The organism is Agrobacterium sp. 22-214-1, assembly GCF_053522465.1.
This window is the reverse complement of the sequence record NZ_JBNWCK010000007.1, coordinates 173015-229999: the sequence shown is the minus strand read 5'-3', so window position 1 is coordinate 229999 and position 56985 is coordinate 173015. Positions and strand designations below refer to the sequence as shown.

Below are 56985 nucleotides of genomic sequence, written 5' to 3'. Positions count from 1 at the left end.
CAGCGATTATTGAAAAACTCGACGAAATTCTTTGTCTCTCTATCGAGGCGGGAGACTTAACGCGAGTTCACCTAGCTCCGCCCGAATTTGTAGAGGGTGACCTCGAGTTTGCATACGTAAAGGCAGAGGCAAATGAACCCGCACCGCCTACCTTTGAGGATTTGCGTATCACAGACATCATCTCAGTTACTCGCCGACGCCTAAAAGACCTAACTGCGCAGCGGCTAAAATCTTGGAAAATTTTTCTCTATGACAGCGAGCAACATGTAACTTATCCGAAGTGGAACGCCTATAAATGCCTTGTGGCAGAGGCCGATCTTGGTGATCGAACCTTCGTTCTGTCGAACGGACAATGGCGCGAAATATCAGAGGATCTAAAAGTAGAGGTCGAATCGTTTATTAAGACTGACATCGTCGTGCATGACGCGCCCTACCTTCCTACAAATGTGAATATATGGAGTGCGAAGCATAACCAAAACCGAGAAGATGTCTTCAACTCTACTGCAGGCAAAGCCTGTTCAGAGCTGTACGTTCTAGATAAATCAAAAATCACGATCGCAGGCAGTAAATCATATGAGGTTTGCGACCTCCTTCACGCCGACGGCTCAATCATCCACGTAAAGCGCTATTCATCCGGCGCTGCCTCCATTAGCCACCTCTTCACCCAATGCAAATTTTACGCTGATGCCTTCCTCACAGACACAGAATGCCGCTCAGATATGCGGAGCTGGATCAAAGATGACGGTGGCGAGGACAACACAGGCAAGGATAAGGCCCTATTCCTAGCGCTTATTCCAGAGAAGAGTCAGGAAGTCGTGGGGGAGAAGTACACGGTGGTGTTTTGCATACTTTACACTACCGAAGAATTTTCCCTGAACGACCTCCCTTTTATGTCTCGTTATGAACTGATGCTTAGTCAGCGCTACCTCACCGAGCATCGCAAATTCAAAGTAGGTGTTGTCTTGAGAAAGATCATACATGGCACGAAACCAGAGGAACCGGCGGCAGAAGCCGCTTAGTTTTGATAGTCCACTTACGCCTAAAATGATCCGCTGACCGAAAGCTAGAACGTTCAGTCGCCATAGGAAGCTGGCTTTGCCGGCGGAGCGCAATATTTCTGAGCGGACGGGAGAACAAAAATGAGAATCAGGAATTGAAGGTAATTACAGGAACCGGATGTACCGCTGCCGCTCTGCTCTTTTCAGTTTCAGGCACCTTCGCCGCGCCGACCTATTTCAGCTGTGAGTTTGCCAGCTCGAAGGGAACCCCCCAGGTGTTCAATTTCGCTCTCGACGAAGCCGCCGGGACATTTGGAGTTTATGTCCCGGCTTCTGGAAGTCAGAGAATGGAGAAGGGTACCTTTGCCGGTGGTAAAGCGAGCCTGAATGAAGGCTCCGTGGCATGGGAGATCGACATCGCCAAGGGTTCCGTTATCCGTGATAAGCGCATGGTTGGCGAGAAGGATGACGGGACCTGCAAGACGATCTCGCACGCGCAGAGCGGCTTTGAAGATTAATGCCGGCACGGACAGGAGCCAGTATCGAGACCTCTGCACATGGAACTGACGGCACGGCGCATCTATAGCGCCTTGGCGAAGCGTTCCAGTTTGCCCAGCGTTTGCTGACCCAGCTCCACGGCGCCGAAACCCCTCGCTTGCTGGAACTCGGCTTCCGTGCTGAACACCATGCCCAGCACAACTTTTGTCGCGCCATCCTGATCTTCGAAGGAGGCCCAGGCATCAGCATGTTTCGGCCCGTTTTCGCCCCATAGCAGCGTATAGGCGATCCTCTCTTCGGGCCGGACCTCGACATAACGATGGTGGTTCGGGAAGACTGTGCCGTCCGGGCCGATCATGTCAAAGACCCATTCGCCGCCGGTCCGCAGATCAATTCTCTTCGTGCGGCAGGAAAAGCCTTCAGGGCCCCACCATTGCGGCAGCGTCTTTTCGTTCATCCAGGCTTTCCAGACAATGTTTCGCGGCACCTGTATCGTTCGTTCCAGCACCATGGTTCGCCCGGCCACGCTGGCCAGATTGTTGAGACCGGCGCTGAAACCTTGTTGATAGCCATCGCGCATATCCTCGGCCAGTGAGGAAAGCTGCACCGTTACGGTCAAGCGGCTACGCTCTTCCGTCGCCTGAAAATCGGCAGTCACCAGCGCTGCCGACTGGGTTACGCCGCCGGATGAGACCACCTCGTAATTCACGCTGCGGCGGGTTGGCTGCAGCTCCAGCCAGCCGCATTCACAGCGAATATCCGGCTGGCCGGCGACCTTGCAGAGCGACACTTCGCGACCGCCCAGCCTGCTGTCCGCCTCCAGGAATTCCACTGTGACCGAGGGCGAGGGAGAGGCCCACACCGCCCGGGCGGCGGGTGATAGCCAGACCTGCCAGAGAGCCGATAGCGGAACGGCAATTTCCCGTTCGAAGCTGAGCGTTGCAAAACGGTCTTGCGGTTGATGCGGTTCAGGGTGTGCGCTTTTTTGATCCGATTTCGTTGTCATTCGGATTCCTCCTTCATGGCCTGCATTGCAAATGCCTCCAGCCGGTCAAGCCGGCTCTCCCACGCGGCTCGCTGCTCATCGAGCCATGTGCTCACCGGCTCCAGCGCTTCCGGCACGATGGCGCAGGTGCGCACCCGCCCATCCTTGGACGTGACGATCAGCCCCGCCTCCTCCAGCACGGAAAGATGCCGCATGACCGTGGGCAGACGCAGCCCCGTGGGCGCGGACAATTCCATGACCGGCGCCGGACCGCCGCCGAGGCGCGCCAGAATCGCCCGTCGCGTGGGATCGGCCAGAGCCTGGAAGATCAGTGAAAGTTCCTGATGATGCTTAGTCATATTGCTAACTATCATGTTTCATCGCGATGGGGCAAGGAGAAACTTAGCAGATTGACTAAGTTTTATCAGGCAAGGGATGCAGCGGGAAACGATCCATCAAAAGTTGCAGAAAGTGATTGACTCTCGCAGCCATGTGAGTGAGCTTCGCCAGGAAAATGACGGGGAACATAACAAATCATCATGTCGCCAGACCGCTTCAATGAATGCCTGCGGGTGATCCGCTGGACGCCAATCAATATTGCCTCTGCCCTGCAATGCGAGCTCTCATGGATCGAAGCGCTGGAAGCCGGCAATGAAGCCGTTCCCGATGGCCTCGCAACATGGCTGGAAACGCTGGCGCAAGCCCATGAAGCCTTGCCGCCGCCTTCGACCTACCGGGGAAAACGGTCGTCGTTCTGACATGGGCAGCAGTTGAAAACCTCTCCAACGATCGGATCATACCAATGAAATCCCTCATCGCAGCCCTTGGCCTCATCGCCGTCTCAAGCCCTGCCTTCGCAGCTTCCTGCGAGAAGAACTTCACCGTTTCCGGCGTGCCGATGGTGACCGCCGTTTCTTACAAATCATGGCAGGAACTGCCGAAGGCCAAGGCGCCCGCGGTGCTTCAAAAGCTTGCACAGGCCGTCGCTGCTGAAGGTTTTTCAGGTATCCAGATCAACAAGGCGCTGTCGTCCATCGATGCCCATCAGGAAACCAGCGGCAGCGGCAGAATCCAGACGCTGCGGGTGGTGGCGCGGCAGAAAGGCAATGCTGTGCGGATCGATGCCGTTTTCAATATTCAGGCAGGACAGATCGCCGACAAGAACGTCATTCGCGAAGGCATCTGCAATATCATAAAGGGCGTGTAAGGCGAACGCGTCTGGGGTATCGGTCTGCGTTACGATCTCGGTGCGCATCACGCGCTTGTGGGGCGCAGTGCGGCGGACTTTGTGGTTCTCGTGCAGCCGGAGGGGACCGTGGCCTGGTTTGGCGAAGGTGTTTTCGGTGAGTTGAACTCATCGGCGCAGCCTCATGTTGGCTCGAAGAGCCGTGATGGCGGCGGCGACGCTTCCCAGACTGGGTCGCGACGCCATACATCGTTACCCGATCAGCAGCAGGTGAAACCGCCGTCGATGGGCAGCGAAACGCCGGTAATCATCGAGGCTGCATCGCTGAGCAGGAAGACGATGGGTGCGGCGATTTCCGCTTCGCTGGCCCACCGGCCGAGCGGCATTTGCTTCAGGAATGGCTCGGCCACATGCGGCTGGCTCCAGTGGCCGGACGAAATCGGCGTCATGACGACGGTTGGATTGACGCTGTTGACACGGATATTGTAGCGGCCGAGCTCCAGCGCCGAGCAGCGGGTGATGTTGTCGAGAGCGGCCTTGGAAGAGCCGTAGGAGATATGGCCCGGCAATGCCACAAGGGCTGCCTGGCTGGACACGTTGACGATGGCGCCGCCCTTGCCGAGCCTCACCATGGACTGGCTGGCATATTTCGTTACCAAGAGCGCACCACGCGCATTGATGGTGATGACCTTGTCGAAAATGGCGATATCCGTGTCCATCGGCGTGGCGATCTCGCCGCCGAAACCGCCGCAATTGACGACGCCCCACAGATCCAGCCCCTCCAGCGCGGCGCGGATTTCCTCGTCGCGGGCGAGATCGAACGTCAATGTGCGGCAACCGGTTTCCTTCGCGATGGCCTCGAGCGCTTCCTGCGAACGCCCTGCCGCAATGACATCGGCATTGGCGCGCACGAGATGGCGCACCGTTTCCCCGCCGATACCGCCGCTGCCGCCCGTCACAAGGATCGTTCTGCCCTGAAAATCCGTCATTTCCCGTCTTCCTCCCTCATGGCGCCGAAGATTCCGCGCCCTTCACAACGTTTTTATTGATCCGCCCCGGTCCAGTCTCTTGGGGGGTCTTCATATCCCGCGACACTCTCTGCCCCTTCGCATCGAACAGATGGCAGGCGGTAGCCGGGAACGACACGGCAATCCGGTCGCCCGCGCACGCCATGCGGCCAAGACTGTCTCTTATGGTGATGGTTTCCTCGCCCTCGCGGACATGGATGAAAGTATCGCTGCCGAGCAGTTCGACCATCGTCGCTTTCATCGAATAGGACTGTCCGCCCTGCCCGTCGCCGATTGCAATATGTTCGGGGCGGATGCCGAGGGTCACGGTATCGCCAGGCTCAAGCGGCCTTGAAACCGCAATATCGAGGGAGGGGCCGGCGGCGAGAGACACGGTGGCGATGCCTTCTGCGGCTGAGACGACGCGCGCTTTCAGAAGGTTCATGGCGGGCGAACCGATGAAACCCGCAACGAAAAGATTGGCGGGACGCTGGTAGAGCGCAAGCGGCGAGCCGATCTGCTCGATGCGGCCGCCATTCATGACGACGATCTTGTCGGCAAGCGTCATCGCTTCCACCTGGTCATGCGTGACATAGATCATCGTGCAGCCGAGCTCCGCCTTCAGCCGTGCAATTTCCACCCGCATGCCGACGCGCAGGGCCGCATCGAGGTTGGAAAGCGGTTCATCGAGCAGGAAAAGCTTCGGCTTGCGCGTCATCGCCCGGCCGATGGCGACACGCTGGCGCTGACCGCCGGACAATTCGCGCGGCTTGCGTTTCAGATAGCTCGACAGCTTGAGTTTCCCGGCCGCGCGGCCCACCCGCTCGCCAATTTCGGCTGTGGGCGTCCGGGCGATTTCCAACCCGAAGCCGATATTGCGGGCAACATTCATATGCGGATAAAGCGCATAGGACTGGAAAACCATGGCCACGCCGCGTTCCGGCGGCTCGGCATCGCTCATATCAGCGCCATCCACCAGCACTCGGCCCGAACTGATCGGCTCCAGCCCGGCGATGATGCGCAGCAGCGTCGATTTTCCGCAGCCGGAGGGGCCGACCAGCACGCAGAATTCGCCATCTTCTATGGTCAGCGACAATTCCGGAATGACCGTCAGGCTGCCGAAGGCCTTGGTGATTTTATCAATCGAAAGCGTCGCCATGGGTCTAGCCTTTCACCGCGCCGGCAGTCAGGCCCCGCACGAAGGCGCGCTGCACCAGCACATAAAGAAGAATGAGGGGAAGCGCGATCAGCGTCAGCACCGCAAACAGCGCGCCGGGATTGGCCATGTAGAGGCCGGAATATTGCATCGGCACGATGGTGAGCGTCTTCATCTCGCTTTTCGTCAGCACGATCAGCGCCAGGAAAAACTCGTTCCAGGTGACGATGAACTGCCAGATGGTGACGAACACCAGCGCCGGGCGCACCAGCGGCAACGCCACGTGCCAGTAGGTCTGCCAGGCGTTGCAGCCATCCACCTTGGCCGCCTCGAACAGTTCACGCGGGGCGTCTTCCATGAAGGATTTCAGAATGACCATGGCGAAGGGCACGCCGAGGGCGGCATAGGGCAATATGAGGCCGATATAGGTGTTCACCCAGCCGAAATTCTTCAGGAGAATGGCAAGCGGCAACACCATCGAGGCGAGCGGCACCATCAGCGTCGTCAGAAGCGTGGTGTAGAGAAACAGCGTGCCCTTCAGACGAAGTATGGCGATGGAGAAGGCAAAAAGCGAGGATACGGCGACCACGATCACCACAGTCGCGACCGTCACGATCAAGCTGTTCAGAAAGATGCCGCCGAGCGGATTGTCGCGTATGACGGTGATGAAATTGTCAAATGTCACCGGCCATGTGAAGAGCGCCGCGTCGAAAGCCTGCGCCGGCGTTCTCAGCCCCACGGACAGCATATAGACCTGCGGGACCATCCAGATGCCGAGCACGATGAACAGCACCGCATGAATGAGAAGGCCGCGTGCGCGGTTGCGGGCAAAAGCCGTCATGACCGATCCTTTCCGGCAGGCGTCAGCCGCGCGCCGAGTGCTGCGATCTGCAACAGCGAGAGACCAAGCGCCACGACAAGAACGATCACGGAAAGCGCCGCACCGCTGCCGGTATCGCCCAGCACAAAGCTCTGCTTGAAGATGAAGGTGCCGAAAACCTCGCTTGCCCGGTTCGGGCCGCCGCCTGTCATCAGATGCACGATGGGAAAGGTCTGAAGCGTGCCGATGACGCCGAGAAGCAGCAACGATTTCGTGGCGGGCGCCAGCATGGGAACCACGACATGGGCGGCAAGCTTCAAACCCTTCGCGCCATCGATCCGCGCCGCATCCAGCACCTCGGACGGCATGTTGGCGATGCCGGCGATATACATCAGCATGGAAAACCCGGTCCATTGCCAGATGTTGACGACGATGAGGGCATAGATCGCCGTTTTGGGATCGCCGATCGGCGAGGTCGACATGACGATGCCGGCATATTTCAGATATTCCTGCGCGATGCCGTAATAGGGTGCGTAAATCTGCACCCAGACAAGGCTGACCACCGAAACGGAGGTGACGACGGGCAGGAAGAACATGGTGCGAAAGAAACCGCGCAGCCGGTCCGTGTGCCGTTCGATGAACCAGGCGAGCACCCCGCCCACCAGCATCTGGACTGGAATGGTGATGACACCCCAGAGCGCCATGTTGCGCACGACGATCCAGAAGGTGGGGTCACCAAGAACCATGGCGTAGTTCGAAAACCCCGCGAAGCTGCGCGCCTCGCCGGAAGCCGCATAGAAGCTCTGTCCCGTCACCCAAAGGATTGGATAGGCAATGAAAACGACAAACAGCAGAACGGCAGGAAGGGCGAAGACATAGAGCATGGACGTCCTCGAAACTCTGCTGCGTTCAATGATAACAGGCGTAGCGCCGGCCCTTAAAACTTCTGCACGCATGGGTTCTCACCGATTGATAATCACGCCGCCATCAAACGAAACGGCGTCGAAAGGTGTTGAAGCGCACCAGGGAGGTCTTGTCGTGGTCGATGCGCTTCAACCCGCCGGGCGCATTTGGCAGCGCCCGGCATCTTGAGGCCGTCTGTCACTTTGACGCGAGCGCCTTTTTGGTCGCCTCATCCACCTTGGCCAGCGCGGCCTCGGCTTCGATGCTGCCGGCGGCTACGCCCGCCAGAGCGTTGTCCAGCGCCTCGGCCACGGCCGGCGAAGAAAAGCGCTGGTTTTCAGCCTTGGGCAGATCTGCCATGAACCGCGCCGACAGTTGCTTGACGTGGTCGGTAATATCGCCCTTCGGCGTATGGCCTTCGAAGGCCGGCAGATCGTTCAGGTCATTCAGCGCCTCCTGCAGACCGACACCGTTGGTCAGCTCGGCAAGGAAGGTCCATGCGGCGTCATTCTTGCCGCCATTCTTCGTCAGGCCGTAACCGATGTCGATGCCGCCAACCGGTGGGCTTGCCTTGTTGCCCTCTTTGACGGGAGGCATGTAGAAAAAGTCGAACCCGTCCATGTTCTGTACATATTCGGAGAGCGGCGGCGGGAACTTGCTTTCCTGCATCCACCAGGAGCCAAGCGCCATCATGCCCACCTTGCCCTGTGCGAAGAGCTGCGCGCCGGTCGGATAGGCATGCGCGCCAAGCGCACCCTGCTGGAAGATGCCGTCATCGAACAGACCCTTCCACGCCTTCATGGCAGCCACCAGCTCCGGCGCGGTCCACGGCGTTTCACCCGCCTGCGCCTTGTCGACGATGCCGGGGGAAAACTGGTTGGCGAGCATCAGGAAGACGTTTTCGTTCTGCCAGCCGTCCGCAGCCCCCTGAAACATCGGGATGAGGCCGTTATCGCTCAGCGTCTTGGCGGCAGCCTTCAGTTCCGCATAGGTCTTCGGTACAGCGATATTGTGTTTTTCGAAGAGCTTGCGGTTATACCAGATGCACAGAACCTGCGATTCCTGGGGAATGATGTAGAAATTCTTGTCGCCGGCGGGGTTGCCCATCAACATCTGTTTTCGGTTGACGGGGAAAATCTTCTCCTCCCACGTTGCGCCCCATTGTTTGGCGGCGCGTTCGTTTACGGGCTCCAGATTATCGCGATATTGCTGTGTGAGGGACCCCGGCTGCAGGCCGATGATGTCAGGCAGGCTCCCGGATGCCGCCGCCGCCTTCAGCGCCGTGATATATTCCGGCGAATAATTGTAATAGGTATAGTTCACCTTCACGTCCGGATGGGCCTTCTCGAAGGCCGCGATCGACTTCTTCATGGTGCTTTGCACGAACCATGACCATACGGTCACTTCTTTCTGCGCAGCACTCGCGACAGCAGCGGACAGAACGGCAGTCAGAACTGTCGTTGCAAGAAACAACGTCTTCCTCATCATATTCCTCCCTTTATTGTTTAAAGACGCATTGTTTAAAGACGCCGGCGGACCTGCCGCCCGATTTTGTCGCGGCCCTCCCCAGAGCCGCGTTCACTCGAAATCCCGGCAGCTATCAGGCCGCCTTGGCCGCCGCCGCTTTCAGCACGTCCTCGGTAATGACGCGGTCGTCGGCAAGCGGGCGTACCGGGGAAAGCCCCAGTGTCTGCAGCTCGCCATGATAGGCGCGAACCGCCTCCTCCGGCTTCAGGGCGCCGTCGGCCACCGCCCGCATCAGCACGATCAGATTGAGCGGTGCTTCAGCCAGATTGATCTTGCGCCCGAACAGCGCGAGCCGCGCACCGTAACGCTCCGACTGCGCCACCAGCTCGAACGTATCGCGGGTGGTGCCCGCTCCGCCGCCAAGAACGCCGACGATCAGCTCGGAATCGAACGAAGCAAGTTCCTCCAGCGCCTTAGGCCCGTTATAGGGCATCTTGAGAAACAGCGGCCGTTCGGCGCGCGGCACGCTCGCCAGTGACTTGATGATGTGGTCGTTGACAAACTCGCCGGTCTGTTCGCGCGTCAGGCCGATATCGACATTCGGGTTGAAGACCTCATAGAAATATTTGAAATTGTGCTTCGACGCTTCGGCGCGGAACTCGGCGAAAGCTTTCAGCGTGCATATGTCGCGGTCGAGATCGTTGGTGAAGCACACCGAATAAAGGCAGAGATCGGTGCCCGAGGTCGGGTAGTTGGCGATGGCGCGGGCAAGGCCCGTATCGCGGAAAGGCACGGATGGCGACTGTGTATAGGTGCCATGCCGCACGCCACCCCAGCACATGCTTTCGAGATTGCCGCGAATGGCCGGCTTCACCTCACTGCCGGAAAACGCGCCGCGCTCGTCCAGCAGATCGAGATTGGACTGCGACACCAGCATGATGTCGACCACGTCCTGGTCGATGATCTCCTCGATCTGGGCGATGAATTCCTGCCGGGTGCGACGGCGGGGCGGCTTGACGGAATAATCGAAACCGGTGGCGGAGACACCCGCGCCGACATCGCTGTCCTTCGCATCGGCAATGATAAAATCAGTCGGTTTGTAACGCCCTGCGCGAATATTCGCCAGTTTTCTGTCGAGTCTCGTAACCATCGTAGCCCTCAATGAATGTTGGAGTTCGGCTGCCAGCGCTTCGATTGCGACCGCAGACTTGCATTTATAAACGGCCACTTCTCATATTCTGTCAATAGCTATCTTTTTCTCTCCAAATGAACGCGGCACACCCCATATCCTTGGCCGAAGGATGGGAGCAAAAGTTTCCAAAGTTCGATTTTTATAAATAGAAATCAATATTTTAAATTGCTCATCCAGACATCTTCCAGCGCCTTTTCATGCCATATCAACAAAACATCAGTGCCACGATGATCCTCCACTCACACGCTTGAAATGTCTTTATTTTCGGCAAATTAGGGGTCAATACGCCGCTCAAGACGTTCGCATGCGCAAAACATGTGCTGCGCCGCTTTAAAAATGCGCTGCATTGCGCAAATTCTGGCAAAATAGCATTTTCAGCGCAAAATCTCGTTGACGATTTGAGAGATAATGGTAGCAATTGACATCATTGCCGCGTGAGGAGGAGATACTCGGCTATGGGTGACGTTTTTACAGGCGACTGGGGGGAGCGTTATGCTGCACTCGCCGATCCGCGCTCCGGCCCGATTGGAACATCGGCGCTTTCGCGGGCGGGGCTGTTCTTGTGCGGCATGTCCACCTGTGTCGATGCACGGGTCGACATGCACAATATGCAGCCGCTTCTTAGTGCTCCAGCCGAAACGCCGGCGGGTCAATTCGCCGCCATGTTGCTGGCGCGCGCCGCAAAGGGTATCGGCGGCGAAGTACGCGCCGACTGGGTGGACGGCCCGCAATGGCTGCGCGATCATCTGGATGTTCGCTATGCGCTGGGCGGCACCGGCCCGCAGGCCGCCTGGGTGCTTTCGCGGCTCGGCGTCGCGTCTCTGGTGGCGCTGGAGGATCGCCATGAGCAACAGCTTCGCCAGATCCCACCGGGCGTTTTATTGGCCGAGGGCAATGCACTTAAAACGGCAGCTGAAGTGACGCCGACAGAACGGCATATCCCTGAAATATTCATTTTTGAATTCACGGCGGGCAAGCCTATCGGTGCGCTCATACCCAATCGTTCGACACGCATCATCGTGCGTTTTTGCGATCGCGGTATCCAGCATGATGCGGCATTTGAGGCGGCATCACGAAAGCGCGCCTCCACCGCCGCTGCCGGCCTTCTGTCCGGCCTCAATGACGAGGCCGCGGAAAATGTCGGCGCCGCCGCCCGCCATGTCTTTGCGCTCAGCCGCGGCTGGATGGATGCGGGCTTGAAGACGGTGCATTTCGAGCTTGCCGGTTACGCTTCGCAGGACGCCGTAAGTGAGCTGCTCGATCACGCCAGGGGCGCAATAAGTTCGCTCGGCATGAGCCATTCGGAACTGCTGGCAATGGATGGCACCGCCCAGCATCCGATGGAGGCGCTGATCGCTCTCGGAGACCGGCTGGATATCGACCGCATCTGCGTGCATGCCGACACCTGGGCAGCCGCTGTGACACGCAACGACCCCGACGAGGAGGAACTGGCGCTGATGGCCGGATGCGCCATTGCCAGCGCCCGGGCCGCCAATGGGGAGCCGGCAAACGCGATCCGTACCGATGCGCTGGCGCAGTTTCACGCGTTGCCCTTCGATAATCGCGTGCGGAAAGGCCGCTGGACCTTTGTTGCCTGCGCCTCGCCCTATGTTGAAAAGCCCGCTACCACGCTTGGCCTCGGCGACAGTTTCACGGCCGGGTGCCTTCTCGTGCTCGGAAATCCCGGCGTCGCGACCGCCCCCGCCGCCCTCAAACAGGCCTGAAGGAAGATACGATGTTTCTCGAACGATTTCGTCTGGATGGAAAAACTGCCTTCATCACCGGCGGCGGGCGCGGCATCGGCCTCGCGACGGCGCAAGCGCTGGCGGAAGCAGGGGCGCGTGTCATCATTTCCGACATGAATGCCGAGGTGCTGGATTCGGGTCTGTCGGAACTGAAGGCACAAGGCCATGCGGCGGATGCCATGCAGCTCAATGTAACGGATGCGAAGGCCGTCGCCGAGGCCGCGCGGGCCGCCAACGACCGCTTCGGCGCCGTCGACATCCTGATCGCCAATGCCGGCATCGCCTGGCCGGACACGCCGGGCGAAGAGATGAGCGATGAGGTTTGGCTGAAGGTGGTGGATGTCGATCTCAACGGCGCTTACTGGTCATGCCGTGAATTCGCCCGGCCGATGCTGGCGCGGGGACGCGGCTCCATCGTCACCCTCGGCTCGATGTCCGGATTGATTTCCAACAAGCCGCAGCGGCAGGTGCATTACAACACGGCCAAGGCCGCCGTTCACCACATGACGCGGTGCCTCGCGGGCGAATGGGCTGAGCGCGGCGTTCGGGTCAATTGCGTTGCGCCCACCTATGTCGACACCGTTATGTCGCGCGGTGGCTTTTCAGACGAAACCCTGATGCCGGTCTGGATGGAGATGACGCCGATGAAGCGCGTCGCAAGACCCGATGAGATCGCCGCGCCCATCCTGTTTCTGGCTTCGGACGCCGCCAGCGCCATGACGGGCACAATCGTTGCGGTGGATTGCGGATACACGATTTGGTAGAGCTTGACGGACATTGGAGAGAATCGGTGCGTTTCTACGGGCCGAAAACCGGGTGATTGCATGGAGTCTTCGAGCAAGCGTGTTGATATGGTTCCCGCCAAAAGACGGGCGCTCATTCTGGAGCACCTGCGCATCAATGGCGCGGCGGGCATTCAGGAGCTCGCGGATACGATCGGCGGATCGCAATCGACCGTGCGGCGTGATCTCGAGCATCTGGTGGAAAAAGGCTATCTCGAGCGCACCCACGGCGGTGCGCATCTGCTGCAGCCGATGCGTGCGACCTTCGAACGGGAGATGACGGTGAATGCCGCACTTCAGCACGCGGAAAAGGTTGCGATCGGCCGCGAGGCGGCGGAGCGGCTGAGTGCCGGCGACAGCGTCATCTTCGACAGCTCCTCGACGGTGATGGAGGCGGTGCGGGCCGCCGCCGAACGCGACCTTCCGTTGACGGTGGTGACCAACAGCCTGCAGATCGCCGATTTCGCCGCCGACATCAAATCCTGGCGCACCATCCTGCCGGGCGGAACGGTGCGGCCGGGGCACCGCCATCTTGCTGGCGAGCCGGGGGAAAGCTTCATCAAAACGCTGCATGCCGATATCTGCATGACGGGGGCTTCTGCGGTTACCGGCACGCTGCTGACGGAAACCTCGCTGGAAGTGGCTTCGCTCAAGCGTGCCATGATCGCCGCGGCCCGCAGGACAGTACTTCTGGTCGACAGCTCGAAATTCGCGGCGCCCGGTTTCTGCACGCTGTCTGATATTTCGCAGATAGATGAGGTCATCACCGATAACGGCATTTCGCAGGATGCGATGACATCACTCAAAGCGACGGAGTGCAAGGTGACGCTGGTTTCGCCCGCAGCCCCTGCGCCACTGACCTGACGAACCGCCGTTTCCATCGCCAAATTCACTGTGCCGCCTCGGCGTTCGTCGACTGCGGTTGCGAATGTGCATTTTGACGTGCGGCAAACAGGTGAAGCGAGCGCATGGCCCGCCGGAGCTCCTCGTCCGCCGCAAGCCGGCGATATTCGGCATAAAGCGTCTCGTATTTTTTGAAATGGTGCATGTTCGGCACAAATTCGCGAAGGCTGCGCGCACCGAGCCTTTCTGCGCCCTCGGCAAAAGAGCCGACGATCCCGGCCGCCACCGCCGCATGGATTGCCGCGCCGAGCGCCGTCGGGTTCTCCACATCAGGAACCTCGATCGTACGTCCGAACACATCCGCCATCGTCTGCACCAGAAACGGATTGCTGCGGGCCAGACCGCTCGTCATCACGATACGGCTGATCGGCACGCCACCCGCTATAGCCATGTCCAGAATGGATCGCGTGCCGAAACACAGCGCCTCGATCAGCGCCCGGTAGATTCCGGCCGAGGTCGATTTCAGGCTGAGGCCCACCAGCAATCCCGACAGCATGGAATCGGCCAGCGGAATGCGGTTTCCCGCAAACCAGTCGAGCGCGAGAACACCGCCCCCGCCCGGGCTGACCGCCTGCGCCGCCTCATTATGCAGGGCGAAGTTACGGGAAAGGTCTTCATCGCGCGGAAAAGTCTTTACATACCAGGCCAGCATATCGCCGAACGCCGCCTGCCCCGCCTCGTAACACCACAGATCCGGCAGGGCAGCGCCGAAGGCCGCCCCTTCGAGCCCGGGCGGCAGGCCGCGTCCCTCACCGTCCAGAATGAGAAAGCCGGCAGAGGTTCCGAGCGCGCCGACAAAAACACCGGGACCGACGGCACCGACCGCAGGCAGCACGACATGGCTGTCGATAACGGAAACCGCAACGACGGCGTCGCCCGTAATCCCGGTACGGCGACGCCACTCCGGCGTCAGGGAGCCGGCCGGGCTACCGACCTGAAGCGGTTTTGAAAGACGCTCCGCAAGCCCCGGCACCACGTCTTGCGGATAGCCGGTTTCCCGGGAGAACTGCGCCTTGTAGGACGCGAAGTCGAGGCTTCGCGCCTCCTTGCCGGTCAACTGCCAGACCAACCAGTCTCCCGCCTCGATGAAGCGCCCGGTTTCGGCCCACAATGCGGGTGCTTCAGCGCGCATTTGCGCCGCCTTGGCAAGCATCCACTCACCGGAGAGCTTTCCGCCGAAGTTTCCAAGGTAATCGCCGCCCAAAGCATTGATCGCATCGGCATGAGCCTGCGCCGAATGCTTCCAGAGCTTCACATAGGCATGCGGCTCATCCGGATAAAGCACCGAAAGCGCCGTGCCATCGGCGCGTGCGGGCATGGGGGAAGACGCGGTGAAATCGATACCTATCCCCGCCACGTTGCGGCCCTTGCCGAGTGCCGACAGAATGATCTCGGCGGCTTCCGTGTAGTCGTCTGCGACCTGGAGCACGAAATTGGCGGGCAGGCTTCGACCGCGCAGCGAATGCGTCAGAATGCCGTTGCGATACGGACGGACATGGTGGCCTTCCTGCGCGCCGGTGCGGGCATTGACAAGAATGCCGCGCGCCGATTCCGAACCGAAATCCATGCCGATCATATAGGTATCGGTCATGATCTCACGCCCCCTCGCGACTGCTTGCAAATATGGTGTGGGCATCATTCAGGGGCATGGGATCTCGCAATTGAGGGGAAGTGAAAACACTGCCATTCTTCACATTGTCGGGCTGACAGCAGCCATGGCGCCGGTCATGATCGCCACGGCATCCGACATGGTGACGTCTCCCGGATTGACGACCGCCGCCCGCCTGCCGAGCCTGTGGATGTGGATACGGTCGGCGATTTCAAACACATGCGGCATATTGTGGCTGATAAGCACGATCGACAGGCCCTTGTCGCGAATGCTAAGGATCATGTCGAGAACCTTGCGGGATTCCTTGACCCCGAGAGCTGCGGTCGGCTCGTCGAGAATGACGACGCGCCCACCGAACGCGCAGGCACGCGCAACGGCAATGCCCTGCCGCTGCCCGCCGGAGAGCGTTTCGACGCTCTGGTGAATGTCCTGCACCGTCATCAGACCGAGGCTCGACAGGTGCCGCCGCGCTTCGGTCGCCATGCGGGGCCGGTCCAGCAGGCGAAAGACCGAACCGCCGATGCCGGACACACGCATTTCACGCCCGAGGAAGAGATTGTCGGCGATGGACAGCGCCGGCGAAAGGGCAAGGTTCTGAAACACCGTTTCGATGCCGGCGGAGCGCGCATCCATCGGCGTTCTGAAATCGACGCGCTTGCCTTCCAGCCGGATTTCGCCGCCGTCGGGGATAACCGCGCCGGCGAGCGCCTTGATGAGGGTGGATTTTCCGGCGCCGTTGTCACCGATCACGGCGAGAATTTCGCCGCGACGCAATTCGAAGTCCGCACCGTTGAGGGCAACGACATTGCCGTATCGTTTGGTCAGCCCGCGACCTTCGAGCGCAAGTTCGCCTGTCATGCCGAAACCCTCCGGAGCCACTGGTCGACGCCGACGGCGGCCACGATCAGAATGCCGACCGCGAATTCCTGCCACAGCGCATCGAGGCCCGCGAGTGCGAGACCGTTTCTAAAGACCCCCACGATCAGCGCGCCGATCAGGGTGCCAATGATGGTGCCGCGCCCGCCGAACAGCGATGTTCCGCCGATCACCGTCGCGGTGATCGAATCCAGATTTGCAGTCGATCCGGAGGTCGGGCTGATTGCGCCGACCCGGCCGATCAACGCCCAGGCGCCGATGGCGGAGATGAGACCCGCACAGGCATAGACCGCCAGCAGCACGCGACGCGTATCGATGCCCGCAAGCGTCGCCGCATCCGGGTCGTCACCTGTCGCATAGACATGGCGGCCAAAGGCAGTGCGGTTGAGCACATACCAGGCGAGAGCTGCGAGAGCGAGCATCAGCACGGTTCCGAGCGTAATGCGCGCGCCGCCGAACTGGATTGCCGCCCCCATCCATTGCAGGATCGGTGCGACCTCCGCAACCTCCTGGCTACGGATGGTCTGGCTGCCGGAATACCAGAGGTTCAACGCCCCGAACACGCTCCAGCTCCCGAGGGTGACGATGAATGGCGGAAGACGCATATAGGTTATGAGAAACCCGTTGATGAGGCCACAACCCAGCCCGCCGCCGAGCCCGATAAGGAAGGCGAGTTCCGATGGCAACCCGGCTGTAATGGCAAGGCGGCCCATGAGCGTCGAGGTCAATACCATGATGGCGCCGACGGACAGATCGATGCCCGCCGTCAGGATCACCAGCGTCTGGGCGATGCCGATAATTCCGATGATGGTGACCTGTTGAAGGATGAGCGAAAGATTGAAAGGCTGAAAGAACCGTGAGCCGACGATGATGGAAAACACCCCGACGCTGGCTGCAAGAACAATGAACGGCACCACGGTTGGATTGCCGTGCAGGAAACGTTGCAGCCTGCGAAGCGGGCTCGTGTCCTGATCTTCGAACACGGCATGAGATGTTTCTTTTGCTATCGAACCGGCCTCAAAGCCTGCCGGACCAGTCGAAGCATGTTTGCTGGGTTCAGTCATCGAGATATACCCTTCGCAGGTCTGCGGCTTCAACCCGGATACAGGATCGGCTGCCGGAAAATGCGATGCACGGATTAAACACGTTGGAGCGCCTTTTCACATCAGCAGGGAAGTGCGGCGTTCTGTTACGGCAGATTTTCAAAAGCGTGGCCAGACGTTTAATCGGAAAAACGAATCTGGCCAGAAGTGACGCCCCGCGGCTTAGAGAGGACGGGGCGTCAAAGGCTGCTCAGCCCCAGCAGGCCTTCAGCGCTTCATCGGAAGTGATGGAGTCAACGCCTGCAACCGGCTTGTCGGTGACGAGCGTGACGCCGGTGTTGAAGAACGGCAGGCCGGGGCTGGCCTCGGGCTTCTTGCCGGACTTCACATATTCGACGATCGCCTCGACTCCAAGCGACGCCATCTTGAGCGGATATTGCATCGACGTTGCGCCGATGACGCCCGCCTTCACGTTTTTAACGCCGGGGCAACCACCATCCACCGAGGTGATTATGACGGAGTCCTGCTTGCCGGTCGCCTTCAACGCTTCATAAGCGCCGGCCGCGGTCGGCTCGTTGATGGTGTAGACCACATTCAAATCGCTGTCTTTCTGGAGAAGCGTTTCCATGCCGGTGCGGCCGCCCTCTTCCGATCCCTGCCCCCACTGGTGGCCCACGATGCGCGCATCGTCCTCATCCAGATAACGCGTCACGTCCTTGGGATCGATGCCGAACCCTTTCATGAAGCCCTGATCGCGGGCGACATCCACCGTCGGCTGGTTTTCGAGCGCATCGATAAAGGCGACCTTGGCCTTGGAAGCATCGCCGACCGTTTTGGCGGCCCAGGAGCCGATCAGTTCACCCGCCTTGAAATTGTCGGTCGCAAAGGTCGCATCGGCGGCATCGGCAGGTTCCAGCGGCGTATCGAGCGCGATGACGAGGATACCCGCCTTACGGGCCTGCTCCACCACCGGCACCACCGCCTTGGTGTCGCTCGCCACCATCAGAATACCCTTTGCACCGGCGGAGATCAGGTTTTCGACAGCAGCCACCTGGCTTTCATTGTCGCCGTCGAACTTGCCGGCGAAACTCTGGATCTTCACGCCACCCAGTTCCTTGGCCTTCAAGGTCGCGCCTTCGCGGATCTTGGCAAAGAACGGATTGGCTTCGGTTTTGGTGATGACGCCGATAAGGATGTCTTCGGCCTGCGCGTTCAAGGGAATGAAGGCAAGGCTTACCCCCAGAGCGAGCGCTGCGGCGCCGAGACGTCCGGACATGGCAAAACTGCCCGCAGAAGCGGGTTTCTCAAAAAACTTCATTTGAAATCCTCCCAGATTACCAAGCGCTCCCTCCCATCCGGAGGACGTAATCCGTCTTGGCGCGATTATTACTGACCGCAATTATGCATACTGTCAACATTATCTAATTACCATTTTGTATTTTTTTATACATATATCAGGAGCAATATCGAAAATTTAGGATTATAAGGGGATTTTCTACCAAATGTTGGTAAGCAGTCTCGTCAGGCACGCGGCCGCATGCCAGACACTAAAAGACGCTGTGAGGAACGGAAACCGGCAATGGCAAGCACAACCTCCGGACAAGGATCTACCCCTCGCGAATGGCAGGGCGATCTCAACGCGATCAAGGCAAGCGCGGCGCTCTTGTCGCTGGTCGGATCGGGTCGCGCCCGTTCGCGCAGCGCCCTGACCGAACTTTCCGGTCTTTCGCGGGCGACCGTACACCAGAAGCTCGCGAGCCTGATCGATGCGGGGTTGATCCGCGAGACAGAGGAAACGCTTCCGAGCGGCGGACGCCCGACACGCGCCCTTGATCTGAACCGCGACTTTGCTGTCGTCCTCTCCGCCGATATCGGCGAGCAGCATATCCGCGTCGCCGTCACCGACCTGCAGCCGCGAATCCTGACCGAAATCTCGGAAACATTCGATATTCTGCGCGGCCCCGCTGTGGTTCTCAACTGGATCGAAGAGCAGTTCGAGGTGCTCTTATCGAAGATTGGCAAAACAACCGCCGATGTGCTGGGCATCGGCATTGGCCTGCCTGCCCCTGTCGATTACGCCAACGGCCGGGTCGTCGGTCCTTCCGTAATGGTCGGGTGGGACAATTTCGAAATCAGGCAACATCTTGAAGAAAGATTCGGTGTTCCCGTCTACGCCGAAAACGACGTAAACCTTCTGGCCTTGAGCGACCATCGGCAACGACGGACGAATGTCAGCGAGATGGTGTTCGTCAAGGTCGGAACGGGCATCGGCAGCGGCATCATCACCGAAGGCCGCCTTTATCGCGGCGCCCAGGGTGCGGCGGGCGATATCGGCCATATCCAGTTCGCACGCGAACCCGTACCGCTCTGCCGCTGCGGCAAGATCGGCTGCGTCGAAGCGCGCGCCGCCGGCTGGGCAATCGCACGCGAGTTACGCAAAGAGGGCATCGAGGCGCACACCGCCCGCGACGTGACCCGGCTGGTCGAACTTGGCCAGCCGCTTGCCATTCACCTCGTCAGGGAATCCGGCCGCATTCTCGGCGAGGTCATGACAAGCCTCGTCAGCATCCTGAACCCGCAGATGATCGTGATCGGCGGGACACTGGCAATCGCCAACGACCACCTTCTGGCCGGCATACGCGAGCTGGTCTACAAGCGCTCGCTTCCCCTGGCGACGAGGGAGCTGGAACTGGTGATCTCGCCCCCGGACCCCGATGCAGGCATCATGGGTGCCGCCATTCTTGTGGTTGAAGAACAGATGAAGGCACAGAATGTCGAAATGGTGATGTTGCGCCATAGCGCGCAGCCCAGGTAGAGGCCAGCCAGCACTTCGGATTAGCTGACACCTCCTCTCCGTCAAGATTTCCCACGCGAAAAACCGCCTGGCAATGACCACTTGCTAAGCAACTTTTGCGTGCTTAAAAGGCGGCCAATATCAGTTCGTTAGAGAGGACTCACTTCGTGGAACAGGAAAACATCCAGACCGGCAGGGGTCGGCGCAGGGCGCTTTGGGCGGCAGTTGCGATTATTGCCGTTGCTGCCGCAGGCGTCGTCGGCGGCAAGACCTTCTACGAAGCAAAGGTGAAGGAGCTGGTTGCCCGCAGCGGTGCGACGGCCACTTCCATCGAGGTCGATTTTCTCGGGAAAATTCATGTTCGCGATCTGACGCTGCCGCTTGAAGAGGGCAGGAACATCAAGATCGCGGCTATCGATGGACGTCCGAAACTTCCGTTTCTGGACGGCGCGTTGGACATGAACACCATCGACATCGATGTGCCGACCGGAAAGATTTCGATGGCGCAGGCCCGCGTCGAGAATGCCGCATTCGAAAAGCCGGCAAAGGCGGAAGGAAACGGCGGCTCCCTGCCCCGGCGCATCGAGCGCTTCGCGGCGACAAGCATCTCCACGCCGGAGGTGACGTTTACCCAGTCCGTCGCGACCACCGAGCAGAAGACCGTTTACAGGAATCTCGCTCTCTCTGAGATCGCCGGCGGCCGCATTGCCCGATACTCTATCGACAATGGCAGCTACGACATCAAGATGCAGCTTCCCGACAGCGAAGGCGCGATGAAGGACAAGCATATGGTCGTGTCGACCGGCGCGATCGCCGGCCAGGACATCGACGTCGCTTATCTCGCCCGGCTCTATACGGAAAAGGCCGGCCCGGACGACAAGGAAGCGAAGCCGCTCTACGGGCCGGTCTTCATCAAGACAGTTTCTTTCTCTGAAGGAGACGGTCATTTCAGCTACGATGAAATCCGCAGCGATGGCTTTACCGCCCGCATGCCGTCCGAACCGCTGCTGGATACCCTGAAAGCACTGACGGCGACCAAAGATCCCGACCAGCTTCCACCGGAGGAGCGCCAGGCGCTTTTCGCAAAGGTCGTGTCCATTCTCGACATGTTCGGCAAGAGCAACATGCAGCTCATCGGCTTCAAGGTCGATGCGCCGGATGAAAAAGAGGGAGCGGCCGGCAAAAGGGTCAAGGTCACCATCGACCGCATCGACATGCAGATGGACAGCCGCAAGCTCGACTTCGGCGTGAATGGCATGTCTATCGGAGACGGCGACGGCAGGATCGAAGTCGCGGAAGCAAGCCTCAAGGGCTTCGACTGGAGTTCGACGCTCAAGGGAATTTCCGAGATCATCGCGCTCGACGAGACGCAGATCGAGACCTTCCAGTTCAATCGCCTGATACCGGAACTTGGCCGGGTGCGCCTCGGCGGCATCAACGTCGATATCGCCGCACCGGAAAAGACGGAGGAGGAGACGGAGGAAGAAACGGCCGGCACGCCGGAACGCATCAAATTCTCACTCAAGAATTTCGAGATGGGGCTGACCAAGCCCTTCAACGGCATTCCGACCGATATCGAGATCAGGCAGGACGAGCTCACGCTTCCGATCCCGGCGGACTCGACGGAGGAAGTTTTCGTCGAAGCCCGCAAACTGGGTCTCGAAACGCTGGCCTTCTCTTATGGTCTCGCCGCCGGCTGGGACGAACCGAACAGCAATCTGGTGATCCGCGATATCTCGCTCAGCAGCAAGGATTTCGGCAGCGTCAATTTTGCCGGTCTGGTAAGCGGCTTTACGGAAGAGTTCTTCTCCTTTGACGTCAATCGCGCGCAGGCGGCGCTCTTCGGGCTTGCCGGCCGCGAAGTGAAGCTCACGATCAAGGACGAAGGTTTGATGGCCAAGGCGATCAAGCTTTATGCCCTGCAGAACGACATGACGGAAGATCAAGTACGCGCCACTCTGACTCTGGTGGCGAGCATGATGCTGCCGCAGGTGGCGGCTGAACAGCCGAAGCTGCAAAACGCCGTGGAAGCGCTCGTCCAGTTCATCAGCAAACCCGGCACCCTGACGGTAACGGTCAAATCCACCGGCGCAAACGGCCTCGGCATTTTCGATCTGGTTGCCGCCTCCGACAATCCGATGGGGCTTCTCGACAAGGTCGATATTCAGGCGACGGCCGAATAAATCGGGCGATTTCTGCCCCTTCAGTGGCTGCACAAACCGAAGCTAGTGCAGCCACTCGCAACTATAGGCCAGCACCGGCTCGGCAAAGCCTTTCAGCCTGTAACGATCGCCATGCACGAGGACATCGGCGCCGCCATATTCCTGAAAAGTCTTGTCCGATATCAGGATCTGGTCGCTCTCGGCGGCGGCGCAAAGTCTTGCCGCCAATTGCACGGTCGTGCCGAAGAAATCATTGCTGTCCTCGATAGGCTCCCCGCAATCCAGACCGATACGGATATGGATGGGCTCGCCCCTGTCGCTGTTGTAACGATGGAACTCGCGCTGGATATCGATGGCGCAATCCACCGCAAATGGCGTGGAGGAGAACACGGCCATTATGCCATCGCCGGTGTGCTTGACCTCCCGCCCCGAGCGCCGCCCCAGACAACCGCGCACGAGCGCATCGTGTGCCCGGATGAGTTCCGCTGCCATGCGATCCCCGAGGCGGGCCGTCATTTCGGTTGAACCGACGATGTCCGTGAAAAGGATCGCGCGGTGGCCGGGGTCCATATTTTTCGAGGAGGCCCCGGGCGCTACCGGGTCCTGTATTCGCCCAAGAAACGCTTCCACCGCCGACAGCGCGACTTCCACCACTTCGCTGGCGACAAACCCGTGCGCTTCGCGATGCACGCATTGCGCGGTTTCAGCGTCCGGAGCGTCCATAAGGCAAAAGGCCGTACCGCGCCTTTCATCGAACCAGTAGGTCAAAAACCTGACACCGTACCGATCCTGGATGTTGAGATCTTTAAGATGTGCTGCGGCGATATCCGCAGCGGAAACGCCGGCAAGCTCGTGCCGGTCCATGAAGATAGGCATTGGTTTCCTCCCAAGAGTATATCGTTGCCTCCTCTGCCAGCCATTTTATGACTTCGCCGAATTGCCGTCCATTGTTCTTACGGGTGACACAGCACAAGGCGGGAACACCGGAAAGGGCGATATTCGTTTGCGTTAGCATTCCCGACAGCCGCAGCGACTTACCTGCGTTTGACCATGCGCCGAAGCAGGGAGCGGGCCTTGCCGGGGATGAGGTGGATATCGCTGACCAGCTTTGCGCCGCCCTCCCGTCGCTCCAAGGTTATCTTCCGGCTATGGAAGGCCTCCAGTTCGGCACGATGCGCCACGCTGATGATGGTGGCGTCGGGCAATTCATCGATCACCGTCTGCATCATCCTGTCCTGGCTTTTTTCGTCGAGAGCCGCAGTCGCTTCGTCCATGACGATGATATCCGGGTCGTTCAGCAACAGGCGGGCAAAGGTCAGCCGCTGTTTTTCACCGCCGGACAGCGTCTCGTCCCACGGCGCCTCCTCCTCCACCTTGTCTTTGAGATGGCCGAGACCAACCTTGTCGAGAGCTTCTCCTATCTCTTCGAAAGTCCAGCTCTCGGCCGCCTGCGGATAGCAGACCGCCCGGCGAAGGGTGCCGGAGGGCACATATGGCCGCTGCGGCAACATGAAAAGCCGGCTGCCTGCCCGAAAACTGACGCTGCCCCCGCCCCATGGCCACAGGCCCGCGATTGCCCGAACGAGCGTGCTTTTGCCGGACCCGGATTCGCCTGCGACGAGCACTCTTTCTCCCCGCCCGATTTCCACATCGGTCTCCTTGACGACGGCCGTGCCGTCGCCGAGCGACACCGAAACATCCTTGAGGCTGAGCATCGTTTCGCCTTCCGTTTCGCCGCGTACGATCCGGCCGAGCTTATCGCTCTGTTCGGCCCGCTCCAGCCCGTCAAGCGACATCATCAGGGAGGCAACGCGGCGTGCACAGGCATTCCAGTCCGCCAGCCGGGGATAGTTGTCGACCAGCCAGCCGAAGGCGGATTGAACGATGGTGAAAGCGGATGCCGCCTGCATGACCTGGCCGAGAGACATGCTTCCATCGAGAAATTTCGGCGCGCAAAGCAGAAGTGGAACAACGGGCGCGATCAACATCGATCCATGCGACACGACGGTGGTGCGCATATATTGCTGCGCCATCTGCTTCCACTGCTGCCGGACATTGCGGAACCTCCGGTCGAGGTCGCTTCTCTCCTCCTCTTCGCCGCCAAGCAGGGCGATGCTCTCCCCGTTTTCCCGGACACGGGTGAGCGTGTAACGGAATTCCGCCTCCAGCTGGTTCTTGACCTCGGAGACCCGGACGAAGTTCCGGCCGATCAACGCGATGGAACTCGATGTGATGAGCGCATAGATCACCGCCGCAATCACCAGAAAGCCGGGTATCGTGACCGATAAGCCGCCGATCGGCAGCGTCAGCGCACCGCCAATCGTCCACAGAACGACGATAAAGGTGGACGCCGATACGAAGGCGGCAATGACGCCCGCCACGAAATCCACGGGCGCTTCGGTGGCGATCCGCATATCTTCCGACAGCCTCGCCTCCGGATTCTGATGGTCGCCGTCGATCAGGTTGAGCTGATAGTAGCGGCCATTTGCGATCCATCGGGAGACCAGCACCTTGGTCAGCCACGACCGCCAGCGCCGCTGAATGCGCATTCTGACGTAGACCTGCGAGGTCACAATGAAAACGCTTCCGAGAACCAGCGGCGGGAATATGGAAGCGAGAAAGTAGACCGTCGATGCATCCCGTTTTTCAATCGCATCGAAAATCCCGCGATTCCAGACATTGATGCCATATTGGAAACCGACATTGACGCCGATCATAGCGAGAAGCCCGATGGAGAACGGCCAGGCAAGCCCGTCCCCACGGCGGCTCCAGAACCCCCGCGCGCTGATCAGGAAGCGCTTCAGAAGATATCGCTTGCGGGCCTCTTCGGCCTGCTGCGGCGTCAAACCCGGAGCGGGCTCCAATTCCTCCGGCGGAAGGGGATCATCGGGTGCGTCGTTGGCATGAACATCCTCTGCACCCTTTCGGCCGGTGCCATCGATCGGGTTCGGTTTTGCGTCAGCATCGGTCATGGATGCATAAACGGATGACCGTTTGAAAAGTTGCCGGCCCGGGACGCTAGCGATCCCGGTTTTTTCTCCACTTCAGCAGATAGCCAAATCGCGGTCCCAGCGGAACGTCGGCGATGACCCATTCCATCGGGCCGAGCGAAATCGGCGCCGCCGCCGCTCAGCGCGTGCATCCGGCCATGCACGGATAAGGGAACCATTCGTCCCGCTCTGCGCTCTTATCCCTGAGGGAGCAGTTCAATGGACACGCGCGTCACACATCGCAGAACCTCAATTGCGGGGGTAGAGACCTTCTACAGGGAGGCTGGCTCGCAGGATGCGCCGGTCATTCTGCTGCCGCACGGCTATCCCTGCTCATCCTTCGAGTTCCGAAACCTCATGCCCAGATTGGCCGACAGATGGCGGCTGATCGCACCCGATTTTCCGGGATTCGGCTATAGCGGCAATCCCGAAACCTTTTCCTATAGCTTTGACGGTTATGCCAGCTGGCTTAACGCTTTTGTCGAGACGCTGGGTCTCGATCGTTTTGTTCTCTACCTGCACGACTTCGGCTCTCCCATCGGCGCAAGGCTTGCCATCATGAAGCCGGACCGCATCGTGGGACAGATCATCCAGAATGGCGATATTCCCTATGAAGACGCGCTGGGGCCGAAATATGCCGATATCGAAAAGTTCTGGTCGCTGCCTGCAGACCGGATGCGCGCCGCATTTCGCGATGCCGTCACCGAGGAGAATTTTCGTGACGAGTTTCTGAATAATGTCCGGCCCGAGCTTACCGCACTCATTCCTCCTGACCTCTGGCAATTGCACTGGAGCCTTGTGACGGAGAGGAGGAAGGATATCGCCGCGGAACTACTTTCCGACCTCAAGGCAAATCGCGACTGGTTTCCGATCCACCGCCGCTACCTGCAAACCTGTCGGCCGCCGACCGTCATCATCTGGGGACCGCAGGATCACTACATGCCCGAGCGCTCCGCCCGCGCTTATCTTCGCGATATGCCCGATGCCGAGCTTCATCTGCTGGACGGAGGACACTGGCTCCTGGAAACAAACCTTGAGGAAGTCATCCCCTTGATCCGGAACTTTCTTGATCGCATCCACCACTGATGGGACCACCCTTTCATCGCGCCCTCATTCAGGCCGCCGGTCCGCAATGGCATCCTCCCCACGCGAATGGCGCGGCGAATGTTGTGCGATGCACAATTTCGGAGGAATAGGCATGAAATTCGGATTTTTAGATACATATCATCCGGAAAAAACCGTCTAAAACTCTCTCAACTCAAGGAGAGACGTCATGACGGACACGACATCACAGTTTGATGGGGTAGCTATCCCCCTGGAAACCACAGAAGAACCCGCATGGACGGCTGCGACCTGGTTCGCTGTTCTTTCCATGGCGGCCACCAGCTTCGCGCTGGTATCGGCCGAGTTCCTGCCAGCGGGCCTGTTGACGCCCATGGCGCGCGATCTTGGCATCACCGAAGGCACGGCCGGACAGGTCGTCACCGCCACCGCCTCCGTAGGCGCGGTGACGGCCCTGTTGAGCAATGTTCTGATCGGCAAGCTGAACCGCAAGACAGTGCTTGTCGGTCTTAGCGCGCTGGCGATCGCCTCCAACATTCTGGCATCGGTTGCCGCCGATTTCTGGCTATTGCTGTTGGGCCGGGCCGGGCTGGGTATTGCACTCAGCGGTTTCTGGGCGCTGTCGGTTGCCGTTGTGGCGCGGCTTGTCGGCGCAAATGCAACCGGGCGCGGCATGGCCATCGTCACCCTCGGCGTTTCGCTCGCCACCATCGCTGCACCTTCGATGGGCGCCCTGATCAGCGACTGGCTGGGATGGCGCACCGCCATGTCGATGACGGCGGGACTTGCCGTCATTGCCATGCTGTTACAGATACTCAGCCTGCCGTCTCTGCCGGCGAGCACAAGCAACAGTCTGTCCGATGTCCTTGGATTGACGCGGCGCCGCAGCGTTCAGCTCGGTATGCTTGCCATCCTGTTGCTGATGACAGGGCATTTTGCAGGCTCGGTCTATGTGCGTCCCTTCCTCGAAAAGGTCACGCTTCTTGACACCACGCCGATTGCACTCGCCCTGCTCGGCTTTGGCGTTGCCTCGGTGATCGGCAATGTCGTCGGCGGCCGGATGGCTGACGCCAGTATCCGCGTTGCTCTCATCGTCACTGCCGCGGTGATGGCATTTGCGACGATCGCCCTCGTTATCTGGGGCGCTCATACGAGTGCGGCTTTTGCTCTCGTCGCACTTTGGGGCCTTGCATTCGGCATGGGGCCGGTCGTGCTGCCGACAAACCTCTCCCGTGGTGCACCCGATGCTCTGGAGGCAGCCGGCAGCCTGATGGTGGTATCTTTCCAGGTGGCGATCAGCATTGGCGCGGTGCTCGGCGGTTATATCGTTGACTCCTACGGTGCGACCGCGCCGCTCGCTCTCACTGCCGTCCTCGCCGCATTGACGGTCGCACTCGCCGTCGTGCAGCGTCGCGACTGATCCCTGCCACTCCTGGGCCGCGGGCGACATGACGCCCGCGGCACCGGATGAGCGGCGACTTTCCGGAGCCGCCACCTGCAACAGGTTAAAAATTGGGGCAGGTCCTGCCTTGCGCCACTCCACCTTTGCGCTACGCTTGAGAACAGGGATTTCTCAATGGAGGGACTGAGGCATGTGCAACAATTGCGTGATCGAGAACGTAAAACGGAACATGCTGTCACGACGCCTGCTGTTCAAGGGCGCCGCGGCCGGTTTAACGGCCATGACGGCGGGCAGCCTGGCTTCCCCGGTGCTGGCGCAATCGCCCCGGCAGGTCGTTGATCTCACCCATACCTATGATTCCACATTTCCCACATTCGATGGCAAACCGGGCATAGAATATGAGTGGGCAGCGGAGATCGCCAGGGACGGCTATCAGCTCCACAAACTCACCATCTACGAACATACCGGCACCCATATCGATGCGCCTTTCCATTTCAGCGCGGATGGAGCGAGCGTCGACCAACTGGAGCCGCAGAAACTTGTGGCGCCGCTTGTCATCGTCGACATCACCGACCGCGCCAAAGACGATGCCAATTCCACCATTGAAGCCGACGACATCGAGCGCTGGATATCTGCGAATGGCGACATCCCGGCAGGTGCAATCGTGGCCCTGCGCTCCGGCTGGGCAACCAAGGTGAAGAGCCCCTCATTCCGCAATGACGACGCCGGAAAATTCGCCTTCCCCGGTTTCGGCAAATCGGCGACCGACCTTCTGCTCAAGCTCGACACCGTCGCCATTGGCGTCGACACGCTTTCGCTGGATCCCGGCAATTCCGCAGATTTCGCGGTTCACAATTCCTGGCTGCCGGCGGGGCGCTACGGCATCGAAGGGCTGAACAACCTTGAGGCTCTGCCGGTCAAGGGAGCGACCATAATCGTCGGCGCGCCGGCACACCGCGGCGGAACGGGCGGCCCGGCCCGGATTCTGGCCCTGGTCTGATTCCGGACAGCCCTTCCGTTCACTCATGGATCGATTGGAAAGGCGAAGCCGGCCTTGACGCGGTCCATGACGACCATCGTCTTGAACCCCTTGATATCGTGGTTCTCGTAAAAGAACCGGCGGGTGAATGCCTCGTAGTCCTCCATGTCCTTGGCCGTGATCACCAGGATGAAATCGGCATCGCCCGTCACGTAATAACCGATCATCACCTCCCGCGTGGCGCGAATGGCGGCTTTGAAACGGTCGACAATATCGGCCCTTTCTCGCTCCAGCGAGACGAGAACGATCATGGTGATGCCGCGCCCGACGGCCCTGGGCGAAACGATTGCCACATCGGCTTCGATTACGCCCTCATCACGCAGCCGCTTCAAGCGACGCTGGCACGCGGTTGGCGACAGGTTGACGATTTTGGCGAGCTCTTCCGATGTCAGGCGATTGTTCTTCTGCACGGCGTCAAGCAGTGCCCGGTCGGCTCGGTCAATCTGGGTCATGCGGGATTCCTGCATCTGAATGTCGAACTAAGCATTATTCCTGCGTCGAAACGTGCTTAAACGCCGTCGATCAATCATGCAGCGCAGTTAAGCTTCTGGCAAATGAAAAGGGAACTTGCCGATGGAAGCTATCGCCAGCGCAGCGCTTAAAAACCTTCAACGACCGGAGCTGATCGAACATCGTGCCTTTCTGGACGGGCAATGGGTGGCGCGTAAGGAGACGCTGGGCGTTGTCGATCCGGCAAGCGGAGATCATCTGCTCGATGTCTCTTCCTGCTCCCTGAACGACGTGGACGCCGCAGTCGAGGCTGCCGACAGAGCGTTTCTCCGGTGGCGGGACATGCTGCCCGTGGAACGCGGCGATATCCTGCGGGCATGGGGCCGGCTGATGCGTGACAATGCCCGCGACCTCGCTGTTATCATCAGCGCCGAACAGGGAAAGCCGCTTTCGGAATCGCTCGGCGAAATTTCCTATGCCGCCGCCTTTTTGGACTGGTTTGCAAGCGAAGGCGAGAGATCCTATGGCGAGACAATTCCAAGCCATCTCAAAGGCGGCAATCTTTCCGTGCGGATGCAGCCGATCGGCGTCACGGTGGCCATCACGCCCTGGAATTTCCCCTCAGCCATGATCGCCCGCAAGGCCGGCGCGGCCCTTGCTGCCGGCTGCACGATGATCGTCAAACCGGCGCCTGAAACACCGCTTTCGGCACTGGCACTAGCGAAACTGGCGCAGGAGACGGGCATGCCGGCCGGCGTGTTGCAGGTTCTGCCGGGTGAAGCCGCACCGCTTGCGCGCCGCCTGCTGGAGCATACCGAGGTGCGGGCATTTTCCTTCACCGGTTCGACGGAGGTGGGACGACTCCTCCTCACGCAATCGGCGGCGACCATCAAAAAAGCCTCGCTGGAACTTGGCGGCCACGCTCCCTTCATCGTCTTCGCCGATGCGGACCTGTCCCAGACCGTGAAGGGCTGCCTCGCCGCCAAATTCGCCACATCGGGACAGGACTGCCTTGCGGCAAACCGCATCTATGTTCAACGCGGGCTTTATGACCGTTTCATTGAGCGGTTTGCCGATGCGACCTCCAGACTGACCGTCGGGCATGGCCTTGAACCCGGTATCGACATCGGGCCGATGACACGACCGTCCGTCGCCGAAAAGTGCCGTCAGCAGATTGCGCAGGCGCTCTCTTCCGGCGCGCGCCTCGTCTGCGGCGGGCAGGACAGCCCGCTCGGCGGCAATTTCGTCACCCCGACCGTGCTGGCCGACGTGACCGACGACATGCTGATCGCGCGCGAAGAAACCTTCGGTCCGGTTGCCGCCATCCTGCCCTTCGATGACGAGCGGGAAGTGGTCCGCCGCGCCAATGCCACGGAAATGGGGCTTGCGGCCTATGTCTACACCAACGACCTCGGCCGGGCGATGCGCCTGACCGACCAGCTGGAATACGGCATGGTTGCCGTCAACACGCCGAAGTTCACCGGCGCACCCATTCCATTCGGCGGCTGGAAACAATCCGGCCTTGGCCGCGAGGGCTCGCGTCATGGCCTCATGGAATATCTCGAACCCAAATATGTCTGCTTCGGCAACCTGGCTGCCTGAAAGGAACTCGCCTATGACCATCGACATCAAAAACATCGCGGAAATGGATCGAAATGCGGTTCTGCATCCCTTCACGCAGCTGAAGGATTTCGCCAGCGGCAAACTCGGTGAACCGACCATCGTCGACACCGGCAAGGGCATCCGCATTCAGGACGCGCATGGCAAACAGCTGATCGATGGCTTTGCCGGTCTTTATTGCGTCAATGTCGGCTATGGCCGCACCGAGGTGGCGGAGGCCATCTCCCGTCAGGCCTATCGGCTTGCCTATTACCATTCTTACGCCGCCCACACGACGGACGAACTGGCGATCCTTTCAGACCGGCTGGTGAAGATGGCGCCCGGCAAGATGAGCAAGGTCTTTTACGGCATGTCGGGCTCGGACGCCAACGAGACCCAGGCAAAGCTCGTCTGGTATTACAACAATCTGCGCGGCAAGCCGCAGAAGAAAAAAATCATCTCCCGCGAACGGGGATATCACGGATGCAGCGTGGTTTCCGGCTCCATGACCGGCATGAGCTTTTATCACGACCACATGGACCTGCCGCGCGCCGGCGTGCTGCACACAGGCGTTCCGCACCATTACTGGGGTGCGGAAGCCGGTGAAACCGAGCTGGAATTCTCAAAACGGCGCGCCGACGAACTGGAAGCGCTCATCCTGCGCGAAGGTCCCGACACGATAGGCGCCTTCATTGCCGAACCGGTGCTCGGCACGGGCGGCATCACGCCGCCGCCGGAAGGCTACTGGCCGGCGATACAGGACGTTCTCAAAAAATACGATGTCCTGCTGATTGCCGATGAGGTGATTACCGGCTTCGGCCGTACAGGCTCCATGTTCGGCTCGCAACATTACGGCATCGAGCCGGACCTGATCACCGTGGCCAAGGGTCTGACTTCGGCCTATTTCCCGCTCTCCGGCGCCATCGTGGGGGAGAAAGTCTACAGGGTGATGGAGGAAGGCGCCGATCGCGTCGGGGCCTTCTCCCATGGCTACACCTATTCCGGCCACCCCATCGGTGCGGCTGCGGCAAATGCCGTGCTCGACATCGTGGAAAAGGAAGACCTGCCCCGCAATGCGCGCGCCGTCGGCAGCTATTTTCAGGAGCAGCTGAAGGCGAAGTTCGCGCAGCTTCCAATCGTCGGAGAGGTGCGCGGTGTGGGCCTGATGGGCGCCATCGAATTCGTGGCGGATCGTGAAAAGAAGACACGTTTCGCCCCCGGCCTCACGGTCGGCGCGCGCGTTTCGAAGGCGGCGCGCAACGGCGGCCTTATTGCGCGCGCCATGCCGCATGGCGATATTCTGGGCTTTGCACCGCCGCTCGTCACAACGAAGGCGGAGGTGGACGAGATCATCGCCATCGCTGAAGCCGCCGTCCGCACCGTCATGGATGATCTGGTGCGGGCCGGCGAAAAAATCTGACGCCAGCCTTGGCGTTCAACGGTCACAGCTGCTGCCCATTTCGACAGCAATGAGATGACAACTGCGCCTATTTGCGGCGCAGTTGTCATCTGCGCTGCATAAGGCTTCATCTTTTCGCAGAAGCATGCATAATGTCATGAAATTACCGTCGTAAAAAACGAGACAATTTCATGCGTCGTCAAGCCAATCCGCTCAGCTCCGATCCGGTTTCCGCAACCAAACCGGTGGCATGGCGGCCGACCCTGGCCAAGCAGAAGGGCGAAACGAAACATTCGGCACTAACGGAACGCATCATTGCCGATATCGACGCCGGCGTTCTGAAGCCAATGGACCGCATGCCGACACACCGCGATCTCGCTCGCGAACTCGGCCTTTCGGTCCAGACCGTCAGCCTTTCCTACAAGGAGGCCGAGCGGCTGGGTTATCTCAGCGGTGAAATCGGCCGCGGCACTTTCGTGAAGACACGGGTGACGGACCGGGCGGGCCGCATGATGCTCGATCACAGCCCGACCGAGGTGCTCGATCTATCGATTATCCGCGGCGTTTATCTCGACGACCATGAAAACGCCTCGCGCGCCATCCTTCGCGAATTGGCCGATGGCGACAATTCGGGTTTCATGCGCCCCTGCCGGCCGGTCGCGGGCCTCGACAGCCATCGCGCAACCGCCCGGATCTGGCTTGGCATGATGGGCGTGACCGCCGGCGCGGAGCGTATTCTCGTCACCAACGGTGCTGCGCACGGCATTTTTCTCGCCTTGAGCTGCATCATCCGCTCGAACGACGTGGTTCTCTGCGAAAACCTCACCGACCACGGCATTATCGGCCTGTCGAACATTCTGGGCTTCAGCCTCAAGGGCCTGCCCACCGACGAAGAGGGCATTCTGCCGGACGCGCTGGAGGCCGCCTGTGCAGCCGGTGGCGTCAGGGCGCTGGTGCTCATTCCCACCCTCAACAATCCCACCGGGCATGTTTCGGGTGCGGAGCGCAGGCGGGCGATTGCGGCGATCGCCGAACGGTACGGCGTCTTTGTCATTGAGGACGAAGTCTATCGCCCGATCATCGAGGATGACCTGCCGTCCATCACCGAAATGCTGCCTGATCTGGGCTTTTTCGTCACCAGCTTTACTAAGACGGTGCTGACCGGGCTGCGCGTCGGTTATCTCGTCGTGCCGCCCGCATACTCCATCCGCGCCGCCTCTATCCTGCGTGTATCGAGCTGGAGCGGAACCTATCTCACGGCCGAAATCGCCACACGCTGGGTCGAAAACGGCACCGCACGGCGGCTGCTGGATGTCCAGCGCGCCGAAGTGCGTGCGCGGCAAAAGATCGCCACGGACATATTGGGCGACCATATCGCCTCGAGCCACCCCCTCTCCTTCTGCGCCTGGCTGAAGGTTCCACCGCGCTGGACGGAGGACGGCCTGGTGCGCGCGCTCACAAACCAGAACGTCGCGGTCACGCCGTCGGAACCATTCATTGCCGGCCCCGGCCATGGCGGCGGCATCCGCATATGCCTCGGCGGCCGCCTCAATCACCCAAGCCTCGTCAAAGCCTTGACCACCGTGCGGCAGACCTTCGAGCAACTGCCGCCGGTCTACGATATCGGTTCAATCGGCTGAGGCAGCTGCCCGAAAATCATTGAATCATTACAATATAATAATTGACATGATTTTACTTCGCTCTCAACATGACAATCATGAAGAGCGAAACCCTGTCCATATCCGCCGACAAAACCCTGCTTCCGGTCTCGCTGACCGCGATAGAGCAGGCAGCTGCGCGGCTTGCCGGACAGGTCGAGCGAACACCTTTGGTTCGCTCGGACAATCTGTCCGAACGCTGTGGTTCTCCCGTTCATCTGAAACTTGAAACCCTTCAGCCCATCGGCGCCTTCAAACTGCGCGGCGCGATGAACGCCATACTCTCGCTTGACGATGAGGCACGCAGGCGTGGCCTCGTTACGGCCTCGACCGGCAATCATGGCCGGGCCGTGGCCTATGCGGCCCGCAAGCTCGGAATTCCCGCCACGATCTGCATGTCGGCACTCGTGCCGGCGAACAAGGTTGAGGCGATCCGCGCGCTCGGTGCGGAGATCCGGATCGTCGGCAGGTCGCAGGATGACGCGCAGGAAGAAGCGGAGCGCCTGACCAAGAGTCTCGGCCTGACCGCAATCCCACCATTCGATGATGCTGACGTCGTGGCAGGCCAGGGCACGATCGGTCTCGAGGTTGTCGAAGATATGCCTGAACTGACGACGGTGCTTGTTCCTCTTTCCGGCGGCGGCCTTGCGGGCGGTATCGCCGTTGCGGTGAAGGCGCTAAAGCCGCGGGCACGGGTCATCGGCATTTCCATGGAGCGGGGTGCGGCCATGCAGGCATCGGTCGCAGCCGGCCGGCCCGTCACCGTCCGGGAGGAAGAAACGCTGGCGGATTCGCTGGGCGGCGGGATTGGACTGGAGAACCGCGTGACATTCGCGCTTTGCCAGGCACTTCTCGATGAGATCGTGCTGGTTTCCGAAGACGAGATTGCAGCCGGCATCCGCCATGCGGCGCGCGAAGAAGATTTGACGGTGGAGGGCGCGGGCGCCGTTGGTTTCGCTGCCATCCTGTCCGGCAAGATCGACATCAGCGGCCCGACCGCCATCATCGTGTCGGGCGGAAACATCGATCCGGCGATCCACAGAACAATCATCGACGGGGGAGTCGCATGAGCCGCATCACCATCCTGACCGAAAAAGATCTGCGCGGTGTCATCCAGCTCGACCTTTCCGCTGTCGACTGCGTGGAGAGGGCCTTTGCGGCGCTCGCAACGCAAGCCGTTGCCATGCCGCCGATCCTGCGGCTCGATATTCCCGAGTTTCGGGGCGAAGTGGATGTGAAGACGGCTTATGTGCCGGGCTTTGAGGGTTTCGCCATCAAGGTCAGCCCCGGTTTCTTCGACAATCCGAAACTCGGTCTGCCCAGCCTCAATGGCCTCATGATCCTCTTCAGTGCGAAGACCGGACTGGTGGAGGCGCTTCTCCTCGATAACGGCTATCTTACCGATGTGAGGACCGCCGCGGCCGGTGCTGTCGCGGCGCGGCATCTGGCCCGCGAAAATGCTCCCGTCGCCGCGATCTTCGGGGCGGGCATGCAGGCGCGTTTGCAGCTTGAAGCCCTGATGCTGGTGCGCCCGATCAGGTTGGCGCGGATATGGGCACGCGACCATGACAAAGCCGAGAGACTTGCGAGCGATTTCGCCAGCGAACACGGCATCGAAGTCACCGCCATGGCCGATCCGCAGGCTACCGCGCGGGGCGCCGATATCATCGTGACAACGACACCCGCCGAAAAGCCGATACTCTTCGCCGACTGGCTGGAAGAAGGCCAGCATCTGACAGCCATGGGATCGGATGCCGAACACAAGAACGAGATCGATCCGGCCGTATTCGCCAGAGCGCGTTATGTCGCGGACCGCATCTCGCAGACCCGCATTCTCGGTGAGTTGCATCACGCCATCGCCGCCGGGCGCGCCGCGTCGGATCAACACTTCGTCGAACTTGGGAATGTCATTGCCGGCAAGGTGCAGGGCCGTGTTTCGAACAAGGACATCACCTTTGCCGATCTGACCGGCACCGGCGTGCAGGACACCGCCATCGCCAATCTCGCCTTTGCCCGCGCAAAGGAAGCCAAGAGCGGTCAAACCATCGAAAACAGCATAAAAATGGGAGACGCAGCGTGAGCGTAACGCTGAACTTTACGCGCAAGGAATATGCCGCGCGCCTGTCCAAAACCCGCAAAGCCATGGAAAAGGCCGGGATCGACCTGCTTGTCGTCACCGACCCGTCCAACATGCATTGGCTGACCGGTTATGACGGCTGGTCCTTCTATGTGCATCAATGCGTGCTGGTGCCGCCGGAAGGCGAGCCGATCTGGTACGGCCGCAAGCAGGATGCCAACGGCGCCAGGCGCACGGCCTATCTCGCCCACGACAATATCATCGGCTATCCGGATCACTACGTTCAATCGACCGAACGGCACCCGATGGATCTGCTGTCTGAGATCATCGAGGAGCGCGGCTGGTCCGGCCTGACGGTGGGCGTCGAGATGGATAATTATTATTTCTCGGCAGCCGCCTTCACGTCTCTGCAGAAACATCTGCCGAACGCCCGTTTCAAGGATGCCGCCGGTCTCGTGAATTGGCAGCGCGCGGTGAAGAGCCCGACCGAACTCGACTATATGCGCAAGGCCGGCAAAATCGTAGAGCTGATGCACAAGCGTATCGTCGATGTCGTTGAGCCGGGCATGCGCAAATGCGATCTCGTGGCCGAAATATACGATGCCGGCATTCGTGGTACCGCCGAATTCGGCGGCGACTATCCCGCCATCGTGCCGCTGCTTCCTTCGGGTGCCGACGCGTCCGCCCCGCATCTGACATGGGACGACAAGCCGATGCGCTCAGGCGAAGGGACTTTCTTCGAAATCGCCGGCGCTTACCGCCGTTATCATTGCCCACTGTCGCGCACCGTCTTTCTCGGCAAGCCGACACAGGCATTTCTCGATGCAGAGAAGGCAACACTTGAGGGCATGCAAGCCGGTCTTTCCGCGGCGAAGCCGGGCAACACCTGCGAGGACATCGCCAATGCCTTTTTCGCCGTGCTGAAAAAATACGGGATCATCAAGGACAACCGCACCGGCTATCCCATCGGCCTCTCCTATCCGCCGGACTGGGGCGAGCGCACGATGAGCCTTCGACCCGGCGACCGCACGGAGCTGAAACCCGGCATGACATTCCATTTCATGACCGGCCTCTGGCTGGAAGACATGGGCCTCGAAATCACCGAAAGCATCGCGATCACAGAAACCGGTGTCGAATGCCTTTCCAATGTGCCGCGGCAACTCTTCGTGAAAGGCTAAGACGATGTTGAAGACCGCGCTTCGCCCCTCGCCGATCACGCCCTCCGTCGATTTTGACGCGAAGGGCGTGCAGCACGGTCATCTGCGGCTGCCATACAGCCGCGATGACAGCGCCTGGGGTTCGGTGATGATCCCGATCTGCGTCATCGCCAATGGCGAAGGGCCGACAGCCCTTTTGACCGGCGCCAATCATGGCGACGAATATGAGGGACCGGCAGCGCTCTTCGAACTCGCCCACACGCTCGATCCGGCAGACGTGAACGGGCGCGTCATCATCGTGCCGGCGCTCAACTATCCGGCCTTTCGAGCGGGCACACGCACCTCGCCCATCGACCGGGGAAACCTGAACCGCAGTTTTCCCGGCCGCCCTGACGGCACGGTGACGGAGAAGATCGCCGATTACGTGACACGCCATCTGATACCGCTTGCAGATATCGTTCTCGATTTCCATTCCGGCGGCAGGACGCTTGATTTCCTGCCCTATGCCGCAGCCCACGAATTGCCCGACAAGACGCAGGAGGCCCGGTGTTTTGAAGCGGTGGCGGCTTTTGCTGCCCCCTATTCGATGAAGATGCTGGAAATCGATGCCGTTGGTATGCTCGACACGACAGTGGAGGAGATGGGCAAGGTCTTTGTCACCACCGAACTCGGCGGGGCCGGCACGGCGAGCGCCAAATCGATCGACATCGCCCGGAAAGGCACCGTCAATCTGCTGCGCCATGCCGGCATCCTCGCCGGCGCACCGGCACCTGCTCCAAGCCGGTGGCTGGACATGCCATCCAGCGATTGCTTCACCTTTGCCGAAGACGACGGGCTTGTCGCCTTTGTCCGCGATCTGGGAGACGCGGTCACGGCGGGTGAGACAATCGCCCGGGTTTATCCCGTCGGCAAAACCGGCCTCGCGCCGGTCGATTACCGCGCCTCCATCAATGGCGTGCTTGCCGCGCGCCATGTTCCCGGCCTGATCAAGGCCGGCGACTGCCTTTCCGTCATCGCCACGGTCACGGAGAATACCTAGTCATTACAAACATCGTGAGATCCGAAAACGGACCGCGCAACCCAACCAGAGGAGTAAGAACATGCACATTACCAGACTTGCCGGGCTTTCCGCCCTCGCCCTTACCATCGGCGTGACATCCGCCAGCGCCCTGACCGTCGAGGACGTCAAAAGCCAGGGGTATATCCGCGCCGCCACGGCCAATGAAGTCCCCTATTCCTACATGCAGCCAGACGGCACCTCCGCCGGCATCGGCCCCGATGTGGCCAATGCGGTTCTGAAATCGATGGGTATCGAGGAGGTCAACTGGACGGTGACGCCATTCGGCACGCTGATCCCCGGCCTCAAAGCCCGTCGCTTCGATTTTGCGGCCGCCGAACAGAACATCTCGCCCGAGCGCTGCAAGCAGGTCGCCTTCACCGAACCGAACTCGTCCTATGGCGAAGGCCTGCTGGTGAAGAAGGGCAATCCGAAAAAGCTCACCACCTATGCCGATATCGCCAAGGATCCCTCGCTGAAGGTGGCGGTTGTATCGGGTGCCAACAATGTCGACTTCCTGCGGGCGGTCGGCGTCAAGGAAGAGCAGATCGTCTTCATCCCCGCCAATGCCGATGCCATTCCAACGGTTCAGAGCCGGGCCGACGCCTACGCCGCGACGGAACTGACGGTTTCGGAACTCGCCAAGGGTCAGGCCAATGTCGAGCAGGTCAAGCCTTTCACCGACCCCGTCGTGAAAGATGCGCCAGTGCGCAATTACGGCGGTTTCGCTTTCCGGCCGGAAGACAAGGAGCTGCGTGACGCCTTCAACGCCGCTCTCATCGAATTCCGCAAGACCGACGATTACAAGAAAATCCTCGCAAAATACGGTCTGTCCGAACAGAGTATCGCGGCGGCGGCCGAAAAGAAGGTCGCCGATCTCTGCGCCGGCAAATAATGCCAGCCGACGCCCGGCCATAACCGGGCGTCGTTCCTCGGGAACTCGGGAAAACGCCAGATGGACATGACCGCCTATCTGCCGATGTTATGGCAAGGCGCCGTCGTCACCATGACGATTACGCTCGCAGCCCTTGTCGTCGGCACGGTGCTCGCCTTTTTCTTCGGCATTCTGCGCGTCGAGGGTGGACCGATCCTGTCCACCATCGCGCTATGTTACACGGAAGTGTTCCGCGGCACCTCGCTGCTGGTGCAGCTTTTCTGGTTCTATTACGCGCTGCCGCTGGTCGGGCTGAGTTTCGATCCGATCACCACCGGCGTGCTGGTGCTTGCCGCCCATGCCGGCGGTTACGGGGCGGAAATCGTTCGCGGCGCGCTGTCCTCCGTCTCGGTACAGCAGCTGGAGGCCGCACGAGCGCTGAACTTCACACGGCTGCAGACGCTGTTTCGCATCTCGCTGCCGCAGGCCGTTGTCGAGATGATGCCGGCCTTCGGCAATCTCGCCATCGAAACGCTGAAGCTTTCCTCGCTCGTGTCGCTGATCTCGATTGCCGACCTCACCTTTGCGGCGCAGTCGATCCGCAACCTGACGCTGGACAGCGCCAGCATCTATTCGATCACGCTGCTTTGTTATTTCGCGATGTCGCTGATCCTGATGGTCTTCATCCGGGTGATCGAACGCTTCGTGCGGCGCGGCAACGTCTTCCCGCGCACCCGCCATTCGTAAGGATATCCTGTCATGATGTATGGTTACGAATGGGACACGACCACCTGGCTCACCTACACGACCTCCATCCTGCCCATCATCCTGATCGGGCTTACGGTGACGCTGAAGGCCGCCGCCGCCGGTTTTGCCATTGCGCTGGTTCTGGGGCTGGTCTTCGCGCTGCTGCGCCGCAGCCGCGTCAGGATGATCTCCTGGCCAACCGCGCTGATTGTCGAATTCCTGCGCGATACGCCGCTTCTGGTGCAGTTGTTCTTTCTCTATTACGTGCTTCCGGATTTCGGCATTGTCCTGCCGGCGTTTCTGACCGGCGCGCTGGCGCTCGGCCTGCAATATGCCGCCTATACGTCCGAGGTCTATCGCGGCGGCATCGAGGCGGTGCATCACGGCCAGTGGGAAGCGGCGACTGCGCTTAATCTCACGCGCATGCAGACCTATCGGGATATCATCATCCCGCAGGCCATTCCGCGCATCGTTCCGGCCATGGGCAACTACCTCGTCGCCATGATCAAGGAAACGCCGGTGCTTTCCGTCGTCACGGTTCTGGAAATGATGGGGCTTGCCAACATGATCGGCGAGCGCACCTTCGAATATCTGGTGCCGCTGACGCTTGTGGGCCTGATCTTCCTCCTTCTGACCATAATCTGCTCGGCAGGCCTCAGCCGCCTGCAAAGGGCACTTCCAAAAGCAGGAATACCCTTGCGATGACCAACAACACCAACCAGCCACTGATCGAATTTTCCGATGTCACGAAACGCTTCGGCATTCTGACGGTGCTCGACCAGTTCAATTTCAGCGTGGCGAAGGGCGAAAAAGTCACCCTCATTGGTCCCTCCGGCTCCGGCAAGTCAACGGTTCTGCGCATTCTCATGACGCTGGAACCGTTCCAGGAGGGAAAACTGACCCTTGCCGACATGTCCTACCATGAGCCGAGCGGCAAAGGACCTTTCAAGGCCTCGGAAAAACATCTGCGCCAGATCCGCAACCACGTCGGCATGGTTTTCCAGAGCTTCAATCTCTTTCCCCATATGACCGTCCTTCGCAATATCGTGGAGGCGCCGGTGCGGGTTCTGGGCATCAGCCGCGCAGAGGCGGAGGCGCGCGCAGTCGAATTGCTGAAGATGGTCGGGCTGGCGGATAAAAAGGATCATTATCCGGTGCAGCTTTCCGGCGGGCAGCAGCAGCGTGTCGCCATTGCCCGTTCGCTTGCCATGCGTCCGCGTGTTCTGCTTTTCGATGAGCCGACCTCGGCGCTCGACCCGCAACTGGTCGGCGAAGTGCTGTCCGTCATCCGCGACCTGGCCCATGAGCATGACCTGACGATGCTTCTCGTCACCCATGAAATGCGTTTTGCCCGGGAAGTTTCGGACCGCGTCTGTTTCTTCGACAAGGGCCGCATCTGCGAACAGGGGAAACCGGACGAGATTTTCGGCCAGCCGAAAGAAGACCGCACACGCGAATTTCTCGCTTCCGTTTTACGGTGACCCTCGTGCAATCAGTCAGCGGCGGAGGACAGAACCTTTCCGTCCCTGCCCTGCACGATATCATGCGACGGACCCGGTGGAGCATCGGCAGCAGGCAGGGGCGCGATTATCAACCACGCGCCGGGATAATCCTTGCGAAGATGCCGGGGATTATAACGAATATTGCTTCCGGCGGCATGGTGAAGCGTCCCGAGCGTTGTGTCTTTTGACAGGACACCTCTTTTGATCTCGTGGAGTTTTCGCTCGCCATCAAGGGCAAGCGTCGCCTCGGAAAGATCGAAACTGTCGATGTGAACGGTATGGTCCTGAGCCGTATCGAGAACCCATCGATCGGAATCGACAAAGCCATCAATATAGACATTGCCGGTGGAGGCACGCAGGGACGTGCCTTTCGGCAGGGTGATGCCGTCGACAACATTACCATCGGAAAGAGTGCAATTGCTGAAAGCGGATATGCCGCCATCGGGCGAAAGATCGAACTCCACCGGCTGTGTCGCGTCGCAGCGCCAGCCGCCCTGGGTGGTCACGCCGTTGCCGGTGATCCGCATGGTCTGCGGGGTAAAGCCCACCGTTTCATAATTCTCGTTGGTTTTTATCGCGATATAACGGGCGATTTCGACGGCATCGATATCGGCCACCCGCACGGAATGCGGAAACACGGCCCGGTCGAAGGCTTCCCTGTTATTGGCAATGGCCAGTTCAAGTTTCGTGCCTTTGGGCATATCGATCTGGCCAAGGCGCGCCGGCTCGAGCAGTTCCGGCCGATGGCTTGCCGCCCTCTCTTTGTCATAGGCGCGCATCTGGAGATAAAAATCACCGAACCGAAAGAGGGTGAAAAGCGCGACGGCGGTTACCAGCCCATAGGGAAGGATCGTCGGGCGCTTCCAGCGGCCTGCCACATATCGTACGAACAGCAGGAGCGTCCAGACGATCCATATGAGGGTCGTGACGGCAAAGAATGCAAGAAGAAGCAGCGCTTCGACGGACGGTAGTGCGACAGGGATCATACAAACCAATGGTCTTGGGCGGATCGTTTTGATCCCGAAGAGACATCAGTGCTTTAGCCCACAAGCGGTTGTCTTTTCAACTCGGCGATGGTGGGCGGAACAAGCCACCGATCTGCTGTGACATTTTGCGGTGTTAATCGGACGACAGATGGCCGCCGCCCGATCAACGCGCTTATGGGGCATCAGCCGCCAAGCACGAAACGGGAGAATGCCAGGGCATTGCGGGCATCCTCGTCCATTTTCGCGAGGTCGGCGCCGCGGCTGAGATCGCGCCACACCTTGATGTCGGAGCCGATCGTACCGCCTGTCTTGACGAAAGGCTCCATGACGACCGCGCCGGTGTAATTGATATCGCGAAGGGCGAGGCCGATTTCGTGCCAGGGCATTCTGCCCTTGCCCGGTACGCGGCGATTGCTCTCGCCGGTATGGAAATGCCCCAGCAACGAGCCCGCCGTACGGATGGCCTCGCCAAAGCTGTCTTCTTCGATATTCATGTGGAAGGTATCCAGCATGACTTTCACGTTGTTCTTGCCGACATCCTTCACAAAGGCGACGCCCTCGGCCGCCGTGTTGAGCACGTGATTTTCGAAGCGGTTGAGGACTTCGATGCACAGGTTGATGCCGAGATCATTGGCGAAATCGGCAATGCCGTGAATGCCTTCGACGCCGCGCGCATAGTCGCCCGCCTTGTCGACCGGCTGCGAATAGTCGATCGGCCAATAGGAATGCAGCGCACCGCCGATGGTGTGGATGTCGAGCTTGGCGACGTTGGACAGGGTACGTTCAAAGAATGCCTTGCCGGCTGCACGAACCGCGGCATCCTCTGACGACAGGTTCTTGGTTTTCGAAGGACCGATACCAGCCGTGAGGATGATGCCGTTATCCTTCGCGCTCTGCCTGATGACGGCGAGTTCGGCGTCGCTGTATTCATTGATGTGGTGGGCGGCGACTTCGATGATATCGAAACCGAGCTTGGCGACCTTCTCGATATAGGGGCCGAACTTGGCGCTCCACTCATGTTCCCAGTAAGAGTAATAGATGCCGTGTTTCATGGGGGTCTCTTTCGCTTTTCTGTTTCGCTTCGCTTGACTTTGGATAGGGAGGCGCAGCCCTTCAGGACGCGGAGCTGCTGCCCGGATTTCCGATGCGAAGATCCGGCTCCGTGCTTGTGGACGTGATGAAGCGGCCATTGGGAAGATCGTTTTCCTCCACCTTCCGGTTGATCTCGTCCTCGCCGAGACCGAAGCTCCGCCAGCGGTCCCGCAGCCGCGCGCGCAGATCGTCCTCGTCGACATCAACGAAAATCGTGAGATCGAAGATCGGCTTGAGACGATCCCATGGCGACTGGCCGGCGAGGAGATAATTGCCCTCGCAGACGATGATATCGACGGATTGCGGGATCAGGCGGCCGCCGGTGCGGGCGATTTCGATGGTGCGGTCAAAAACGGGGACGGCAACGACATCGTCATCATTGGCCTTCAGGCGCTCAAGCATGTGGCGCAGGCCGTGGGCATCGAACGTATCGATGGCGCCCTTGAAGGGACGGCGTTTCATCTCTTCCAGAACGGCATCGTCATAATGAAAGCCATCCATCGGAAACAGTGCAGCCGATACGCCTTCGCCTGCGTTCAACGCATCGACCACACGTTCGGCGATGGTCGATTTTCCCGATCCGGGGGCACCGGCAATCGCAATCATCACACGCCGGCCCTTTGACCCTTCCAGTCGCTGGAGGGCAAGGCCCGCAATCCCGCGGGCATTATCGTCAATAGTGTTCAAGGTGCTTGCCCCGATAATGAGTGCTTTTAGAAAATGCGGTACTGGTTTGCCTTGTCGCGCAGGAATGACAGTCCCCTGTCGAGAACCTCATCGGCGCTGGGCGCAACAGGCCGCCAGGTCGAAATCGCGCCCGCCATCTCCCTGGGCATCGCAGCGAAGCTTTCGAGCGTCAGCACACCCTTGAAGCCGATGGCTGCGAGCGCCGAAAACACCTCGTCCCAGGCAACATTGCCGCAGCCCGGCGTGCCACGGTCGCTTTCCGACATATGCATGTATTTCAGATGGTTGCGGGCGGCGATAATGCCATTGGCGATGCCCTTTTCCTCCATATTCATGTGGAACGTATCGAGATGGATAAAGACGTTGTCGGCGCCGATGCGCTCCACCAGCGCCACCGCCTGTTCGGCGGAATTGAGCAGATGGTTCTCGTAGCGGTTGACGGTCTCGATGCCGAATTGCAGGCCGTGTGTTTTTGCGTGGCCGGCAGCCCTGGAGAGCGCCCTTGTCAGATTGTCGTATTCACCCTGTGTCGGCGGAAATCCGGTTCGCTCATTGGTGCCGCCATAGGTAACCCCCGTCAGCGCTTCCGCGCCCATTTCTGCGGCCTTGTCGAGCGCGGCATTCAGATGGTCGATTGCCGCGTCGGGACGTACGGACGCCCAGGCCGGCTCCGGCAGCACCAGCGAGCAGACGGCGCGCAAGCCGTATTTCTCCAGCAGGGCGCGCGTGTGTTTTGCATCGACGGCAGAGATATCGATAAGCGGAATCTCGATGAAATCCTGACCGTAATCCGCAGCAGCGGCGATGGACCGTCTGGCGTTTTCGTGGTCCCATTTGAGAGACCACATCATTGCGTGAACACCGAAGCCTTTCACGTCATACCTTCTTTCTGAGAGATGCGAAGTAGCTTGAAAACAGGCCGCGCGCCGCCATGACGACAATCATCAGCACGCCCCAGAGCGCCGTTGCCAGATGCTGGTTGGCGCCAAGAAGATTGAGGCCGGATGACAGAAGCTGCAGAACGATGAGCGCGACGAAGACCGGCAGCACCCGACCGAAACCGCCGAACGGATTGATGCCGCCGAGAAAGGCCGCCAGCACCGTGATCAGCAGATAGGATTCCCCGTGGCCGACACGGACGGAGTTGAAACGGGCAAGCATGATGATGCCGGCAACCGCACACATCAGACCCGAGAGCGTGTAGACGAGAACCTGAATCTTGCGCGTATTGAGGCCGGAATAACGCGCGGCTTCGATGTTCGAGCCGATCATCAACAGGCCGAAGCCGAGCTTGGTTCGTGTCAGCAGCACATGCCAGAGGCCGACGCAGAAGATGAAAATCAGAAGCGGGATCGGCAGGCCAAGAAGCGTGCCGTGACCGAGCGGCGCCATATAGGCGGGGAAACCGGAAACGTCTCCGCCACGGGTGAGAAACTCGCCAAGGCCACGCAGGAAGATCATCATCGACAGCGTCACCAGAATGGGGTGCGCGCGGGTATAGGCAATCGCCGCTCCCGTCATCGCTCCGGCAGCGCCGCCGGTGGCAAGTGCCGCAAGGCAGGCGAACAGGAAGGCACTCGGCGGCGCATCCACCCCGCCATGGGCCTGCAATACCCAGGCTGCGGCGAGACCCGACAGATTGGCGGCGAAGGTGACGGACAGATTGATGCCGCCCGTCAGCAGCGGCAGCAGCATCGCCAGTGTCAGCAGGCCGAGTTCCGGCAGCTGGAAGGCAACCGAACCGAATGTCGCGAGCGAGAGAAAGTTATCGGCAAAGGTTCCGAAAATGAGCATGACAGCGATGAAAGCAATCACCGGCCCGGCCATGTCGGCACCGAAAATCGAGTTGAATTTCCGAACGAGACTGCTCATCGCTGTGCGCTCCCCTTCTTTGCGGATGTGCGAAGCGCACTCGGCAGGAGCTTGTCGAAGCGGGTGGAAGAGAGGGTGATGGCGATGAGGATGATGGCCCCGACGATCATCTTGAAGGCAAAGGGAGAAACGCCCATCAGGTTAAGGCCGTTCTGGGTGATCGACACCATCAGCACCCCGAGCACACAGCCTATGACCGACCCTTTGCCGCCGCCAAGCCGCGCGCCGCCGAGGACGGTTGCGGCAAGTACATCCAGCTCGCGGCCATAAAGCGCGTTCGGCACCACCTCCTGCGCATAATGCGCCTGCATGAGCCCGGCAATGCCCGCCATCAGGCCGAGCCAGCCGAAGGAAATGTAATGCATGGCGCCGATATTGATGCCAAAGCGGCGTGCGCCTTCGGGATTGTCACCGAATGCATAAAGTTTGCGACCGACGGTAGTGCGCGAAATCATGAACCAGGTGGCAAAGCAGCAGAGGATCATGACCACGACGGGCAGCGTCAGCTCGACCCAGGAACCATCGGACATCTCGCGCTCGTAAAACACCACGCGCGTCGACAGCCATTCCGGCAGGTCGTAGATCGACACGCCCTTGGTGAAGAACATCAACAGCCCGAAAAAGATGTTGAAGGTGGAAATGGTCGCGACGATGGAAATGATGTTGAGCCGCCAGACGAGGAAGGCGTTGACGAAACCGAGACCAAGGCCAACCGCGCCGGCAATGATGAAACCTTCCGCCCAGTTGCCGCCGCCGAGCGCATTGAGCGCCAGCACCGTGACATATTGGACGACGGAGGCCGCGACCGCGAAGGAAATGTCGATACCGCCCGAGATCAGCACCACGAGCAGGCCGACCGCGAAGATGATGTTGACCGCCGAGACATTCAGCACATCGAAGGCGTTGGAGATGGTGAGGAACCGGTCGGTGGCGAAGGACAGCCCCGTGCAAAGCAGCACCATGACCACAAGCAGCGTGAATTCAGTCGTATGTCCAAGGATGAGCCTACGCATAGATGGCGGACTCCAGTTCGGTCAGCGACAGGCGTCGCGGATCATAGGTGGCGTGGAACCGGCCTTCGACCATGTGGATGACCCTGTCTGTATTGAAATAAACTTCCGGCGGCTCGTCGGAGATCACGATGATCGAGAGACCTTCTGCGGCGAGCTTGCGGACAATTTCGAAGATGCCGGCGCGGGCGCCGACATCGACCCCCACGGTCGGCGCGTCGAGAATGAGGATTTTCGGCCCGATCGCCAGCCACTTGGCAATCGCCACGCGCTGCTGGTTGCCGCCCGAAAGCGTGCGGATCGGATCTTCCGGCAGGCCGATCTTCACCCCGAGTGCAGAAATCCAGCGGGAAACGACATCCGCCTTTTTAGAGGGCGAGATCAGGCCGCCGCTCAACAGCCGGTCGAGCGAGGCCATGACGAGATTGTCGGCAATGGATTGCGGCTGGTTGAGACCAAGCGAAAGCCGGTCTTCGGAAAGATAGGCGACGCCCGCCCGGATCGCATCGCGGTTGGAATGAAAATCCACCTTCTTTCCATCGATGAGGATTTCACCCGATTGCGGCCGATGCATGCCGAACAGCGTCAAAGCCAGTTCCGTGCGGCCGGCTCCGAGAAGGCCGGTAATGCCGAGCGTTTCTCCCCGCCGCAGATCGAACGAAACATCTTCGAACTCGCCGGCCCGGCTCAGCCCGCGCACCGAGAGAACGACGGGCTTGTCATCGTGATCGGCGGCAATGACGGCGCTATCGAAATTGCGGCCGGTCATCAGCTCGGTCACCCGAGACTGGGTCATGCCTTCAACGGGAAAGACACCGACAAGCGATCCATCCCGCAGCACGGTTATGCGATCCGAAATCTCGAGCACTTCCGCAAGGCGATGCGAGACGAAGACAACCGCGACACCGGAGGCCGACAGGTTGCGGACGATGTCGATCAGGTAATCCGTTTCCGACTGCGTGAGTGACGCGGTCGGTTCATCCATGAAAACCAGCCGCGCTTCCCCGACCAGCGCGCGGGCAATCGCCACGATCTGACGCTGGGCGATGGGCAGTTCCTTGAGCGGCCTGTCGAGATCGATCTCGACGCCGAGCCGGGCCAGCGCCTTTTCGGCAGCCTGTTCGATGGCGCGCTTGTCGACCAGCCCGTATTTTCCATTCACCGCGTACTGGAAGCCGATATTTTCAGCCACCGTCATTTCATCGAAAAGCGCCAGATCCTGCCAGATCACCTGGATGCCAAGCGATTGCGCAAGCGTCGGGTTCATCGCAGCGATGGGTTTGCCGTCGAAATAGAGCTCGGCGCCACTCTCGGGCGTATAAACGCCTGTGATGACCTTGATCAGCGTGCTTTTGCCGCAGCCGTTTTCGCCGGCAAGGCAATGCACTTCACCCGGATTGACCTCGAAAGAAACACCTTTCAGCGCGCGGACGCCGCCGAAGGTGACTTTGACATTTTTAAGGGACAGGAGCGGTTCTGCGCTCATGATAATGTAAATCTCCTTCGCCGCGGCAGCATTGCAGACGTGGCGCTCGGCATGTTTTCCTGATCAGGCGTCGCGCGAGTATTACACCCCGCGCGACGCCCTTGGCCTTGGGGAGGATCAGAGGCCCATGGAAACGAGCTTGTCGATGCTTTCCTTGTCGATCTTCAAAAGCTGGTCGACAACGATGGTGTTACCCTCGGGATTGATTGTGCCGAGACCTTCGATATTGTCGCCGGCCTTGGGTGTTTCGCCCTTGGCGATACGGTCGGCGAGCGTGATGAAGACTTCACCGGCCTGCTTCGGGTTCCACATAAAGCCGCCCGTCAGCGCCCCCGACTTGATCAGCTTGGCGCCCTGCCCCGGCGAAAACGGGCCGATGACGAAGACCTTGCCATCCTTGCGTCGCTCTTCGACGGCACGCCCGGCGCCGATCGGTCCCTGCGAACCGAAGGCGAGGAAACCACTCAGGTCGGCATTGGCGGACATCAGGTCAAGCGCCGTCGAACGGCTCTTGTCGAGGTCCTCCGCCACGCCATAGCGATCGCCAACGAGCTTCATGTCCGGATAATTCGCCTTGATATAGGCGATGGCGGCATCCGCCCACGCATTATGAAGCGGAACCGTAAGCGAACCGACGAAGACAGCATAGGAGCCCTTGCCGCCCATCTTTTCAGCCAAGAGCTTACCATGCGCTTCGCCGAAACCCTTGGCGGATGCCAGTTCGAAATCCCAGTCAGCGCCGAGCTGCTTGGGCGATTCATGGGTGATGACCTTGATACCGGCGGCCTGAGCCTTTTTCAGCACCGGCTCCAGCACCTTCGCATCATTCGGCACCACGCCGATGAAATCGACCTTCTGGGCGATCAGGTCCTCGATGGCGCGGACCTGCAAGGCGGGATCGGCGCTGGTCGGGCCAACCATGAAACCGTCGACACCGAGCTTCTTGCTCTGCTCCTTGATACCGGCCTCCATGGCGTTGAACCACGGAATGCCGCCGATCTTGACGACGACGCCCACCTTCGGCCCTTCGGCAAAGGCGGCGGACGAGAGCAGTGCGAGCGACAGGCCGACCGCTGCAGCAATAATTTTCTTCATGATGTTCCTCCTCAAAAAAACAGGCAAACGAAACCCGCCGCAGCCATTTTTCATCTGGCGCGTTCAAAATTTCTCATCTCGCTTATTCGAGACTCTCCCTTGCCACTCCCACAGCAACCATCTTGCACAATCGATATTGCCAAGTTGCACAATCGATGGTGCAATAACCATATCATGAAGCGCCCTTCCGTCAAGGGGATGTGTGCTCTAATAATCGGAATCAGTTGGGGAGATCGCAGTGACGGGTATAAGTTCCAAAAAAGCCACCATTTATGACTTGTCGATATTGTCGGGCGCATCAGCCTCGACAGTCAGCGCGGTGTTGAACGGATCGTGGCGCAAACGGCGGATTTCGGAGGAGACTGCCGACAAGATTCTCTCGCTCGCCAAGGCGCATCGCTACACCACCAACCTGCAGGCCCGCGGCCTGAGGAGTTCGAAATCCGGTCTCGTCGGGCTTCTGGTGCCCATTTATGACAACCGGTTCTTTTCATCGATGGCGCAGACATTCGAAGGGCAGGCACGCAAACGCGGCCTGTCGCCCATGGTGGTCTCCGGGCGGCGCGATCCCGAGGAAGAACGCCGCACCGTGGAGACCCTGATCTCCTATTCCATCGATGCCCTCTTCATTGCGGGCGCGACCGATCCCGACGGCGTGCACCAGGTCTGCGCCCGCGCAGCACTGCCGCATGTCAATATCGACCTTCCCGGCAAATTCGTACCCTCCGTCATTTCCGACAACAGGCACGGTGCGGAAATACTGACATCGGCGATCCTTGCCCATGCGGAAAAAGGCGGACCTCTCGGCCCTGACGACGTCATCCTGTTCGGCGGTCATGACGACCACGCCAGCCGCGAGCGTATCGACGGCTTCCATGCCGCCAAGGCCGCTTATTTCGGGGCGGATGGCGGAGACGATATCGAGATCACCGGCTATTCACCGCATATGACGGAGCTGGCATTCGAACGTTTCTTCGAGCGCAGGGGCCGCCTGCCCCGCTGTTTCTTCGTCAATTCATCGATAAATTTTGAAGGCCTGCTGCGTTTCATGGGGCGTCATGATGGCGAGGCCTTCGGCGACATCGTTGTCGGCTGCTTCGACTACGACCCGTTCGCATCCTTCCTTCCCTTCCCGGTCTATATGATTAAACCCGATATCGCGCAGATGCTCGAAAAGGGTTTCGAACTGCTGGAAGAGAACCGGACCGAGCCGGAAGTCACCATCATCGAACCGAAGCTCATCCCCCCGCGAACCGCTCTCGAAGGCCCGCTCGACGATATATGGGACCCGGTTGCATTGCGTCGCATGGCGAAGTGACAGCGCGAAATCCCGCTTGACCTCAACTGCGCTTGAGGTCGTACCGATTGCATGGTGCTTCACCATTGCAACGGGACAACGATGATCGAAAAACTCATGAGGATGCTGGAAGACGGACGGGACAGCCCGCTCCTGCGCTTTTCAATCGCAAAGACGCTCAAGGCGGCCGGGCAGTTCGAAGACGCCGCTCTTCATCTCCAGGAGGCCGTCCGGCAGGATCCCGACTATTCGGCGGTCTGGGCCGAACTCGGCGAATGTCGTGCACGGCTGGGAGATGACGAGGGCGCCGTTGCGGCATGGGTGGAAGGCATCGCGGTGGCCGTCAGGCGTGGCGACATTCAGGCAAAGAGGCAGATGGAGGTCCGGTTGCGACGTTTGCGGTCACGCGCCCTGAAGGGCGTCAGTTGACGAGAGCCTCCACCCATATCGTCAGAGAGTTCCGGCCCGCCTCGATGAGACGGGCCGGGCATTTTTACGGCTGCGGCTTATCGGATCGCCAGAACCGATAAAGCTCGGCGACATTGCGGCTGGTCATGAGCGGCATTGCCGCCTTCAGCCGTGCCGCCGGCCAATCCCACCATTTCATCTCGAGCAGCAGGGCGATGCTGTCGTCATCGAACCGCTTGCGGATCGTTTTTGCGGGATTGCCGCCGACGATGGCATAGGGTTCGACATTCTTCGTCACCAGCGCCCGCGTTCCGATCACGGCGCCATCGCCGACCGTGATGCCGGGCATGATGATCGCTTCCGAGCCTATCCAGACATCGTTGCCGATGACGGTATCGCCCGCCGGCAGATAACCGTTGCCGGCATTCTCGAATTCCGGCACCTCCGGCATGAAGAAGAACGGGAAGGTGCTGATCCACTCGTTACGATGGCCCTGATTGCCGGCCATGATGAAGGCGGCGCCCGAACCGATCGAGCAGAAGCTTCCGATCACCAGCCTGTCCGCGCCTTCATCCGGCAGCAGATAACGGGCGCAATCCTCAAAACTGTGGCCGTGATAATAGCCGGAATAATAGCTGTATTTCCCGACAACGAGGTTCGGGTTCTTGACCTGCCTGTCAAGCGTGATGCCCCGGAACGGGCTTTCGAAGTAATTTTCCATTGGAGTAATCTCACTGCATCTGTTTGCATTCGCTTGCCTCAAGGCAAGCCGACGCCGAGCGCCAAGCCTGTCGGCTTTTCGCTCGATGCTCCTCACGTGACCGCGGGAGCTAGATGCAGGTGATACTCGATGCTTTTATCATTCAGTCTGGTTACCGCAAAAATTGGCGAAGGCCAAGCCGTGAGATGTTTTCGGTCTCGATGGCGCAAGGTGGGATCGGCAGCACATAAAGCAACAGCGGGGATTTCTCCCCGCTGCCATCGTTGGTTCGGCATTTTCAATACACCGCCGCCGCGGGCAATCCCTGCCCGGACGCTGCGATGATCCGGCCTCAGTAGTGGACCGACTGGGAGTCGATCGGTGTTGTCTTCGGCGGGGCGAACTTCGTCAGGTCGATCCCTTCGACGGCGGAGCGATACTCCTCGATGCTCGGCGTGCGGCCGAGGATGGCCGAGAGCACGACGACCGGCGTGGAAGCCAGAAGCGATTCACCCTTCTTTTCGGCGCTGTCTTCAACGACGCGTCCCTGGAAGAGACGAGTGGACGTTGCCAGAACCGTGTCACCCTTTGCCGCCTTTTCCTGGTTGCCCATGCACAGGTTGCAGCCCGGGCGTTCCAGATAGAGGATGTTTTCGTATTCGGTCCGGTTCGTTGTCTTCGGATTGATATCATCGAATTCGAAGCCGGAATATTTCTGCAGGATTTCCCAATCCCCTTCCGCCTTCAGCTCGTCGATGATGTTGTAGGTCGGCGCGGCAACGACGAGCGGAGCCTTGAATTCGACCTTGCCTTCGGTCTTTTCGATGTTGCGCAGCATCTGCGCGACGATCTTCACGTCGCCCTTGTGCACCATGCACGAGCCGACGAAACCGAGATCGACCTTCTTCGTAGCGCCATAATAGGAAACCGGACGGATCGTATCGTGCGTGTAGCGTCTCGAAACGTCGTTGTTGTTGACGTCTGGATCGGCGATCATCGGTTCGTTGATGACATCGAGATCGACGACGACTTCAGCGAAATATTTCGCATTCGCGTCAGGCTTCAATGCTGGAACTTCACCGGAACGGATCTCCGCAATGCGCTGATCCGCCTTCGCAATCAGGCCTTTAAGCGTCTGTGCGGCATTGTCCATGCCCTTGTCGATCATGATCTGGATGCGCGACTTGGCGATCTCCAGCGACTCGATCAGCGTTTCGTCTTCGGAAATGCAGATCGACGCCTTGGCCTTCATTTCGGCCGTCCAATCGGTGAAGGTGAAAGCCTGGTCGGCAAGCAGCGTTCCGAGATGCACTTCGATGATACGGCCCTGGAACACGTTGTCGCCGTGCTGCTGCAGCATCTGCGCCTGCGTTGCGTGCACAACGTCGCGGAAGTCCATGTAGGGCTGCATCGTTCCCTTGAAGGTGACCTTGACCGACTGCGGGATCGGCATGGTCGCCTCGCCCGTTGCCAGCGCCAGTGCAACGGTGCCGGAATCCGCACCAAAGGCGACGCCCTTGGACATGCGGGTGTGGCTGTCGCCGCCGATGATGATTGCCCGGTCATCAATGGTGATGTCGTTCAGCACCTTGTGGATCACGTCCGTCATGGAGTGATAGACGCCCTTCGGATCACGGCCGGTGATGACGCCGAAATTGTGCATGAAGGCCATGAGCTTCGGCGTGTTGGCCTGAGCCTTCTTGTCCCAGACGGACGCCGTGTGGCAGCCGGACTGATAGGCGCCGTCCACCAGCGGCGAAATGACGGTGGCTGCCATCGCTTCCAGTTCCTGCGCGGTCATCAGACCGGTCGTATCCTGCGAGCCGACGATGTTGACCTTGACGCGAACGTCGGAGCCGGCGTGCAACACCTTGCCAGGCGTCACGCCAACGGCGTTGCGGTTGAAAATCTTCTCGACGGCCGTGAGGCCCTGGCCTTCGATCGAAATTTCCTTGTTCGGTGCAAAGACAGGGGTCGCCTCGACGCCAAGCGTCTCAGCGGCAAAAGTCTGGAGCTTCTTGCCGAAGACGATGGCGTAGGAGCTGCCCGCCTTCATGAATTCCATCTTCTGGGGCGTGAAGGACGAAGCGAGGTCGACCAGCTCGGTGCCGTTTTCGTCCCGCAGCTTGCGGTTCCTGGCGTCGATCTTGAGGACCGTGCCGGTCTCGACCGAATATTTCTGCTCAAGGATGGGGTTGCCGTCATTGTTGAGGATCGGCTTGCCGTCTTCACCGAGCTTCTTCACCCAGTTCTTCAGGTTGATGCCGATGCCGCCCGTCACATCGACGGTGGTGGCGAAAATCGGCGAGATGCCGTTGGTGCCCGCGACGATGGGGGCGTAATTGACGAAGGGCACATAGGGGCTGGCCTGCTTGCCGGTCCACAGCGCTACGTTGTTGACGCCCGACATGCGCGACGAGCCTACGCCCATCGTGCCCTTTTCGGCGATCATCATCACCCGCTTTTCGGGATGCTGCTTCTGCAGCGCGACGATTTGCGCCTGCGCTTCCGGCGAGATCATACACTGGCCGTGCAGCTGGCGGTCGGAGCGCGAATGCGCCTGATTGCCGGGAGACAGGAGGTCGGTGGAAATGTCGCCTTCGGCGGCGATGAAGGTGACGATCTTGATCTCGTCTTCGACATCCGGAAGCTTGGTGAAGAATTCGGCCTTGGCGTAGCTTTCCAGCACGGCCCTGGCGATGGCGTTGCCGGCCTTGTAGGCGTCGCGCAGGCGGAACATGTCGGCATCGTAAAGGAAGACCTGGGTCTTCAGCACTTCACCCGCCTTGGTGGCGATTGCGGCATCGTTGCCGAGCGCGATGTCGAGCAGCACCTTGATCGACGGGCCGCCCTTCATGTGCGACAGCAGTTCCAGCGCGAAGGAAGGCGTGATCTCCGGCACGACGACTTCGCCGAGGATGATCTGCTTCAGGAAGGCCGCCTTGACGCCGGCGGCGCTCGTGGTGCCCGGCAGGGTGTTGTAGATGAAGAATTTCAGGGCATCAGTGCGGTGCTCGCTGCCGGCATCCTTGATGAGTTCGATAATCTCGGCCGTCAACGCACCGTCATCGATCGGCTTGGGCGCGAGACCCTGTGGTTCTCTGCTTTTGATTTCAGCCAGGTAATCCAAGTAAAGGTTCATCGCAATCCCAACGTCATGATGTCTATGGGGCCGAACACAGCGTCACCGAACGGTACTGTTGATCGGCCCGGGTTTCTATCGATTTCGAGTACGCCAACCGGGGCCGGCTGACAAGATGTCGCATTTCAGTAAAAAACTCGTAGACGGGATTTAGCGTCGATCCTGTGCTTTGCAATCGCCCCGTGACACTTTTGATTGTGGCGACCGCTGCATTTCAGCCAGTGGTTTTTCAGGCATTCCCCATTAAGGATTTATTAACCAAATCGGTACGAGTATTAGATTATTCTAATTACCCGTTATTGGCGTAATTCCATGTTGCGCACCGAAAAATCTGCAGCGCAACAGCTTGGGGAGGCAGCATGAAGTTTGCAGCATCAGGCTATTTATTATCATTTGCGGCACTGGTCTTCACACCGGCATCGGGCGTCGCGCAGGTCGCCACGACGAATTTCAACGTCCAGATCACCATTCAGGCGGCGTGCCAGATCAATTCCGCCGGCAACCTCAATTTCGGCACCAATGGTGTGATCGGCAGCAACATCGATGCGACCAGCGATATTGTCGTGCAATGCACGGCCAGCACACCCTTCAGCCTGGGTCTCAGCGCCGGCGCCGGCTCTGGAGCGACGGTCGCCAACCGTCTGATGACATCGCCTGCGGGTGCGACCATTTCCTACTCGCTCTATACGACTGCGGCACATAGCACGGTGTGGGGGAACACCGTGGGAACGGATCGGCAAACGGGAACCGGAACCGGGGCGCCGCAGACATTCACTGTCTATGGGCGCGTACCTGCCCAGACGACACCCGCGGTCGGCGTCTATACCGATACGGTGACGGCCACGCTCAACTACTGATCGCCACAGGGAGGATCGCGCATGCGTGTTTTTACCTTAGCGGCTGCGTTTTTTGCCGGTTTGAGTGTTTCACCTTCACAGTCTGCATCGCTACGGGTCGCACCCGTGCTTCTGGATCTCAAAGCGCCCACGGCGGCCTCCAGCCTCCGCATCTGGAACGATGCGAAAACCCCGATCAACGTTCAGGTCAGGATATTCCGCTGGACCCAGCAGAATGGGCAGGACGTCTATACGGCGGCGCAGGACGTCGTCGCCAGCCCGCCGATGACGCAACTGAAGGGAGGCGCGGAAAACCTTATCCGCATCGTCCGGCTTTCCAAGGCGCCGCTCAGGGCCGAAGAGAGTTACCGCGTCATAGTCGACGAATTGCCGCCGGCGGGAAGACCGCAATCCGGCACGGTCAATCTGGTGGTGCGCCACTCCATACCCGTTTTCTTCTCACCCGCCTCCACAGGCGATGCGGAACCGGCCTGGAAGGTAACGCCGCAGGGCAATGGCTACCGGGTCTCGGTGTCCAACACGGGCGCAAAGCGGATAAGGATCGCCAACCTGATGCTTTCCGGTAGCAACGGGCAGGCGCTTGCCCGGCAGCAGGGGCTGGTGGGATATGTGCTTGGCGGATCCGCCGCAAGCTTTGTGGTTCCGGCAACGGGCGGCAAGAAAGGCGGCGGCACGCTGAAGATTTCGGCAGACAGCGAAGGCGGCCCCGTCAATGCGACGGCGCGCGTCTCGGGCGGCTGATCTCGCCGTTTTGACGATTGCCGCTCTGACGGTCATTTCATCGGGCAGTTTCTCCGTGGCGCAGGATATTCCCCCTGCGGCGCAACCGGCCTCTTTTGCCGCAAAAGAAGCGGGGCTGTTGCAGCTCGAAGTCTACATCAACGATGTTTCGACAGAACTGATCGCCACATTTCGTCAAAACGACGCCGGATCGTTTCTCATCGAGCCGGAACAGCTCACGAATATCGGGATTTCCCCGGTTGAAAGCGCTGCCGGCGACGATGGCTGGATCGATATTTCCCGGCTGCCGGATGTGGTGGCGCGTTACGATGAAGGCACCCAGTCCATGCATTTCACCCTGCCGATGGCGGCGCGGGCGAACAGGGTCATCGACGCCTCCGGCAAGATTGCGCAGGAAGAAGACGAAGAGACCCGGGAAAAGGCCACGAGCGATTTTGGAGGTCTGGTGAATTACACGATCTATGGTTCCTCCG

53 protein-coding genes (2 of these 53 only partly in view) are annotated in these 56985 nt (G+C 59.9%); 28 read left to right on the top strand and 25 right to left on the bottom strand.

The genetic code is table 11. The annotated features are described in order from the left end of the window. Positions 1–1019, top strand: the 3' portion of a protein-coding gene (locus tag ACQZ5G_RS21835; protein ID WP_448738887.1) for a DUF6119 family protein. 718 nt of this gene lie to the left of the window's left edge; only the last 1019 of its 1737 coding nucleotides appear in the window; the start codon falls outside the window, past its left edge; its stop codon occupies positions 1017–1019. A 134-nt stretch (positions 1020–1153) separates the two neighbouring features. After that, positions 1154–1516, top strand: coding sequence for a hypothetical protein (locus ACQZ5G_RS21830; RefSeq protein ID WP_448738886.1), 363 nt, complete (start codon positions 1154–1156; stop codon positions 1514–1516). Between the two features lie 62 nt (positions 1517–1578). Here the strand turns inward: ACQZ5G_RS21830 and ACQZ5G_RS21825 are convergent, their stop codons facing one another. Together ACQZ5G_RS21825 and ACQZ5G_RS21820 are read right to left on the bottom strand one after the other, a co-directional pair. Beyond that, positions 1579–2502 carry an SRPBCC family protein gene (locus ACQZ5G_RS21825; RefSeq protein WP_448738885.1) on the bottom strand — a complete coding sequence of 308 codons (924 nt, stop codon included), beginning with the start codon at positions 2500–2502 and terminating at the stop codon, positions 1579–1581. Further along, positions 2499–2840 (bottom strand): ArsR/SmtB family transcription factor, encoded by a 342-nt coding sequence (locus tag ACQZ5G_RS21820; protein ID WP_448738884.1) that lies wholly within the window; start codon positions 2838–2840, stop codon positions 2499–2501. The genes ACQZ5G_RS21825 and ACQZ5G_RS21820 overlap by 4 nt, the downstream gene beginning before the upstream one ends. Before the next feature lie 180 nt (positions 2841–3020). On the opposite strand from ACQZ5G_RS21820, the gene ACQZ5G_RS21815 reads away from it, so the two are divergent. Both ACQZ5G_RS21815 and ACQZ5G_RS21810 read left to right on the top strand, forming a co-directional pair. Beyond that, a complete protein-coding gene (locus ACQZ5G_RS21815; RefSeq protein WP_003521599.1) occupies positions 3021–3239 on the top strand; it encodes a hypothetical protein in 219 nt (72 codons plus the stop codon). Between the two features lie 44 nt (positions 3240–3283). Continuing rightward, positions 3284–3688 carry a hypothetical protein gene (locus ACQZ5G_RS21810; protein ID WP_174013269.1) on the top strand — a complete coding sequence of 135 codons (405 nt, stop codon included), beginning with the start codon at positions 3284–3286 and terminating at the stop codon, positions 3686–3688. Between the two features lie 239 nt (positions 3689–3927). Here ACQZ5G_RS21810 and ACQZ5G_RS21805 read toward each other — a convergent pair whose 3' ends face one another. From ACQZ5G_RS21805 to ACQZ5G_RS21780, 6 genes are all read right to left on the bottom strand, one after another. Beyond that, positions 3928–4656: an SDR family oxidoreductase gene (locus ACQZ5G_RS21805; protein WP_080839289.1), complete on the bottom strand. Its 729-nt coding sequence runs from the start codon at positions 4654–4656 to the stop codon at positions 3928–3930. A 16-nt stretch (positions 4657–4672) separates the two neighbouring features. After that, positions 4673–5833, bottom strand: coding sequence for an ABC transporter ATP-binding protein (locus tag ACQZ5G_RS21800; protein WP_448738883.1), 1161 nt, complete (start codon positions 5831–5833; stop codon positions 4673–4675). A 4-nt stretch (positions 5834–5837) separates the two neighbouring features. Further along, the gene (locus ACQZ5G_RS21795; protein ID WP_060725863.1) at positions 5838–6671 is read right to left on the bottom strand and encodes a carbohydrate ABC transporter permease; all 834 of its coding nucleotides are present in this window, start codon (positions 6669–6671) and stop codon (positions 5838–5840) included. Next, the gene (locus ACQZ5G_RS21790) at positions 6668–7534 is read right to left on the bottom strand and encodes a carbohydrate ABC transporter permease (RefSeq protein ID WP_448738882.1); all 867 of its coding nucleotides are present in this window, start codon (positions 7532–7534) and stop codon (positions 6668–6670) included. Before ACQZ5G_RS21790 ends, ACQZ5G_RS21795 begins: the two co-directional genes overlap by 4 nt. 217 nt (positions 7535–7751) lie before the next feature. After that, complete coding sequence (locus ACQZ5G_RS21785) at positions 7752–9038, bottom strand: ABC transporter substrate-binding protein (RefSeq protein ID WP_448738892.1); 1287 nt, start codon at positions 9036–9038, stop codon at positions 7752–7754. Between the two features lie 115 nt (positions 9039–9153). Then, on the bottom strand, positions 9154–10170 hold the full coding sequence (locus ACQZ5G_RS21780) for a hypothetical protein (protein WP_035238462.1): 1017 nt from the start codon (positions 10168–10170) through the stop codon (positions 9154–9156). 497 nt (positions 10171–10667) lie between these two features. On the opposite strand from ACQZ5G_RS21780, the gene ACQZ5G_RS21775 reads away from it, so the two are divergent. From ACQZ5G_RS21775 to ACQZ5G_RS21765, 3 genes are read left to right on the top strand one after another with little or no spacing between them, the layout of a single operon-like run. Continuing rightward, entirely contained in the window at positions 10668–11936 is a 1269-nt protein-coding gene (locus tag ACQZ5G_RS21775) for an ADP-dependent glucokinase/phosphofructokinase (protein ID WP_448738881.1), read from the top strand. Between the two features lie 11 nt (positions 11937–11947). Next, positions 11948–12721, top strand: a complete 774-nt coding sequence (locus ACQZ5G_RS21770) for an SDR family NAD(P)-dependent oxidoreductase (RefSeq protein WP_448738880.1) — start codon at positions 11948–11950, stop codon at positions 12719–12721. A gap of 60 nt (positions 12722–12781) precedes the next feature. Next, a complete protein-coding gene (locus ACQZ5G_RS21765) occupies positions 12782–13603 on the top strand; it encodes a DeoR/GlpR family DNA-binding transcription regulator (RefSeq protein ID WP_003504407.1) in 822 nt (273 codons plus the stop codon). A gap of 25 nt (positions 13604–13628) precedes the next feature. Here ACQZ5G_RS21765 and ACQZ5G_RS21760 read toward each other — a convergent pair whose 3' ends face one another. From ACQZ5G_RS21760 to ACQZ5G_RS21745, 4 genes are all read right to left on the bottom strand, one after another. Further along, on the bottom strand, positions 13629–15233 hold the full coding sequence (locus ACQZ5G_RS21760) for an FGGY-family carbohydrate kinase (RefSeq protein WP_448738879.1): 1605 nt from the start codon (positions 15231–15233) through the stop codon (positions 13629–13631). 99 nt (positions 15234–15332) lie between these two features. Continuing rightward, positions 15333–16109: an ATP-binding cassette domain-containing protein gene (locus ACQZ5G_RS21755; RefSeq protein ID WP_448738878.1), complete on the bottom strand. Its 777-nt coding sequence runs from the start codon at positions 16107–16109 to the stop codon at positions 15333–15335. Beyond that, a complete protein-coding gene (locus ACQZ5G_RS21750) occupies positions 16106–17191 on the bottom strand; it encodes an ABC transporter permease (RefSeq protein WP_003521613.1) in 1086 nt (361 codons plus the stop codon). Before ACQZ5G_RS21750 ends, ACQZ5G_RS21755 begins: the two co-directional genes overlap by 4 nt. A 229-nt stretch (positions 17192–17420) precedes the next feature. Then, on the bottom strand, positions 17421–18446 hold the full coding sequence (locus ACQZ5G_RS21745) for a substrate-binding domain-containing protein (protein WP_035238465.1): 1026 nt from the start codon (positions 18444–18446) through the stop codon (positions 17421–17423). 303 nt (positions 18447–18749) lie between these two features. On the opposite strand from ACQZ5G_RS21745, the gene ACQZ5G_RS21740 reads away from it, so the two are divergent. Both ACQZ5G_RS21740 and ACQZ5G_RS21735 read left to right on the top strand, forming a co-directional pair. Beyond that, positions 18750–19985, top strand: a complete 1236-nt coding sequence (locus ACQZ5G_RS21740; RefSeq protein ID WP_003521615.1) for an ROK family transcriptional regulator — start codon at positions 18750–18752, stop codon at positions 19983–19985. 146 nt (positions 19986–20131) lie between these two features. Beyond that, on the top strand, positions 20132–22147 hold the full coding sequence (locus ACQZ5G_RS21735; RefSeq protein ID WP_003521616.1) for a hypothetical protein: 2016 nt from the start codon (positions 20132–20134) through the stop codon (positions 22145–22147). Positions 22148–22189: 42 nt separating this feature from the next. Here ACQZ5G_RS21735 and ACQZ5G_RS21730 read toward each other — a convergent pair whose 3' ends face one another. Together ACQZ5G_RS21730 and ACQZ5G_RS21725 are read right to left on the bottom strand one after the other, a co-directional pair. Beyond that, entirely contained in the window at positions 22190–23002 is an 813-nt protein-coding gene (locus ACQZ5G_RS21730) for a nickel-binding protein (RefSeq protein WP_003521617.1), read from the bottom strand. A gap of 158 nt (positions 23003–23160) precedes the next feature. Further along, positions 23161–25098: an ABC transporter ATP-binding protein/permease gene (locus ACQZ5G_RS21725; RefSeq protein WP_448738877.1), complete on the bottom strand. Its 1938-nt coding sequence runs from the start codon at positions 25096–25098 to the stop codon at positions 23161–23163. Between the two features lie 237 nt (positions 25099–25335). Between ACQZ5G_RS21725 and ACQZ5G_RS21720 the strand changes: the two genes are divergently transcribed. The 3 genes from ACQZ5G_RS21720 to ACQZ5G_RS21710 all read left to right on the top strand — a co-directional run bounded on the left by ACQZ5G_RS21720 (position 25336) and on the right by ACQZ5G_RS21710 (position 28580). Beyond that, entirely contained in the window at positions 25336–26202 is an 867-nt protein-coding gene (locus tag ACQZ5G_RS21720; RefSeq protein ID WP_448738876.1) for an alpha/beta fold hydrolase, read from the top strand. A gap of 187 nt (positions 26203–26389) precedes the next feature. Beyond that, positions 26390–27598, top strand: coding sequence for an MFS transporter (locus ACQZ5G_RS21715; RefSeq protein WP_003521621.1), 1209 nt, complete (start codon positions 26390–26392; stop codon positions 27596–27598). A gap of 172 nt (positions 27599–27770) precedes the next feature. After that, complete coding sequence (locus ACQZ5G_RS21710; RefSeq protein ID WP_448738875.1) at positions 27771–28580, top strand: cyclase family protein; 810 nt, start codon at positions 27771–27773, stop codon at positions 28578–28580. 23 nt (positions 28581–28603) lie between these two features. Here the strand turns inward: ACQZ5G_RS21710 and ACQZ5G_RS21705 are convergent, their stop codons facing one another. Continuing rightward, positions 28604–29071 (bottom strand): Lrp/AsnC family transcriptional regulator, encoded by a 468-nt coding sequence (locus tag ACQZ5G_RS21705; RefSeq protein WP_135397762.1) that lies wholly within the window; start codon positions 29069–29071, stop codon positions 28604–28606. 121 nt (positions 29072–29192) lie between these two features. Between ACQZ5G_RS21705 and ACQZ5G_RS21700 the strand changes: the two genes are divergently transcribed. From ACQZ5G_RS21700 to ehuA, 11 genes are all read left to right on the top strand, one after another. Then, complete coding sequence (locus tag ACQZ5G_RS21700; protein ID WP_448738874.1) at positions 29193–30671, top strand: NAD-dependent succinate-semialdehyde dehydrogenase; 1479 nt, start codon at positions 29193–29195, stop codon at positions 30669–30671. A 13-nt stretch (positions 30672–30684) separates the two neighbouring features. Further along, positions 30685–32088 carry an aminotransferase gene (locus ACQZ5G_RS21695; protein ID WP_448738873.1) on the top strand — a complete coding sequence of 468 codons (1404 nt, stop codon included), beginning with the start codon at positions 30685–30687 and terminating at the stop codon, positions 32086–32088. 170 nt (positions 32089–32258) lie between these two features. Continuing rightward, positions 32259–33707: a MocR-like ectoine utilization transcription factor EhuR gene (gene ehuR, locus ACQZ5G_RS21690; RefSeq protein WP_448738872.1), complete on the top strand. Its 1449-nt coding sequence runs from the start codon at positions 32259–32261 to the stop codon at positions 33705–33707. A 68-nt stretch (positions 33708–33775) separates the two neighbouring features. After that, a complete protein-coding gene (gene eutB / locus ACQZ5G_RS21685) occupies positions 33776–34795 on the top strand; it encodes a hydroxyectoine utilization dehydratase EutB (RefSeq protein ID WP_448738871.1) in 1020 nt (339 codons plus the stop codon). Beyond that, positions 34792–35805, top strand: coding sequence for an ectoine utilization protein EutC (eutC, locus tag ACQZ5G_RS21680; protein WP_448738870.1), 1014 nt, complete (start codon positions 34792–34794; stop codon positions 35803–35805). The genes eutB and eutC overlap by 4 nt, the downstream gene beginning before the upstream one ends. After that, positions 35802–36980 (top strand): ectoine hydrolase DoeA, encoded by a 1179-nt coding sequence (gene doeA, locus ACQZ5G_RS21675; protein WP_448738869.1) that lies wholly within the window; start codon positions 35802–35804, stop codon positions 36978–36980. The genes eutC and doeA overlap by 4 nt, the downstream gene beginning before the upstream one ends. A 4-nt stretch (positions 36981–36984) precedes the next feature. Then, entirely contained in the window at positions 36985–37998 is a 1014-nt protein-coding gene (doeB, locus tag ACQZ5G_RS21670; RefSeq protein WP_448738868.1) for a N(2)-acetyl-L-2,4-diaminobutanoate deacetylase DoeB, read from the top strand. A 61-nt stretch (positions 37999–38059) separates the two neighbouring features. After that, positions 38060–38911 carry an ectoine/hydroxyectoine ABC transporter substrate-binding protein EhuB gene (gene ehuB / locus ACQZ5G_RS21665; RefSeq protein ID WP_448738867.1) on the top strand — a complete coding sequence of 284 codons (852 nt, stop codon included), beginning with the start codon at positions 38060–38062 and terminating at the stop codon, positions 38909–38911. A gap of 60 nt (positions 38912–38971) precedes the next feature. After that, positions 38972–39637 carry an ectoine/hydroxyectoine ABC transporter permease subunit EhuC gene (gene ehuC / locus ACQZ5G_RS21660; protein ID WP_448738866.1) on the top strand — a complete coding sequence of 222 codons (666 nt, stop codon included), beginning with the start codon at positions 38972–38974 and terminating at the stop codon, positions 39635–39637. A 12-nt stretch (positions 39638–39649) separates the two neighbouring features. Next, positions 39650–40342, top strand: coding sequence for an ectoine/hydroxyectoine ABC transporter permease subunit EhuD (gene ehuD, locus ACQZ5G_RS21655; RefSeq protein ID WP_262530603.1), 693 nt, complete (start codon positions 39650–39652; stop codon positions 40340–40342). Further along, complete coding sequence (gene ehuA / locus ACQZ5G_RS21650) at positions 40339–41118, top strand: ectoine/hydroxyectoine ABC transporter ATP-binding protein EhuA (protein WP_142171712.1); 780 nt, start codon at positions 40339–40341, stop codon at positions 41116–41118. Before ehuD ends, ehuA begins: the two co-directional genes overlap by 4 nt. Positions 41119–41129: 11 nt before the next feature. Here ehuA and ACQZ5G_RS21645 read toward each other — a convergent pair whose 3' ends face one another. The 8 genes from ACQZ5G_RS21645 to ACQZ5G_RS21610 form a co-directional block, all read right to left on the bottom strand. Continuing rightward, complete coding sequence (locus ACQZ5G_RS21645; protein ID WP_448738865.1) at positions 41130–42125, bottom strand: hypothetical protein; 996 nt, start codon at positions 42123–42125, stop codon at positions 41130–41132. 182 nt (positions 42126–42307) lie between these two features. After that, entirely contained in the window at positions 42308–43177 is an 870-nt protein-coding gene (locus ACQZ5G_RS21640; protein WP_448738864.1) for a D-psicose 3-epimerase, read from the bottom strand. A 61-nt stretch (positions 43178–43238) separates the two neighbouring features. After that, on the bottom strand, positions 43239–43904 hold the full coding sequence (locus ACQZ5G_RS21635; RefSeq protein WP_448738863.1) for a nucleoside triphosphate hydrolase: 666 nt from the start codon (positions 43902–43904) through the stop codon (positions 43239–43241). Positions 43905–43930: 26 nt separating this feature from the next. Further along, complete coding sequence (locus ACQZ5G_RS21630) at positions 43931–44779, bottom strand: sugar phosphate isomerase/epimerase family protein (protein ID WP_003521639.1); 849 nt, start codon at positions 44777–44779, stop codon at positions 43931–43933. Position 44780: 1 nt separating this feature from the next. Beyond that, positions 44781–45776, bottom strand: a complete 996-nt coding sequence (locus ACQZ5G_RS21625; protein WP_003521641.1) for an ABC transporter permease — start codon at positions 45774–45776, stop codon at positions 44781–44783. Beyond that, positions 45773–46789: an ABC transporter permease gene (locus tag ACQZ5G_RS21620; protein WP_003521642.1), complete on the bottom strand. Its 1017-nt coding sequence runs from the start codon at positions 46787–46789 to the stop codon at positions 45773–45775. The genes ACQZ5G_RS21625 and ACQZ5G_RS21620 overlap by 4 nt, the downstream gene beginning before the upstream one ends. Next, a complete protein-coding gene (locus ACQZ5G_RS21615) occupies positions 46782–48272 on the bottom strand; it encodes a sugar ABC transporter ATP-binding protein (RefSeq protein ID WP_003521643.1) in 1491 nt (496 codons plus the stop codon). Before ACQZ5G_RS21615 ends, ACQZ5G_RS21620 begins: the two co-directional genes overlap by 8 nt. Before the next feature lie 117 nt (positions 48273–48389). Then, positions 48390–49367, bottom strand: coding sequence for a substrate-binding domain-containing protein (locus tag ACQZ5G_RS21610; protein WP_003521644.1), 978 nt, complete (start codon positions 49365–49367; stop codon positions 48390–48392). Positions 49368–49605: 238 nt separating this feature from the next. Between ACQZ5G_RS21610 and ACQZ5G_RS21605 the strand changes: the two genes are divergently transcribed. Together ACQZ5G_RS21605 and ACQZ5G_RS21600 are read left to right on the top strand one after the other, a co-directional pair. Then, positions 49606–50685, top strand: coding sequence for a LacI family DNA-binding transcriptional regulator (locus ACQZ5G_RS21605; RefSeq protein WP_003521645.1), 1080 nt, complete (start codon positions 49606–49608; stop codon positions 50683–50685). Between the two features lie 81 nt (positions 50686–50766). Then, entirely contained in the window at positions 50767–51093 is a 327-nt protein-coding gene (locus ACQZ5G_RS21600) for a tetratricopeptide repeat protein (protein ID WP_003521646.1), read from the top strand. Positions 51094–51157: 64 nt separating this feature from the next. Here the strand turns inward: ACQZ5G_RS21600 and catB are convergent, their stop codons facing one another. Together catB and ACQZ5G_RS21590 are read right to left on the bottom strand one after the other, a co-directional pair. Beyond that, complete coding sequence (gene catB / locus ACQZ5G_RS21595; protein WP_448738862.1) at positions 51158–51793, bottom strand: type B chloramphenicol O-acetyltransferase; 636 nt, start codon at positions 51791–51793, stop codon at positions 51158–51160. 331 nt (positions 51794–52124) lie between these two features. Continuing rightward, a complete protein-coding gene (locus ACQZ5G_RS21590) occupies positions 52125–54914 on the bottom strand; it encodes a bifunctional aconitate hydratase 2/2-methylisocitrate dehydratase (protein WP_448738861.1) in 2790 nt (929 codons plus the stop codon). 359 nt (positions 54915–55273) lie between these two features. On the opposite strand from ACQZ5G_RS21590, the gene ACQZ5G_RS21585 reads away from it, so the two are divergent. The 3 genes in view from ACQZ5G_RS21585 to ACQZ5G_RS21575 are tightly spaced (at most 21 nt apart) and all read left to right on the top strand, a layout consistent with a single transcriptional unit that may run on beyond the window. Continuing rightward, positions 55274–55771 carry a Csu type fimbrial protein gene (locus ACQZ5G_RS21585; RefSeq protein WP_448738860.1) on the top strand — a complete coding sequence of 166 codons (498 nt, stop codon included), beginning with the start codon at positions 55274–55276 and terminating at the stop codon, positions 55769–55771. Between the two features lie 21 nt (positions 55772–55792). After that, complete coding sequence (locus ACQZ5G_RS21580; RefSeq protein ID WP_026363542.1) at positions 55793–56512, top strand: fimbrial biogenesis chaperone; 720 nt, start codon at positions 55793–55795, stop codon at positions 56510–56512. Continuing rightward, positions 56484–56985, top strand: partial view of a fimbria/pilus outer membrane usher protein gene (locus tag ACQZ5G_RS21575; protein WP_448738859.1) — the 5' end (the start) only. It continues 1937 nt past the right edge of the window; the window shows 502 of its 2439 coding nt (coding positions 1–502); its start codon is at positions 56484–56486; its stop codon lies beyond the right edge, outside the window. The genes ACQZ5G_RS21580 and ACQZ5G_RS21575 overlap by 29 nt, the downstream gene beginning before the upstream one ends.

Excerpts from the sequence above, each read along its gene's own strand:
- ACQZ5G_RS21695 (WP_448738873.1), top strand. The coding sequence starts at position 30,685 with ATGACCATCGACATCAAAAACATCGCGGAAATGGATCGAAATGCGGTT.
- ehuA (WP_142171712.1), top strand. The coding sequence starts at position 40,339 with ATGACCAACAACACCAACCAGCCACTGATCGAATTTTCCGATGTCACG.
- catB (WP_448738862.1), bottom strand. The coding sequence starts at position 51,793 with ATGGAAAATTACTTCGAAAGCCCGTTCCGGGGCATCACGCTTGACAGG.
- ACQZ5G_RS21590 (WP_448738861.1), bottom strand. The coding sequence starts at position 54,914 with ATGAACCTTTACTTGGATTACCTGGCTGAAATCAAAAGCAGAGAACCA.
- ACQZ5G_RS21580 (WP_026363542.1), top strand. The coding sequence starts at position 55,793 with ATGCGTGTTTTTACCTTAGCGGCTGCGTTTTTTGCCGGTTTGAGTGTT.
- ACQZ5G_RS21810 (WP_174013269.1), top strand. The coding sequence starts at position 3,284 with ATGAAATCCCTCATCGCAGCCCTTGGCCTCATCGCCGTCTCAAGCCCT.
- ACQZ5G_RS21715 (WP_003521621.1), top strand. The coding sequence starts at position 26,390 with ATGACGGACACGACATCACAGTTTGATGGGGTAGCTATCCCCCTGGAA.
- ACQZ5G_RS21640 (WP_448738864.1), bottom strand. The coding sequence starts at position 43,177 with ATGAAACACGGCATCTATTACTCTTACTGGGAACATGAGTGGAGCGCC.
- ehuD (WP_262530603.1), top strand. The coding sequence starts at position 39,650 with ATGATGTATGGTTACGAATGGGACACGACCACCTGGCTCACCTACACG.
- ACQZ5G_RS21730 (WP_003521617.1), bottom strand. The coding sequence starts at position 23,002 with ATGCCTATCTTCATGGACCGGCACGAGCTTGCCGGCGTTTCCGCTGCG.
- ACQZ5G_RS21710 (WP_448738875.1), top strand. The coding sequence starts at position 27,771 with ATGTGCAACAATTGCGTGATCGAGAACGTAAAACGGAACATGCTGTCA.
- ACQZ5G_RS21615 (WP_003521643.1), bottom strand. The coding sequence starts at position 48,272 with ATGAGCGCAGAACCGCTCCTGTCCCTTAAAAATGTCAAAGTCACCTTC.
- ACQZ5G_RS21625 (WP_003521641.1), bottom strand. The coding sequence starts at position 45,776 with ATGAGCAGTCTCGTTCGGAAATTCAACTCGATTTTCGGTGCCGACATG.
- ACQZ5G_RS21705 (WP_135397762.1), bottom strand. The coding sequence starts at position 29,071 with ATGACCCAGATTGACCGAGCCGACCGGGCACTGCTTGACGCCGTGCAG.
- ACQZ5G_RS21775 (WP_448738881.1), top strand. The coding sequence starts at position 10,668 with ATGGGTGACGTTTTTACAGGCGACTGGGGGGAGCGTTATGCTGCACTC.
- eutB (WP_448738871.1), top strand. The coding sequence starts at position 33,776 with ATGACAATCATGAAGAGCGAAACCCTGTCCATATCCGCCGACAAAACC.
- ACQZ5G_RS21760 (WP_448738879.1), bottom strand. The coding sequence starts at position 15,233 with ATGACCGATACCTATATGATCGGCATGGATTTCGGTTCGGAATCGGCG.
- ACQZ5G_RS21585 (WP_448738860.1), top strand. The coding sequence starts at position 55,274 with ATGAAGTTTGCAGCATCAGGCTATTTATTATCATTTGCGGCACTGGTC.
- ACQZ5G_RS21825 (WP_448738885.1), bottom strand. The coding sequence starts at position 2,502 with ATGACAACGAAATCGGATCAAAAAAGCGCACACCCTGAACCGCATCAA.
- ACQZ5G_RS21700 (WP_448738874.1), top strand. The coding sequence starts at position 29,193 with ATGGAAGCTATCGCCAGCGCAGCGCTTAAAAACCTTCAACGACCGGAG.
- ACQZ5G_RS21645 (WP_448738865.1), bottom strand. The coding sequence starts at position 42,125 with ATGATCCCTGTCGCACTACCGTCCGTCGAAGCGCTGCTTCTTCTTGCA.
- ACQZ5G_RS21770 (WP_448738880.1), top strand. The coding sequence starts at position 11,948 with ATGTTTCTCGAACGATTTCGTCTGGATGGAAAAACTGCCTTCATCACC.
- ACQZ5G_RS21610 (WP_003521644.1), bottom strand. The coding sequence starts at position 49,367 with ATGAAGAAAATTATTGCTGCAGCGGTCGGCCTGTCGCTCGCACTGCTC.
- ACQZ5G_RS21780 (WP_035238462.1), bottom strand. The coding sequence starts at position 10,170 with ATGGTTACGAGACTCGACAGAAAACTGGCGAATATTCGCGCAGGGCGT.
- ACQZ5G_RS21600 (WP_003521646.1), top strand. The coding sequence starts at position 50,767 with ATGATCGAAAAACTCATGAGGATGCTGGAAGACGGACGGGACAGCCCG.
- ACQZ5G_RS21820 (WP_448738884.1), bottom strand. The coding sequence starts at position 2,840 with ATGACTAAGCATCATCAGGAACTTTCACTGATCTTCCAGGCTCTGGCC.
- ACQZ5G_RS21720 (WP_448738876.1), top strand. The coding sequence starts at position 25,336 with ATGGACACGCGCGTCACACATCGCAGAACCTCAATTGCGGGGGTAGAG.
- ACQZ5G_RS21805 (WP_080839289.1), bottom strand. The coding sequence starts at position 4,656 with ATGACGGATTTTCAGGGCAGAACGATCCTTGTGACGGGCGGCAGCGGC.
- ehuC (WP_448738866.1), top strand. The coding sequence starts at position 38,972 with ATGGACATGACCGCCTATCTGCCGATGTTATGGCAAGGCGCCGTCGTC.
- ACQZ5G_RS21800 (WP_448738883.1), bottom strand. The coding sequence starts at position 5,833 with ATGGCGACGCTTTCGATTGATAAAATCACCAAGGCCTTCGGCAGCCTG.
- ACQZ5G_RS21745 (WP_035238465.1), bottom strand. The coding sequence starts at position 18,446 with ATGTCCGGACGTCTCGGCGCCGCAGCGCTCGCTCTGGGGGTAAGCCTT.
- ehuB (WP_448738867.1), top strand. The coding sequence starts at position 38,060 with ATGCACATTACCAGACTTGCCGGGCTTTCCGCCCTCGCCCTTACCATC.
- ACQZ5G_RS21725 (WP_448738877.1), bottom strand. The coding sequence starts at position 25,098 with ATGACCGATGCTGACGCAAAACCGAACCCGATCGATGGCACCGGCCGA.
- ACQZ5G_RS21755 (WP_448738878.1), bottom strand. The coding sequence starts at position 16,109 with ATGACAGGCGAACTTGCGCTCGAAGGTCGCGGGCTGACCAAACGATAC.
- ACQZ5G_RS21785 (WP_448738892.1), bottom strand. The coding sequence starts at position 9,038 with ATGAGGAAGACGTTGTTTCTTGCAACGACAGTTCTGACTGCCGTTCTG.
- ehuR (WP_448738872.1), top strand. The coding sequence starts at position 32,259 with ATGCGTCGTCAAGCCAATCCGCTCAGCTCCGATCCGGTTTCCGCAACC.
- ACQZ5G_RS21795 (WP_060725863.1), bottom strand. The coding sequence starts at position 6,671 with ATGACGGCTTTTGCCCGCAACCGCGCACGCGGCCTTCTCATTCATGCG.
- doeB (WP_448738868.1), top strand. The coding sequence starts at position 36,985 with ATGTTGAAGACCGCGCTTCGCCCCTCGCCGATCACGCCCTCCGTCGAT.
- ACQZ5G_RS21740 (WP_003521615.1), top strand. The coding sequence starts at position 18,750 with ATGGCAAGCACAACCTCCGGACAAGGATCTACCCCTCGCGAATGGCAG.
- ACQZ5G_RS21765 (WP_003504407.1), top strand. The coding sequence starts at position 12,782 with ATGGAGTCTTCGAGCAAGCGTGTTGATATGGTTCCCGCCAAAAGACGG.
- ACQZ5G_RS21815 (WP_003521599.1), top strand. The coding sequence starts at position 3,021 with ATGTCGCCAGACCGCTTCAATGAATGCCTGCGGGTGATCCGCTGGACG.
- ACQZ5G_RS21750 (WP_003521613.1), bottom strand. The coding sequence starts at position 17,191 with ATGACTGAACCCAGCAAACATGCTTCGACTGGTCCGGCAGGCTTTGAG.
- eutC (WP_448738870.1), top strand. The coding sequence starts at position 34,792 with ATGAGCCGCATCACCATCCTGACCGAAAAAGATCTGCGCGGTGTCATC.
- ACQZ5G_RS21620 (WP_003521642.1), bottom strand. The coding sequence starts at position 46,789 with ATGCGTAGGCTCATCCTTGGACATACGACTGAATTCACGCTGCTTGTG.
- ACQZ5G_RS21790 (WP_448738882.1), bottom strand. The coding sequence starts at position 7,534 with ATGCTCTATGTCTTCGCCCTTCCTGCCGTTCTGCTGTTTGTCGTTTTC.